The organism is Desulfogranum marinum (genome assembly GCF_016918565.1).
Lineage (GTDB): Bacteria > Desulfobacterota > Desulfobulbia > Desulfobulbales > Desulfobulbaceae > Desulfogranum > Desulfogranum marinum.
In genome coordinates this window covers 1-40,446 of the sequence record NZ_JAFFQD010000043.1, presented here as the reverse complement: position 1 = coordinate 40,446, position 40,446 = coordinate 1, and the positions used below count along the sequence as shown (strand labels likewise).

The 40,446-nt window shown below is 47.2% G+C and carries 35 protein-coding genes; 20 read left to right on the top strand and 15 right to left on the bottom strand.

Annotation, left to right across the window (positions count from 1 at the left end):
• Positions 1 to 343: 343 nt before the first annotated feature.
• Entirely contained in the window at positions 344 to 2,365 is a 2,022-nt protein-coding gene (locus JWH17_RS19210; RefSeq protein ID WP_205224284.1) for a monovalent cation:proton antiporter family protein, read from the top strand.
• A gap of 447 nt (positions 2,366 to 2,812) precedes the next feature.
• Here JWH17_RS19210 and JWH17_RS19205 read toward each other — a convergent pair whose 3' ends face one another.
• The 3 genes from JWH17_RS19205 to JWH17_RS19195 all read right to left on the bottom strand — a co-directional run bounded on the left by JWH17_RS19205 (position 2,813) and on the right by JWH17_RS19195 (position 4,129).
• A complete protein-coding gene (locus JWH17_RS19205) occupies positions 2,813 to 3,091 on the bottom strand; it encodes an amphi-Trp domain-containing protein (RefSeq protein ID WP_205224283.1) in 279 nt (92 codons plus the stop codon).
• Between the two features lie 76 nt (positions 3,092 to 3,167).
• The gene (gene frp, locus JWH17_RS23930; protein WP_205224282.1) at positions 3,168 to 3,332 is read right to left on the bottom strand and encodes a fluorescence recovery protein; all 165 of its coding nucleotides are present in this window, start codon (positions 3,330 to 3,332) and stop codon (positions 3,168 to 3,170) included.
• Between the two features lie 140 nt (positions 3,333 to 3,472).
• Positions 3,473 to 4,129, bottom strand: coding sequence for a hypothetical protein (locus tag JWH17_RS19195; RefSeq protein WP_205224281.1), 657 nt, complete (start codon positions 4,127 to 4,129; stop codon positions 3,473 to 3,475).
• 554 nt (positions 4,130 to 4,683) lie between these two features.
• Here JWH17_RS19195 and trpS point away from each other — a divergent pair.
• Together trpS and JWH17_RS19185 are read left to right on the top strand one after the other, a co-directional pair.
• Entirely contained in the window at positions 4,684 to 5,607 is a 924-nt protein-coding gene (gene trpS / locus JWH17_RS19190; RefSeq protein WP_205224280.1) for a tryptophan--tRNA ligase, read from the top strand.
• Between the two features lie 90 nt (positions 5,608 to 5,697).
• Positions 5,698 to 6,552, top strand: a complete 855-nt coding sequence (locus JWH17_RS19185; protein WP_205224279.1) for a prephenate dehydratase — start codon at positions 5,698 to 5,700, stop codon at positions 6,550 to 6,552.
• Between the two features lie 129 nt (positions 6,553 to 6,681).
• On the opposite strand, the gene JWH17_RS19180 is transcribed toward JWH17_RS19185, so the two are convergent.
• From JWH17_RS19180 to JWH17_RS19170, 3 genes are read right to left on the bottom strand one after another with little or no spacing between them, the layout of a single operon-like run.
• The gene (locus JWH17_RS19180) at positions 6,682 to 7,731 is read right to left on the bottom strand and encodes a prolipoprotein diacylglyceryl transferase family protein (RefSeq protein WP_205224278.1); all 1,050 of its coding nucleotides are present in this window, start codon (positions 7,729 to 7,731) and stop codon (positions 6,682 to 6,684) included.
• Positions 7,732 to 7,781: 50 nt separating this feature from the next.
• Positions 7,782 to 8,786 carry a phosphatidylserine decarboxylase gene (locus tag JWH17_RS19175; protein WP_205224277.1) on the bottom strand — a complete coding sequence of 335 codons (1,005 nt, stop codon included), beginning with the start codon at positions 8,784 to 8,786 and terminating at the stop codon, positions 7,782 to 7,784.
• Between the two features lie 23 nt (positions 8,787 to 8,809).
• Positions 8,810 to 11,170 carry a hypothetical protein gene (locus JWH17_RS19170; RefSeq protein WP_205224276.1) on the bottom strand — a complete coding sequence of 787 codons (2,361 nt, stop codon included), beginning with the start codon at positions 11,168 to 11,170 and terminating at the stop codon, positions 8,810 to 8,812.
• Between the two features lie 174 nt (positions 11,171 to 11,344).
• Here JWH17_RS19170 and JWH17_RS19165 point away from each other — a divergent pair, with 174 nt between their 5' ends.
• Positions 11,345 to 12,091, top strand: coding sequence for an arginase family protein (locus tag JWH17_RS19165; protein WP_232371200.1), 747 nt, complete (start codon positions 11,345 to 11,347; stop codon positions 12,089 to 12,091).
• A 304-nt stretch (positions 12,092 to 12,395) separates the two neighbouring features.
• Here JWH17_RS19165 and JWH17_RS19160 read toward each other — a convergent pair whose 3' ends face one another.
• Positions 12,396 to 13,028, bottom strand: coding sequence for a YigZ family protein (locus JWH17_RS19160; RefSeq protein WP_205224275.1), 633 nt, complete (start codon positions 13,026 to 13,028; stop codon positions 12,396 to 12,398).
• A gap of 318 nt (positions 13,029 to 13,346) precedes the next feature.
• Between JWH17_RS19160 and trpB the strand changes: the two genes are divergently transcribed.
• Complete coding sequence (gene trpB, locus JWH17_RS19155; protein WP_205224274.1) at positions 13,347 to 14,582, top strand: tryptophan synthase subunit beta; 1,236 nt, start codon at positions 13,347 to 13,349, stop codon at positions 14,580 to 14,582.
• Positions 14,583 to 14,690: 108 nt separating this feature from the next.
• On the opposite strand, the gene JWH17_RS19150 is transcribed toward trpB, so the two are convergent.
• Positions 14,691 to 15,293 carry a trimeric intracellular cation channel family protein gene (locus tag JWH17_RS19150; RefSeq protein ID WP_205224273.1) on the bottom strand — a complete coding sequence of 201 codons (603 nt, stop codon included), beginning with the start codon at positions 15,291 to 15,293 and terminating at the stop codon, positions 14,691 to 14,693.
• Positions 15,294 to 15,887: 594 nt separating this feature from the next.
• On the opposite strand from JWH17_RS19150, the gene JWH17_RS19145 reads away from it, so the two are divergent.
• From JWH17_RS19145 to JWH17_RS19135, 3 genes are all read left to right on the top strand, one after another.
• Positions 15,888 to 16,772, top strand: a complete 885-nt coding sequence (locus tag JWH17_RS19145) for a hypothetical protein (protein ID WP_205224272.1) — start codon at positions 15,888 to 15,890, stop codon at positions 16,770 to 16,772.
• A gap of 13 nt (positions 16,773 to 16,785) precedes the next feature.
• Complete coding sequence (locus JWH17_RS19140) at positions 16,786 to 17,202, top strand: hypothetical protein (protein WP_205224271.1); 417 nt, start codon at positions 16,786 to 16,788, stop codon at positions 17,200 to 17,202.
• Between the two features lie 348 nt (positions 17,203 to 17,550).
• A complete protein-coding gene (locus JWH17_RS19135; RefSeq protein WP_205224270.1) occupies positions 17,551 to 17,997 on the top strand; it encodes a YqaA family protein in 447 nt (148 codons plus the stop codon).
• Between the two features lie 26 nt (positions 17,998 to 18,023).
• Here JWH17_RS19135 and JWH17_RS19130 read toward each other — a convergent pair whose 3' ends face one another.
• The 5 genes from JWH17_RS19130 to JWH17_RS19110 form a co-directional block, all read right to left on the bottom strand.
• A complete protein-coding gene (locus JWH17_RS19130; RefSeq protein ID WP_232371199.1) occupies positions 18,024 to 18,752 on the bottom strand; it encodes an ABC transporter ATP-binding protein in 729 nt (242 codons plus the stop codon).
• Positions 18,749 to 19,516: an ABC transporter ATP-binding protein gene (locus JWH17_RS19125; protein ID WP_205224287.1), complete on the bottom strand. Its 768-nt coding sequence runs from the start codon at positions 19,514 to 19,516 to the stop codon at positions 18,749 to 18,751. The genes JWH17_RS19130 and JWH17_RS19125 overlap by 4 nt, the downstream gene beginning before the upstream one ends.
• 26 nt (positions 19,517 to 19,542) lie before the next feature.
• Positions 19,543 to 20,559, bottom strand: a complete 1,017-nt coding sequence (locus JWH17_RS19120; RefSeq protein WP_205224269.1) for a branched-chain amino acid ABC transporter permease — start codon at positions 20,557 to 20,559, stop codon at positions 19,543 to 19,545.
• 11 nt (positions 20,560 to 20,570) lie between these two features.
• Positions 20,571 to 21,482 carry a branched-chain amino acid ABC transporter permease gene (locus tag JWH17_RS19115; RefSeq protein WP_205224268.1) on the bottom strand — a complete coding sequence of 304 codons (912 nt, stop codon included), beginning with the start codon at positions 21,480 to 21,482 and terminating at the stop codon, positions 20,571 to 20,573.
• 108 nt (positions 21,483 to 21,590) lie between these two features.
• Entirely contained in the window at positions 21,591 to 22,757 is a 1,167-nt protein-coding gene (locus JWH17_RS19110) for an ABC transporter substrate-binding protein (RefSeq protein ID WP_232371197.1), read from the bottom strand.
• A 627-nt stretch (positions 22,758 to 23,384) separates the two neighbouring features.
• Here JWH17_RS19110 and JWH17_RS19105 point away from each other — a divergent pair.
• From JWH17_RS19105 to JWH17_RS19050, 12 genes are all read left to right on the top strand, one after another.
• Entirely contained in the window at positions 23,385 to 24,194 is an 810-nt protein-coding gene (locus JWH17_RS19105) for a hypothetical protein (RefSeq protein ID WP_205224267.1), read from the top strand.
• 79 nt (positions 24,195 to 24,273) lie between these two features.
• Positions 24,274 to 25,572 (top strand): hypothetical protein, encoded by a 1,299-nt coding sequence (locus JWH17_RS19100; RefSeq protein WP_205224266.1) that lies wholly within the window; start codon positions 24,274 to 24,276, stop codon positions 25,570 to 25,572.
• A gap of 203 nt (positions 25,573 to 25,775) precedes the next feature.
• Complete coding sequence (locus tag JWH17_RS19095) at positions 25,776 to 27,245, top strand: hypothetical protein (RefSeq protein WP_205224265.1); 1,470 nt, start codon at positions 25,776 to 25,778, stop codon at positions 27,243 to 27,245.
• Entirely contained in the window at positions 27,242 to 29,626 is a 2,385-nt protein-coding gene (locus tag JWH17_RS19090) for an SUMF1/EgtB/PvdO family nonheme iron enzyme (protein WP_205224264.1), read from the top strand. Before JWH17_RS19095 ends, JWH17_RS19090 begins: the two co-directional genes overlap by 4 nt.
• Positions 29,623 to 29,844 (top strand): hypothetical protein, encoded by a 222-nt coding sequence (locus JWH17_RS19085; protein ID WP_205224263.1) that lies wholly within the window; start codon positions 29,623 to 29,625, stop codon positions 29,842 to 29,844. The genes JWH17_RS19090 and JWH17_RS19085 overlap by 4 nt, the downstream gene beginning before the upstream one ends.
• A 17-nt stretch (positions 29,845 to 29,861) precedes the next feature.
• The gene (locus JWH17_RS19080) at positions 29,862 to 30,671 is read left to right on the top strand and encodes a MotA/TolQ/ExbB proton channel family protein (RefSeq protein WP_205224262.1); all 810 of its coding nucleotides are present in this window, start codon (positions 29,862 to 29,864) and stop codon (positions 30,669 to 30,671) included.
• A 2-nt stretch (positions 30,672 to 30,673) separates the two neighbouring features.
• Positions 30,674 to 31,765, top strand: a complete 1,092-nt coding sequence (locus JWH17_RS19075; RefSeq protein ID WP_205224261.1) for a vWA domain-containing protein — start codon at positions 30,674 to 30,676, stop codon at positions 31,763 to 31,765.
• A complete protein-coding gene (locus JWH17_RS19070) occupies positions 31,762 to 32,766 on the top strand; it encodes a vWA domain-containing protein (RefSeq protein ID WP_205224260.1) in 1,005 nt (334 codons plus the stop codon). Before JWH17_RS19075 ends, JWH17_RS19070 begins: the two co-directional genes overlap by 4 nt.
• 76 nt (positions 32,767 to 32,842) lie before the next feature.
• On the top strand, positions 32,843 to 33,436 hold the full coding sequence (locus tag JWH17_RS19065; RefSeq protein WP_205224259.1) for a metallophosphoesterase family protein: 594 nt from the start codon (positions 32,843 to 32,845) through the stop codon (positions 33,434 to 33,436).
• Positions 33,429 to 34,529 (top strand): ParB N-terminal domain-containing protein, encoded by a 1,101-nt coding sequence (locus JWH17_RS19060; protein WP_205224258.1) that lies wholly within the window; start codon positions 33,429 to 33,431, stop codon positions 34,527 to 34,529. The genes JWH17_RS19065 and JWH17_RS19060 overlap by 8 nt, the downstream gene beginning before the upstream one ends.
• A gap of 64 nt (positions 34,530 to 34,593) precedes the next feature.
• Positions 34,594 to 35,166 carry a nitroreductase family protein gene (locus tag JWH17_RS19055; RefSeq protein WP_232371196.1) on the top strand — a complete coding sequence of 191 codons (573 nt, stop codon included), beginning with the start codon at positions 34,594 to 34,596 and terminating at the stop codon, positions 35,164 to 35,166.
• Positions 35,167 to 35,437: 271 nt separating this feature from the next.
• A complete protein-coding gene (locus JWH17_RS19050) occupies positions 35,438 to 36,001 on the top strand; it encodes a hypothetical protein (RefSeq protein ID WP_205224257.1) in 564 nt (187 codons plus the stop codon).
• Positions 36,002 to 36,429: 428 nt separating this feature from the next.
• Here the strand turns inward: JWH17_RS19050 and mtgA are convergent, their stop codons facing one another.
• Together mtgA and JWH17_RS19040 are read right to left on the bottom strand one after the other, a co-directional pair.
• Entirely contained in the window at positions 36,430 to 37,116 is a 687-nt protein-coding gene (mtgA, locus tag JWH17_RS19045) for a monofunctional biosynthetic peptidoglycan transglycosylase (protein ID WP_369125069.1), read from the bottom strand.
• 456 nt (positions 37,117 to 37,572) lie between these two features.
• A complete protein-coding gene (locus JWH17_RS19040) occupies positions 37,573 to 39,777 on the bottom strand; it encodes a hybrid sensor histidine kinase/response regulator (RefSeq protein ID WP_205224255.1) in 2,205 nt (734 codons plus the stop codon).
• Positions 39,778 to 40,446: the final 669 nt, after the last annotated feature.

Here is a 40,446-nt window from a genome sequence, read left to right as displayed (position 1 = left end):
CAGGGCGATTGAGTTGTTCGCTGCAACCCCAAAAACACGAAAATTTAAATGTTGAATTGACCCTGATTTCCATATTTATCGCATAATTAAAGACGCTGGGGAATAAACCATTTATTCGAGATTCCCTATAATATTGACGTCCTGTTTCGCATTATGGTAGGAAATGCTTTTCAGCTGGCTGAGGTTTGTTCGTTACTGAGTATTAAAATGAGCCGGCTTGCACAACTGTATACCTAAAGCATGTTTATCAATACTCGATCAGAGTAATGTTTACCCAAATCCTTGTAGACCTGATAAAATAGTTTTTCCTTTACAGTTTTCCATCTCTATTAAGGTTTATTTCATGGGAATAGCCACAGACATAATTATTCTTGTCCTTACTGCTTTTTTTTGCGGTCTCCTCATGCAGCGGCTGCACCAGCCCCTGATACTCGGGTATATCATAGCAGGTGTCATTCTCGGGCCGTATACCGGCGGCATGACCATTACTGAAATTCATGATATTGAGCTTCTGGCAGAGATAGGGGTTGCTCTCCTGCTTTTTGCTCTTGGGCTGGAATTTTCTCTCAAAAACCTGAAACCGGTTAAATATATTGCCCTTATAGGTACGCCGCTGCAGATCATTTGTACCATTGCCTTTGGGGTGGCTGTCGGCAGAATGTTTGGGTGGGACTGGAAGATATCGCTCTGGTTTGGTTCGCTGATCTCTCTCTCTTCCACCATGGTCATTCTTAAGACACTGATGAACCAGGGCTGGCTTGGAACCCTTTCCAGCAAAGTGATGATTGGTATACTCATTATTCAGGATTTAGCGGTAGTGCCATTGATGATTCTTTTACCGCAGTTAAATAATCCAGCTGCCGGGATGGAAATACTTGCTCTCGCCGCCGTCAAGGCAGCGCTATTCCTTGCGGCCATGTTTTTTTTCGGTACTCGTTTGCTGCCCTATTTGCTCAAGACCATTGCCAGGCTAGGCTCTCGTGAGCTCTTTATTTTAGCAATCACCGCCATTGGCTTAGGTGTCGGCTATATTACCTATCTTGTCGGCTTGTCCTTTGCCTTTGGCGCCTTTATTGCCGGCATGGTTTTAAGTGAATCAGATTATGGTCATCAGGCTCTCAGTGATATTGTGCCTCTCCGTGACCTGTTTGGCCTGCTCTTTTTTGCCTCTGTCGGTATGCTCCTTGATCCACACTTTCTTCTTGAGCATTTTACACTCATACTGCTGCTGGTCATCGTGGTGAGTGTTGGCAAAGGATGTATTTTTGCATTTCTTGCCTGGGTATTTCGGTACCGTAATGTTATTCCGCTTGCCGTTGGTCTTGGATTGTTTCAGGTAGGTGAATTTTCTTTCGTTCTCGCCAGGATAGGCGTTTCCACTGATTCCATTTCCTCTGAATTTTATAACATATTCCTCACCCTGGCAGTTGTGACCATGTTGCTGACGCCATTTGTATCAGCCCAGACATCAAAACTTTACCGCCTTAAAAAACAATGGTTCAAACACGATCCGATCGAATCGGTCAATTTTCCGGAAACGGAACTGCGCAACCATGTGGTTATCGTTGGCTGCGGGCGTATTGGTTTTCAGGTTGCAGGAATGCTGCAGCGACTGGGTATCCCTTTTGTGCTGGTAGAGCTTGATCAATTTCGTATCGAAAGGGCAAAAGCAGCCAACTACCCGATCATCTATGGTGACGGCAGCCATGAGGTGGTACAGGAGGCATTATTTATAGAGCGGGCTTCTCTGTTGGTGGTGACTACACCCGGCATTGTTGTCGCCCGTTCGATTATCAGCCATGCACAAAAAGTAAACAGTGCCATCAAAGTGGTCGCGCGTATTTCTGATCCGGATTTTTTCAGTGCTTTCAGGGAGCTGAATGTAACAGACCTTGTTCATCCTGAGTTCGAAGCCGGCGTGGAGATGATCAGGCAGGTCCTGTATTATTTACGCATTCCTGTGCCGGAGATTCAACGACACACGGAAAATCTTCGCAGCCGGCTTCTTTCAACCGCGGCTGCATCTGAAAACGGGTATAAAACCCTTGGCCAAATGAGAGCGGCGGAACAGCAATTTGACCTCCAGTGGGTTGAGCTCGATACCGACAATCCTTTGATAGATGCAAGCATTGCTGAGGCCGAAATTCGAAAAATAACAGGTGTCTCGGTTGTTGGTATTATCCGAGATGAGAAGTTAGAGACCAACCCTGAGCCCTCTTTTCGTTTTCGGCACCATGATCTGGTGGCAATCATCGGTTCTGCCCAGGCACGGCATAAATTTCACTGTTTTGTCAATCCAATGTCGGAAAAATGTCTCGTCTCACCGCCGGAAGAACCATTGAACGAAGTGAAAGCCATGGCTTAACGACTATGGTTTTGTTCAGATTCGTCTCTATTATTACCAGATGAAAAAACTGAAAGCTAAGCAGCAAACAGGAAGGAATAGGAGGAAAACAAATGCTAGCCCGGATTTCTCATCAGTGAAGTTTTTCGCAGATCGAGGCGCAGGACACGCAGCAGGTAAGCGTAGACTCCGATAGTAAGCTACCGCAAATGGCCTGCAACAAAGAGTCTGCGGAAAAATCCGCTGACCCGGAGGGTGAGTTTTTTGATTATCGACGAAAAAACAGTCTGTTTTTTTTAGCGCTACCGTATTTTCTATAAATATCAAAAGCTTAAGTTGAAAATCAAAAAACTCATGAGAAATTCGGGCTGTGGGGAGTTTTATATAGAGCTTGCAGGCCCGCTGGGGTAACGGGCCCTTGTAGAGTGCTGGGGTAGCTGTTCGTACTATACAGCCTTTCTAGTGAAGTTATCCTAATGTGAAAACATCCTTGTCTTGCTTGTCGCCGACATTCCACTCGATTTCGATCTCCAGCTTCTTCTTGGTTTTTCGTTTACCTACTTCTTTTTCTGCTTTAATCTCTAGCTCTACCTGATCAGGTATTTTTAGAGTCACCGTTTCCTGCTTCCCCTTCTGTAGCCTTACTTTGCCATTATCAAGCTTATCTGCCACCTGGCGCATTAGGTTGGCTACTGCTTTTCTGGACATTTTTTCCTCGGTCTTGAATAAAACAGTTTCTTTACCCATGGTTCCTTCCTCCATTTGGCTTGTATGGTATTGAAAAAGAGAGATTCTCTCGGTTAATCGATTCGGCGAAGGCGTTTTACCTCTCAATGTTTACAATGGCTTCAATGTTTTCGATTTTATCAGATGACCAGCCTTCTAAATCATCAATTTCCAGCCATTGCTGCTTTGACAATGTTGCGAAGACAAAAATCAAAACTGAATATTTATAATCGTATTTTGATCTTTTTTGCTTGTTTGACACAGATAATCATCCAAATCGCACACAGAGTCGTGCCTGAAACTCTCGCTTCATACGGCTCGCCATCTCTCCAATGCAGCAGGCTTACATTACTAGAAGATCTCCGGCAACCGTAGGGAGCGTGGTAAAAGACTGGTGAGCATTTATTTTATTCGCCACTGAACTCTAATATTTTTTATTTCATCTTTGTTGTAGGCAGTAACAGTTGCTGTACCGCTTGCCCCTGAAGTAGCCATAGAGGTGATATGGTATGTATATGCATCTCCCAGTTGTTTTTTTGCCAATTCTTTTGCCGTTGTGGCTGACTCACCACCTAGAAGAAAATAAAAAAGACCAACGGCCACGATAATCATAACAAGAGAAGCATAGAATGCAGATTTTGGGTGGCCTGTTTTGTAGCCTTTGGCTTTATAGATTTCCTTTGAAGACGTAGTCGATAACTCAAGATAGATCCATATTATAATGGCTAAATATAGAGCAGGTATGCTGTAAGAAAAGAGTACGCCGACAGGGTTTGATTTAAATTGGGTTGCCAAGAGGTCGAGCGGTAACAGCAGAGGAAATAGTAATATCACTCCGAAGGAACCAAAAATAAAAAAAGCAAAGAACCAACGAATGACTCGAGCAGTTTTTACCCCACCTCTAAGGAGAAATATGCCTGCAATAACAGCAAAGATATTAAAGTTGGAGGAATAGCTTATCCTATTCATGATGCAATACACCATTACTCCAATATCAAGTGAGCCGATTGTAAGCAGCCCTATTCCTGCTCTTTTAAAAGGGTTTATGACATTTTCCATACTTTCTTATAGCTAGCGTGGAGTTCACCGGAGAACTACAACGACTCCGAACGAAGTGTAGCCGAGTGGTGTGAAACGACTGATTGAACGAAGCCACTCTCCCGGCAGGAAAAAATTAAATTGATGAATGCGAGTGTAACTTCCTAATTTCGAGTAGTTACATTATTTAGAAGTATACCCATGAAGAACTTGGAAGTAAAATGATTTGCGACTCTTTGCAAACCTGAATATGTGGGGAGCGTGACCTTCCGAAGGGGTAAGCGAGCAAGGGGAGGCTCCGTGGGGTGCCTGTGATTGATTACTATCTTGCTTGACATTAGTTGTTGGAGTGCATTATACAAAGGTTCATGAAGAGAGCAGCAAACCAGACAATAAACAGACGTTGGTGGTGGCATATGTTAATGACTATGCCAGCAGAATGATGTTCTGAATGTAGAATAAAATACACTGTCGGCAGAAGATGCCGGCAGTTTCGTCTTTTTTAAAGGGCTGTCGGGATTTTTTCCGACAGCCCTTTTTTTTATTGAAAAAATTACGTAAGCAAAGGAGATGCAATGAAAAGAATACTCACCGGAGACAGAACAACCGGCAAGCTGCATATTGGTCACTATTTCGGTTCGTTGGAATCACGAGTCAAGCTCCAGGATGATTATGATACCTGTATTATTTTGGCGGACATGCAGGTGTTGTATGATCACTTGAGCGATGAAAAAGGAAAATTGATTCGCACCAATGTATATCATGCCTTGTTGGATAACCTCTCTGTTGGTCTTGATCCTGAAAAAGTCACTTTTTTTGTGCAAAGTGAAATTCCGGAATTATCGGAACTGGCAATGCTCTTCATGTTTTTAGTCAGCGTAGGCCGAGCACAACGGAATCCGACGGTGAAAGATGAAATGAATCAGGCTGGAACCAATTATGAACATATGAATCTTGGCTTTCTGTCTTTTCCGGTTTCGCAAGCGGCTGATATTCTTCTACCCAAGGCTAACCTGGTGCCTGTGGGGGAAGACCAGATACCCCATGTAGAGCAAACTCGAGAAATTGCCAGACGATTTAATACCCTGTTTGGAGATGTTTTTCCTGTGCCGGAGTGTAAAATATCAAAGTTTGCAAGACTGCCAGGGCTTGACGGGCAGAGCAAAATGTCAAAATCTCTTGGTAATGTTATTAACCTTTCCGATACTGAAGAATCTGTTAATCATAAGATTAAGAAAGCATATTCCGGCGAAGGCCATGCCCTGTTTACCTATGGTGAGCTTTTTGGCATCCAGCCTGATGAGCGGATGGGGGCGTTTAAGCCCGCTCTTGCTGATGGGATAAATGCGTTTCTTACCCCTATTCGAAAACAGCGCGCTGAATTTGAAAAAGAGCCTGGGTATCTTCGCGAAATACTCGATAAAGGACAAGAAAAGATACGAACTATTGGATCTGAAACCATGGCCCAGGTGAAAAATAAGATGGGTATGATATATTGAGGAAGAGGTGAAAAAAAATCACAAACCAAAAAACGTACTGCAGACTAACTGCAAGATATTGACCCAGAGAAGTTCGGGTAGGTGTGTAAAATGAATAAAGAGTACAAGACGATTGCTTTCCAGGGAATGCCGGGTGCTTATTCTGAGTTAGCCTGTCAACATGCATATCCAGAATTAAAAACAGTACCATGCGTCTCTTTTGAGGCGGCCTTCCGGGCTGTCAGGAACAGTGAGGCGGATCTTGCCATAATCCCCATTGACAATAGCCTTGCAGGGCGTGTGGCTGATGTGCATAACCTTATCCCCAATGGCGAATTGTATATAATAGGAGAACACTTCCAGTTGATTCGGCACTGCTTGCTGGGGATTCCTGGGGCAAAGCTGGAGGATTTAACAGACGTGCACAGCCATGTGCATGCAATCCCTCAATGTAAGCGTTTTATCGATAAGCATGGTTTGAGTAAACACGTGGTCGCCGACACTGCGAAAGCCGCTGCAGATGTTAAAAAGTGGAATGATAAAAGTCAGGGAGCCATAAGCTCGGAATTTGCAGCAGATATCTACGGCCTTGATATTTTAGAAAAAGACATTCAGGACGCAGCCCATAATACGACAAGGTTTCTAGTTTTTGCCCCGGAGGCCAAAATTCCGGATCGAGTGAGTCATCAGAAGTATCTGACAAGTTTTATCTTTGAAGTACGTAATATCCCTGCAGCCCTGTATAAAGCGTTGGGCGGTTTTGCAACCAATGGGGTGCAGATGGTGAAACTCGAGAGTTATGTTGATAAACATTTCAATGTGGCTCGATTCTATGCCGATGTTGAAGGGCACGTTGATGAGGCATCATTGCAGTTGGCATTTCAGGAGCTTAATTTTTTCGCAAAACGGGTCTTGATGCTTGGCACATACCCTTCGCATGCATTTCGAAACAGTATCGATCCCTAAGCAAGGGTAACGGTCCTTCTTCTTTCTTCCATGGGAAAGGACCGTCCAGGTAACCGTTTGCTTTCTTTGTAGATAAATGCATGTTGGAAGAAGAAAATCTTTTCAAATTGAGCTGAAAAACATCGGGCTTTAGATGTGTTTATGGACAACATGCAGGCGTAAGGTGGAGCTGGTTACCGTACTGCGGCCGAACCAGAAAAAAAGGACAACCCATAAAAGCTGGATCGAGATCATCGGCAGCGGCTGGGAGAGTATCATCAGACCTTTTTCGATGGAAGGGACGATCTGGTGAGTACTGACAGGAAGGAATGTAAGCAGGACGCCGTAGGGGAGGGCGGCCAGGCTCATTTTTTGATAGGCGGAAAATTTAGTGAAACCACGAAAATCGGCACGCAGTGTTTCAGAATAAATACGCCATAATTGTGATACAAAGAGTGACAAAAGAAAAGCTTCGGTGAAGCGGGATTGGAGAAAAAGCAGCGTAGAAACAAGCGCTGCAAAAGTATATATCACGCAGGTTATCCCTTGCACAGGCACAAGCTTTTCACCGGCAAGCTTCCCTTCGTAGACGGCTTTTTGGGTATTGCCGTTAAACACAAAGGCGATACGGTTGTACAACCGACGGGTAAGCGGTGAACAATCACGAAGCGGCTTGCCATAGCAGCAACCATAGCTTATGCATGCCAGTCTCCCCAACCCTTCACCAAGGATGTAGCCAATACTTATCGCTGCCAGGACAATTTGAATATCCATTGTCGGCAGCTTTTTCCAGGCCCATGTTGCATTGACCAGCAGGATCAGCACCGGTGTTATCAATAGACCGCAGAAGAATGACCCACCGATGGTAAAGGTATGCTGTTTTTTTTCTACTATTCCGGCAACCCACCGGGAAGCAGGGATACCGATAAGAAAAAGAAGGCCGACTACGGCGAGAACTCCTGTCAATGGCGCTGATGCTGCTTGGAGCAGGATCAGGGAGTAGAGAACCGAGCAGACGGTTGAGGTGGCAATCAAAAAACCGTAAGAGGTCAGGTTTGCCCCATGCCAGGTGCCGTTTTCTTCTTTTTGAGTTGGGATAACGGCAAGCATTTGCCATCGTTCCCTTGGTAGGTAATGAACTCCATAGGCAATGATAATGGAAAACAGAAGAGCGGCGCAGCAGATAAATAAGAGGTTCATGGTTATGTTCCTGTAATTGCTTGGTTTTGTCGCTAGAAAAATGTTTCTTTTTATCGATGGGTTGCATGGCCTATGGTTGAGCGGACCTGGACGTCGGTTTCCACCAGCGGCAGGTTCTCAGAGAAGGAGAAACGACTCTCCACATCGCATCGCCTGACATTGGCCAGCAGGTCTGCACAGAAAGAGACGGCCTTGTTCTCAAAGATGAGAATATCGGTGGAGCTGCCCGGACGATACATGCTTTTTGGTGCCCCTTTGTTCACCAGCATGCCCTGGGTTACCGGCTGTGGATTGTTGTAATGAGTGGGACTGTAGCACTGCACAATATCACCTATCATCAGAGCAACTACTTCAATCATTGCTACCAAGCCTATATGCGCGCCTCCTTCGATGTTGGTATCAATAATGGTGACAATCCGTTTGTTCTTGGCGTGGATCGATGCTGTGCTGATGATCGCATTTGGGTTGCAGGAATGATACTGCCCTTCAATCTCATAAATGTCTGCAATCCTGCCGCTTACCGGAAAGTGGTTGTAGTGGTACTTGTCCGGAGTTAAGCGGAAAACAGCAAAATCACCATCGTGAAATTGCTTGTGCCAGGTAGTTTTTTGGCCGAGCAATTCAGGAACAGAGAAAAATTTTTCTTTGATAAAAAGGTTGGGAGTTTCCTTAACTGATCCAATAAGAACCTTGGCATCTGCCGGGGAAACAACTGTCGATGGTGACCCATCCATAGGGCGCGTTTCCCAGTAGCGGATCTGTCTCTCAAAGACCGTTCTCAACGTTGTAAAGTAGTGTGGCTGCTCAACACATTCCTGCCAGTCAACCTGCAGCTTGTTGAGCAACTGTATCCCCGAAGGGGTTCTGTGCTTAGAGAGCAGATCAAAGTGAAGGTAGCCGAGCAGGCCCGACATCCGACGCGAGGTCAGGGCCTTGAACATGCTGGGGGTATGCTCTCGTAACGTATTATAGAGAAAGGAAATGGAATGATCGCCAATCAGTCTTTCGGTGATGACCTCATTGGAGTGCCGACAGATATATTGATGCGGTTTCATTGCTGTTTGTGTTTTTTTTTATATTATGCTGCTGCTGTTTCCTGTTCCATCATCAAAAGAAAAAGCAGGAGCAGACTGTGGACCTCTTTTTCTGAAGCCTGGCCCTGGATAACTTTTTTGCCTGCACGTGCGATAAACCTGTCTGCTGGACAGGTACCGATTAATCTGTTTTTGAGTTTACGGGTAAGCTCATTGCCGGATTGTTCCAGTATCCTGCTGTGTTGGATAAATGCGTGGAGCCCTTCGCGCATGTTGGAGGAGCAGAGTTCCGTACGATAGTAGGTTTCTGCCGCGTCATTGAACTCCGAGGCATCAATGGCAATGGGTGATCGTTTTTTGCCTTGGCAGCCAAGAATGTTGGCGGTGAGTATTTCAAAAGCAGATGGCTGGCTGCCGTTAATTATGCTTTCAATGGATGCAAGTTCCTCGGCAAAACAGGATTGATTGATTATCTCTCCACCATTTTGTTTGAGAAAGGTGATACAGGCCAGTTGATAGGCCTTAAGTTTGATCCTGATATAGCCTTTGTAGCGCCTGCTGCTTCGTTGTTTCTCCACAAGTGAGAGGATTCTCTTTAAAAACCGGTTGGTTGTGTCTGCCCTGACATAGAACGTCGGAATCCCTATAGCAGTATTGAAAAATATCTGCCGCCGTTCGCTTTCAATAAACGGTGTATCCGGAATATGGTGGTGGGTGACTTTCCCGTCTATTATCCATTGGTAGGCCAGATGCATGATCAGGGCCTGCAGGTTCGCTGATGCTGCCAGGTGATTATGGAAACTGGGGAAAAGTGAGAAGTGTCTGCCTTCAAATCCGGTAAATCCGTAAGATGCCATGTCGCGCATCCGGTAAGGAAGATACATGGGCATCTGAGGGTTGAAAATACCCATTTCAAAAAGATCTCTTTTTAAGAAATCTTGATTGTGCTCCAAACCGTTGAGGGCCGGATAATCCTCCTGGCTGGGGAGAGCAACCAGATAATCGATCAGCCTGTTGTCAATTATATAGTCACCTCTCAGGCCAAGTGTTTTGCTCAGCAATGTATCCAGCCATTCCGGTCCCATGGGGGTAAATGAATGACCGCAGAAACGGAGTTGGGCCTTTTTCTTCCATCGACGCCAGATCATTCGCAGATGTGTGGCCTCAAGCTGATGGGGCAGAAATCCCAAGACCTTTTCCGGGTGAAAATTATTAAACCCCTGTCGATAGGGGGCAGCTGATAGCGTACCGACAAAAAGCGGTAGAAAATGCTCTGTTATTTTAATGGCGAGATCACCGAAATATTTTTCATACGGCCTGCTGGAACTTGTTTGGTAGTTCTTGAAGCTGTTGGTGAGCGATTTGCTGGCCAGGGTTATATGGGTGCCGTTGTTGGCTAAAGAGGTATTAGAGGTGTTGGGCAGTACCACGAGGTTATTGGTTATTATCCCAGCCTCTTTAAGGACTGCAATGGTGTTGAGCTGGCTGCGGCAGAGTGTCCGGTGACAGAGCTTCATATATGCTTTTTTCTCCTCTCCCCTTGCCCAGCCGGATAGGCATGGATTGAGGAAGAGATCGCAGTAAAGCTGGTCGGAGATCAGGGTGTTGAGCTTTTTTTGCCGTTGAGGAGGGGTGGGCGCAAAATAGAGGTGAATGCGTTGTCCTGATTGGTCGAGCTGGAATTTTTTTTCTGCGTAGCGTATCAGCAGTTGGGTGAAAAAATAGCGTTGACTGCCCTCCGCAGCAAGCCGGCTACCAGGAAATGCATTATTCTGCCCTTGGGCCAGTGCAAAAGAAGTGATTTCCGGTGATATATTGTCGCTGATGAAATGGCGGGACAAACGGTTGGCCATGGTAGACAAGAGTGGCGCTTCCACTTCTTCCTGGCTGACAGCCTCTATCAGGGACAATTTCAGCAGGTAGCTGACTGGAAGACGCAACCAGCTCCTTCCCTCTTTTATGAAGAGAAAACGGTCAAGGTCGGAGCGTTGAGTATTTTGTTTTCCCTGTTTATCTGCGAGAAAATCATGTTCAAGAACAGTTAAACTGTGTTCGCCCAGGAGGTGTCTGGGGAATCGTACCCAGGAGTTTTCCCAGACCTGAACCTGTTTTTTTTCAACAAAGGCATTGATATCAGCGACTGTCTGCGGGGAAAGGTCTCCACGACCTGCGCGAAGCATCAGGGTTTTGTAATATCCCGACTCCATAAGTGACAAGGCAAGGTCAACATTTTTTTTGTCGCCTTCCACTGCCGCTTGCAATTCATTTTCCATTCCAGCTGTTATATCAGCTGGTGCAAAAGGCTCCGGCAGGGGCTTAAGCACCTGCCGGCGGAATGTTTCCGCACTGTCATGGATGTGCCCGGGCGCGATTGTGGAGTCGGTTAATTGAATAGAGCGGGTCATTTGTCCTAGGTTCCGGTTATGAAAAAGTCAGCTGTCCTCAAACCTACCTGCTGAGTGTTAGTCCTCTGCTACGAAAGTGTAAGTATTGTATTAATGGAAAGGGATGCACTTCAGTGTGTATACTATGTAGAGAATCTCAGTAGTTTTCAGGTACGAATTCTGATGAGGAGTTACATGATGAAAGTCTATTTTCACCCTCGTTTTTATGATGTTTATACCTCTGATCCTGCTGCTGAAGCCGGCAGAATGGAAGCTGTCGTGGAAGAGGTTGAGCCTTATTTTGAGTTGGTTACATGTAGTTATGCGGATGAGGAGGATCTTCTGGCGGTTCATTCGGGCACCCATGTTGAGGAGGTGTCGCGGCTAGGATTGTACGATATAGCAGCTCTGGCAGCTGGGGGAGCGATTCAGGCGGCGGTGTCAGGCATGGCGGAACCCGGTTTTGCCCTTATTCGGCCACCGGGCCATCATGCTTCGGCAGACAGCTATTGGGGATTTTGTTATTTCAATAACATGGCTGTTTCCCTTACTTACCTGCGGGCTAATGGGCTCATAAAAAAGGCCTTTCTCCTTGATTTTGATCTGCATTATGGGGATGGTAATGTCAATATTCTGGGGCAGGAGGACTGGGTGGAGATTTTGAACCCGGAAGCACAGCAGCATGATGCCTATCTTGAGGAGGTGGACAAAGCCTTACAAACGGTTGAGGCTGATGTTATCGCGGTGTCTGCCGGTTTTGATCACCATGTAAACGACTGGGGAGGCCTCCTGTACACAGAGGATTACAGGACCATGGGCAGGTGGGTGCGTCAGGCAGCTGTACGTAACCATGGTGGGTGTTACGGTATCCTTGAGGGGGGATACAATCATAATGTTCTTGGTTCCAATGTCCTGGCCTTTTTGGAAGGAATGAATGGCTAACGGCAGCTGCTGTTATCTCCCTTAGCCCGGATTTCTCATCAGTTCAGGCGGTGCCAGGTTCAAAGTTTTTGGGAGTGAATCATAGTAGACTATCGGAGTCTACGCTTACCTTTTACTGCCAAAATACTGAAGAAGATGGACCCGCATGGACTGACCTTTGGTGAACATTGTGAAAAATAACAACTCCATACAATTGCATTCAACATATTGAAATTTTTTGCAATTAGAAAATCGGCACATTGTTCATGAGAAATTCGGGTTAGCCTTGATGGTGTGGAAATAGCGAAAGCTGGAGCTGTTTGCCTTATTTGTCCGTGAGCAGGGAAAAGAGCAGCTCGTCGTGGGTGAGATGGGTGAGTGCCTTTTTTAGCTCCGGGCATTGCTCTTTTGGAAGCTGCAGAGTGAATTCAGCGTCTGCAGTAAATGTAGTGTTGATAATCTCCGCTTCGAAATCGGGCAGAAGCCGTTGTAAAAGGGTGACGTATGCGTAGTCCAGGATCACTTGGACCTTGACAAAGAAAATCTTATCATGGACCGGGAGCTCTTGCAGAGCAAGTTTCACCATGCCGGAGTAGGCTCGTACCAGTCCACCGGTACCGAGTTTTATCCCTCCGAAATACCTGGTAACAACACAGGTAAGCTCTCCCACAGGAGAGTGGAGAAGCATGCCCAGCATCGGCTTCCCAGCCGTACCACGCGGTTCGCCGTCATCGCTCATCCCTGCATGGGCGGTATCGGCTGGTGGACCACATTGAAACGCCCAGCAATTGTGATTGGCATCGGGAAATTCCTCTTGTATGCGAGCGATAAAAGCCTTTGCGGCGCAGATATCCGCTGTATGTGCCATGGTGCAGATAAATTTGCTGCGCTTGATGGTGTCTTTCACTCTGTAGAAATTTGTGCTGTTAAGAGCGGGGATGAGATAGCGATCACTCATAATTGTATCATCAGATAAGAGGGTAAGTTACCCGTGCCAAGTTGGGTGGGGCGTGTTGTGTTTGTGCGGAGTACGATTTTACCCGAAATAAGTATATGCCGCAGGTGCTGGTAGATCATAGAAAATATAGTCAATATCAGGTGAGTGGAGTATTGTTTCGGCGGTTCATGGCTCTACTGGTGCCTGTCTTTATCACTGACTATAATATACTATCCAACCATGTGGATCATAGTCGTTTTTGTGTTGCAACCTTTCAGGGGAACGGTATCTTGTACCAATTATTTACCTCCTTAACCAAGAACTAAGTAGGAACAGATTATGACAACAAAAGATTACGCTCGTTATCCTCATCAATATCCCGATGCTTCCGGCCATTTTGGTAGTTACGGTGGATCCTATATCCCGCCGGAATTGCAGGTCGAGATGGATAAAATTACCAAGGCCTACCAGACTATAAGTCAAACCCATCGTTTTATTGAAGAGTTACGTTCTATCCGAAAACATTTTCAGGGACGTCCGACCCCTGTGTTTCATGCAGATCGGCTCTCGGAAATGTGTGGTGGCGCCCAGATTTATCTCAAGCGCGAAGACCTTAACCATACCGGTGCCCATAAACTTAACCACTGCATGGGTGAAGGATTGCTGGCCAAGTTCATGGGCAAAAAGAAATTGATTGCCGAAACCGGTGCCGGTCAGCATGGCGTTGCCCTCGCAACGGCAGCTGCCTACTTCGGTCTTGAGTGCGAGATCCATATGGGGGAGGTTGATATTGTGAAAGAAGCCCCCAATGTCACCAGAATGAAGTTGTTGGGAGCTACGGTCGTGCCGGTTTCTTTTGGGCTGAGAACCCTTAAGGAGGCTGTCGATTCGGCCTTTCAAGCATACTTGAAAGATCCCGTCAACTCAATCTATTGCATTGGTTCGGTTGTCGGCCCCCATCCTTTTCCAATGATGGTGCGGGATTTCCAGACCATTGTCGGCATTGAATCCAAAGAGCAGTATTTTGATATGACCGGTGGACTTCCGGATGTAGTCTGTGCCTGCGTGGGTGGAGGAAGTAACGCCATTGGTATTTTTTCCGGTTTTATCAATGATCCTGTAAAGCTGGTAGGCGTAGAACCTGGCGGACGTTCCCTTAATCTTGGCGATCATGCCGCTACTGCGGCCTTTGGTAAGCCTGGAATCATTCATGGTTTTAAATGTTACCTGCTTCAGGATCAGGAAGGTGAACCAGCCCCTGTATATTCCATTGCCAGTGGGCTTGATTATCCTGGTGTGGGGCCGGAACATAGTCTGCTCAAAGACGAAGGGCGAATTACTTATGAGGTCGCAGATGATGCGGACACGCTTGATGCCTTTTATCTGCTGAGTCGGGTTGAAGGGATTATACCTGCTCTGGAAAGTGCCCATGCCGTTGCCTACGCCATGAAGCTGGCCAAAGAGATGGAAATCGGCTCCATATTGGTTAATCTCAGCGGCCGTGGCGATAAAGACATGGAATTTGTTACTGAGGAATACGGTTTCAGCATGGATGAGGCGAAAAAGAAGCTTTAGTAGACGCAATTTTGCCCGTATTTCCCTTGGAAAAAGGGATAGAGTTTTAAGAGACCAGCTTCTTGTTCTTACTAAGACGCTGGTCTTTTTTTTACCTCTTCGGTCGGTTCAGGATGCTTTTGGCAATGACCAGTTCAGGTGAATTGCGAGCACTCTTAACACAATTACTGCTGATGCTGCAATCAGCAACGAAAGAGTATTGTTTACCTCCAGCAGCCGAAGCAGTACCAGTGAAACCCCGCCAATGATGCAGGCAGATGCATAGATTTCGCGGCGCATGATAAGGGGGATTTCGTTGGAAAGAATATCTCGAAGCACACCGCCGGCAGTACCGGTCATAACGCCCATCAATACTGCGCCCAGGGGACCGGTCTCAAAGCTCAGCGCCTTGCCTGTACCGATAACTACAAAGGTCCCCAGACCGATGGCATCGAGATAGAGGAGTAGAGACTCGAATTTGGGCCAGCGGCGATGGGTAAAGAAAACAAACAGGGCGACCAGGATCGGCAACCATAGGTATATTTCATTGTGCAGACAGAATGGCGGCAGGTCGCCAAGGAGCACATCACGAATGGTACCTCCGCCGATTGCCGTTACCATACCCAGCACCAGGATTCCGAACAGGTCCATCCCGCGTCGCACCCCAGCCAGTGCTCCGGAAGCAGCAAAGGCGATGGTGCCGATTAGATCGAGTGTGTAGAGAATATTCATGGAAGAGATGTTAACTGTCTGTTTGGGTTAAGGCAATAGTGCTTGCCGAAAATCATCTTGTCTGCCGCTGATTCTAGGTAAATAAAGCGGATCGCTTGCAGCGTTTAAAATGATGCTCTTCTACCGGTTATGCTGCTGCATATGCACCACCTGCACCACCACAAATGGTCCATATGAACCATTTGTGCCTTCACATTCTTTGTCTTTTTCCGGACTATTAAGATCGAATTACTAATTATTATGTACAGTTAAATCAGGTTGATCCGCAGTGGCATGCAATATGCTTTCAAAGGTTCCAGATCGTTGGTCAATTACAGTGACGATTATTTTTTGCCACAGTGTACGTACCGTGGTCTAAAAATAGATGTGCGTGCACCCGGCGTTGCCATTACCTTCTGTGTATCTGGCGCAGGGTATGGGGCGTGGGATGCTACATCGAAGGCTTGCACACATTACAGCAAAGCTGTGACCGGTGATTTATGAGTCTGTTGATTTATAAAGTAATGGAAATATCATGGTAAATTACATGGTAGTCACACCATTCTGCGGGATACGTCCGTTGAGTGAAACCAGCAAAAGTAAACGAGAGGGAACATGGGAACACTTATTGTGATGGCCTATCCAACAAAGCTCTTTGCAAAGGCCGCAGATCATACATACGTTACATGTGGCACCGGCAAAAAAGGCTGGGGATGTTGGGGCGGCAAAAAAGGCGGTAAAGAGTTGCGACGTGGCACAGGCAGCACCAAGAGAGCTGACAAAATCGCTCAGCCAAATGAAAAGGCCGGCATTAAATGTTACCTTGTCAATGGAGTGTGTCATCAAGCGGCTAATCGTATTCTACTCCCGGCGGGTATTACTGTCAGAGGCGCCCGTGGTTACAATGTGTCTGAGGCTCTCTATGGCACATATGGAAGAGTAGGATCTTGGCCCTGCAAGTCGCCTTTTAAGAAATATTCAAGCGTGAACGGTGATTTGCCGAAATGCGTACCTGAAGCTGCAGAGGGAGCTGCAGCGGCACCATCAGCACGCGTTCTTTCCACTGGCGATAAACTTGACTGGCAGTACATACAGGGAGTACTCAAGATATACAAGAGTGGGCAGACCATGTTGAAAGCAGAATCCTTTGCAACGGATGAAGTCGAGGACTTCCATCTCAAACTTTTTATGTATATGGCGGAATTCCACCTTGGCGCCATGCTTGACAAAAAGTTGTCAAGCAAGTTGGAAAAAGTACGGTTGAAGACAGAGAAAAAGCGCCTGAAAACTGAAACTGCGTTTGCAAAAGATAAAATGAAGGCCAAGGAGTTTGTGCAGGCGATTAACAAGGCAACCATTGACTTTCAAAATGAGATGGCCAATGTGATGGCGCCTGAGCATTATGAAAGCCTTTTCGAGCTGAAGCCGGGCGATAATATTGTCTTGGCAGATCCGAGCATCGTTTCCGAGGTCTTTGGCGTTAAATTTAAATTGGACTGATTGCCTCATAGCAATGAACAATGATCTTGGTTACGGCCCATGTCTTTCAGCTGACGAGTATGAGAAGAAGATAATCGCATTGCACAGTGATTTGCCTCCTTCTCCAAGCCGTGAGCAGGAACGTCAAACACGCCGTTTGGAATTGGAGCTTGCCATTGATAGCCGTTTGGGGGTTGATTTTCCAGGCTCCAAACGGGACGCGCTTTGGAAAATTCAGCAAAAGGTGGAAAAAAAAAGAGGTCGTTTGCTTTTTAAGTACCTGCTCAGAAAAATTTTCTCTAAGAGTCTGGCCAGGGACGCTCAGTCCCTGGCTGGTTACCTTGTGCAAGAGTACTCCACGGTACTCAACCAGAAAGAGCTGGAGAGCTTTTTTGGACAAGAAGAAACCCGTAATCCTTCCCTGCCTATAGACATGGAAAACTTGAAGTAGCAAGGGAACTGTCCCGCAGCATCCCACGAAGCCAGCGCTTACCTTCGCACGTGATCAAGCAGGAAGACATAGCATTCTCGTTTGGGTGACACATTAGCAAATGGTCACATAACAGGCAGAAGCTTTTGCCTCTCTCGCATGCCCTCAGGCGCATTATCCTTGATTTGCCGGTGTGGATTGATACACTGTGGATGTACATCACAAGAAAGCAGTGTTTCTGCAAAATAGGCTGGTTCAGGCTTGGACCAAGCGCTTTTTTCGCCGAATTTTCCAATTAGAGGATCTGCACCATGCGCACTGACAAGGGAACCTTCGCGTCTTGGCCGACATTTTTACAGGAAACAGCGCATGGCTGAGGTCGTGGTAGCCAATGGCTACCTGTTTTTATTTTTGCTGAGTTTTTTAGCGGCAACGGTTGTGCCTGTTGGTTCTGAATGGTTGCTGGTAGCCTTACTTTACTCTTCCCTTGATCCTGCGGGGCTGCTAGCTTCGGCAACAATCGGTAATGTGCTGGGAGCCTGTACCACCTATGCCGTCGGTGTATATGGGGGTCCTTTTTTGGTTGAAAAGGTGTTGAGAATAAACAGCCAAACCAGAGAGAAAGCAGCGATTCAGTATCGAAAATACGGAACGTGGTCGCTGCTGCTGTCCTGGGTGCCGATTATCGGCGACCCCTTATGCCTTGCTGGAGGCATTTTCAAAACACCACTTGCGTGGTTCGTCTCTCTGGTACTGGCCGGTAAGCTGGGCCGCTATGCCTTTATCGAATATATTACCCTGCAGGCTATGGGGTAAGATCGATTGTTGCAGTTTTTTTTTTGCTAGCCACCGAGATAAGCTTTTTTCACCTCTGGATTGCCAAGCAGCTTTTCAGCTGTTCCTTCGGCAACTATTTCCCCAGTATCCAATACATACCCACGGTGGGCCAAGTGAAGCGCCAGGTTCGCATTCTGCTCGATGAGGAGAATGGTCATACCTTCTTCGTTGAGCCGTTTGAGAGTACGGAAAAGATCGTATTTGAGCACAGGGGCTAAACCCATGGAGGGTTCATCCAGCAGCAGAAAAGTACAGCCGGTCATAAGAGCCCTTCCAACAGCGAGCATCTGCTGTTCTCCTCCTGACAAGGATTCACTCCGTTGGTCTTTTCTTTCAGCCAGTCTTGGAAAAAGATCAAATATCCGTTGGTACTCTTTGGAAAAATCTATTTTCTGATCGCGGGCATAGGTCGCCAAAACCAGGTTTTCCATGACGGTAAGGTTGCCAAAGATATGGCGTCCTTCAGGCACCAGGGCGAGTTTGAGATCTTTGACCACCGTGGAGGGAGGGGTTTTGAGGATAGAGTTGCCTTCAAAGAGAATGTCACCCGAGACAACGCGCGGTGCTTCAGGGGGTGGTAAGCGGGTGATCGCGTACAGGCTGGTGGTTTTACCCGCACCATTGGCACCTATCAGGGTTACAATCTCACCTGGATTGACATGGAAATTGATACCATGCAGAGCCTGGATATTACCGTATTTGACAACAAGGTTTTCAACAGCGAGCAGCGTCATATGGTATCATCCCCCAGGTATGCTGTAATGACTGCAGGGTGGTTGCGGATTTGTTCCGGTGTACCTTCGGCTATGGTTTGGCCGAAGTCGATAACTTTTATTTCTGAGCAGAGTTCCATGACCACATCCATGTGGTGCTCGATGAGCAGGATGGTCACGTCAAAGGTTTCGTGAATCCAGTGGATAAGCCTGATAAGCTCCTGGGCGTCAACAGAGTTCAACCCGGCGGCCGGTTCATCAAGGAGCAACAGTTGTGGTTTTTCAGAAAGTGCACGTACAATTTCAAGTTTACGCTGCAGGCCGTAGGCCAGATTGGTCGGCAACTCGTCGGCTTGCTTGTCCAGTTCAAAAATTTCCAGGAGCTCACGCGCTTCTTTTTCTATTTTTGCTTCGCAATCTACATAACTGCGAGTCCTGAACATGGCTCCAAAAAAGCCATAGTCCAGAGAACCGTGTTGGGCGACCCGTATATTATCGAGTACGGACATCTGGTTCCAGAGCCTGATATTTTGAAAGGTGCGGGCGACGCCAAGTGAGGTTACTTTGTGAGGCTTGAGTCCTGCGGTAGGGGTTCCATTGATGAATATTTCTCCCTCACTGGGCTGATAAAAACCGCTTATCAGATTAAAGACGGTTGTTTTCCCGGCACCGTTAGGGCCGATAAGGCCGGTGAGCTGGTTCCTTCCCAGTGTAACACTGAAGTTGGAGACAGCGACCAAACCGCCAAATCGTTGGGTCATCTTACGGATTTCGAGGACCGGCATCGAAGATGTTGTCTGTGTCTGCATAATCACTTGAACTTATAGAAACGTTTGAGGCGAGGAAAAATATCGCTGAGTTCGCGGTTGCCCATGATACCTTCGGGACGAAACTGCATCAGGACAATCAGCAGCAGGGGAATGACAACCCATTTAATAATCTGCAGAGGACGGAGCAGCTCGAGCAGGACCGTAAACAAAATAGCAGATAAGACAGCTCCGGAAAGCGATCCCATGCCGCCCAGATAAACCATGACCAACGCTTCTGTGGATTTGAGAATATTAAAGCTGCCCGGATTGACATAGCCGATGATGTAGGCGAAAAGCCCACCGGCAATGCCTGCCAAACCGGAAGAAAGCATGAAGGTGATCGTTTTGATTTTATTGGTGTTGACGCTCATGATCTCTGCTGCGACCTCGTCCTGACAGATAGCAGCGACCCCTTTACCAAAAGTGGAGGAGGTATAGCGTCGTAGCGCCCAGACCGTTGCAACGGTAAACACAAAAACCCAGATAACCATCCAGGGGAGGTAGATAATATCCTCCATGGCATTAATTACTTTTTTCATGCCCATGAATCCACGGGAACCGCCGATGACGTTGAGATTCTCAATGGAACTGATGATGATATAATTGGCGGCAATGGTGATGATTGCCAGGTAATCTCCACGTGTTTTGTAGGAGGGGAGGGCGACCAGTAATCCGGCAAAAGCGGCAGCTATCCCCCCGGCAATAATGACCAGCGGAAAAAAATAGATTGCCAGATCCGGATTAAGCAACGGCGGGCCAAATATTTTGTCTTTACTAAAGAGCAGGACACCAAGCAGCGAAGAGACATAGGCACCTACGCACATAAAGCCTGCATGGCCGCAGGAGAATTCCCCCATGTTGCCATTGACGAGGTTCAGGCTGGTGGACATGATGATGTTCACTCCCATGAACATCAATACCGACAGGGTGTAGAGTCCTATCAGCTCTTCATACGCGAGATAAGTGATGATGCCGCCGAGTGTGACTAAGATGAGCTGGACCGTATATTTACGAAACATTGGCATCTCCCCTAAATTTTAGTGGTTTTGGCGATGCCAAACAATCCGGTCGGTTTGAGAGACAGGATCACCAGCAAAACAGTAAAGGCGATCAGATCGCGATAGGTTGAAGGGAAAAACGCGACAACCATAATCTCGACTGCTCCCAGTAGAAATCCTCCCAGAAATGCTCCCCGTATATCACCAATTCCTCCAACCACCGCGGCAATGAAGGCTTTCCAGCCAATGAGCGCACCCATGTAGGGTTCCAGTACCGGATAACTCATGGCAAACAGGATACCCGCCAGACCGGCAAAACCAGAGCCGAGAGCAAAGGTGATAACAATGATGGAATCAATGGGAATTCCCATCAGAGGAACGGCAAATTTGTCATAGGAAATGGCTCGCATGGCCATGCCTACCTTAGTTTTGGTCACAATCCAGTGGAGAATGACAAAAGAAAGGATTGCAGTGAAAATAACAGCAACCTTGAGGTTGGTAAAAGTAACCCCGCCGATGGTATACACATGTTCCGTTATCAGAGCTGGAAAGGCCTTCCTGCTTGCACCAAGTAAAGCAAGGTTGGCATGCTCAAGGATAAGACCGCACATAAGCGCGGTAATAACAACATAGAGCCGGTGTGCCCCTTTTCTTCTCAACGGCCGGTAGGCGACCCTTTCGAGGGATACGCCCACTGCTGATGTGAGAATCATGGTCAGTGGTATGGTCAGGGCAAGGGCAATCCATCCCGGAAGCCCTAACATACTCAGTATAAAGGTGGCGACAAAAAAGGCAATATAGGCACCCACCATAAAAATGTCGCCATGGGCAAAATTAATAAGGGTCAAAACCCCGTATACCATAGTATAGCCGAGCGCGATCAAGGCATAAAAACTGCCCCACTGTAGCGCATTGATAATATTTTGAATGGTAGTCGCTAGCATGAATCGTCTCTGACTTTCATTTGCTGGTAAAATATATTGTTGAGGAAAAACGATAAAGAGCAGGCCGAATACATATCGACCTGCTCTTTGGAGTTAAGCTGTGTGCAATTATGGACAGACAGATTCTGCAAACTCAAACTCACCGCTGTCGCTTATACGAACAACAACTGCGCATTTGATGGGGTCGCCCTGTTCGTCGAACTTCATGTTACCGGTGACACCTTCAAATGAAGGAATCTTGGACATGGCATCGCGAATAGCTTTGCGATCTTTGCGAAGTTTGCCGGTTAATCCACCGGTATCCTGGATGGCCTTGATGACAATATTTGTCGCATCCCATGTCAGTGCGGCAACGTCGTCAGGTACATAGCCGTATTTAGCTGTATAGCGGTCAATGAATTCCTTGGTAGCTCCTTTGGCCCCGGCAGCTGCATAATGAGTTGAGAAATAGAGACCTTTACAATCGTCGCCGCATAAAGTCATCAGTTCGGAAGAACCCCAGGCGTCTGAGCCCATGAACTGACCTTTGTAACCGAGTTGGTGAGACTGGCGTACAATCAAGGCAACCTGGTTGTAGTTGTCGGGAACAAAGATGAAATCTGGCTTGGCGGAAATAATTTTTGTTAACTGTGCAGAAAAATCTTGATCTTTGGTGCCATGGCTTTCAAAAGCAACCACTGAGCCTTTGCCAAGTTTTTCTTCGAACACATCGCGAAAAATTTCGGCAAGACCCTTGGAATAATCGTTTGACAGGTCGTAGAGAACAGCTGCTGTTTTAGCACCAAAGGTCTTTACGGCAAAGTTAACTGCCACAGGGCCCTGGAAGGGGTCAAGAAAGGCGGCTCTGAAAACCCAGGGCCGATCTTTAGTGGTATCAGGATTGGTGGACCAGGGGGTAACCATAACGGTTCTGTTATCGTCAGCTACCTGTCCGGCAGGAACTGCCTGCTTACTGGAGTTCGGGCCGATCATGGCCAGGATCTCGTCCTTTTCAATGAGTTTCAATGCGGTGGTGACAGCAGACTCGGCTTTGGCCTCATTGTCTTCATAGACAAATTCAAGCATATATTTTTTGCCGCCTACTTCCAGGCCGCCAGCACCGTTAATATCCGCTTTAAGCATCTCGGCAGAGAATTTAGAGGATTCTCCAACTTTCGGAATATCTCCGGTCATTGGAATATTGTACCCAATTTTGATGGTGTCCGCGGCCAGTACCGACCCCGCAAAAAGCAGGGCGGAGCAGGAAAATAACGCTGTTGCAATTGTTTTCTTCAATTTAACGCCTCCATTTAATGAAAAGGATGTAGTGAGAACCCACCTCAATAAAACGGTAAAGACTACTAAATATTTCAATTTATACAAAACAGAATCTTTGGTGTTTGCAATTTTTTCTCACTTTTTTTTTACATATATGTGTGACATCGGTGAACAAGGAAGAAGAACCGGTAAGAATGACTTGCATTTTTTACTCATCTTCACCGGAAGGAACAGGGTGTGGTTGTTTTCACGGGAGGCGTGCAATATTGTACTGTTAAGAGGGACATTCCTGGCTGTTTTTGGATTGCCGCTTCGTGGAATTTTTATGGCGCGCGGCGATATACTCGCTTTATGCTTTCATTGCATAGAGAAAAATTCCGAAACCTTATGACGCGTGCTGCGCCAGGACTTTTCCTTATTGTGCCTAATGAACCCCTTATGAGCCTTGGGGTGACACAATGCACGTCAAACAATGTAGGCCGGTATCTTTAACCCGCATTAGCCCTTTGGTGAACATTGTGAAAAAATACCAAATTTATTTGAATTTACATAACATACAGAAATTATGTGTAATTTGTTAAGTTGACACAATGTTCATGAGAAATTCGGGTTAGGCGGCGAATGTTTTTTATGTGGAGGTCAATAATGAAAGGGTTGTTTGCGGTGGTCATGTGGCTGGTCATTGCGGTACTTGACGAGGGCACCTCTTTGGCTGCACCGAACCCATCGGTCGGCAATGGGACTGCCGATGAATTACGCAGTTCCGTCCTTTCCTTAGATAAAGTCATTCGCAATACCATAAAGACCATCAGCGCCCATTCAGAAACATCCCTTTTAACTCCCCAAGAAACAAAAGAGTTGAAAGAATTCGCCCTCTATTTGCAAACCAGGGTAGTAATTTACTGTGAGCAACTGGCATCTCAGTTTCCAGAACAGAGTATGCATGGCCTTCCATGTCCTTCTTTTCAAATGCCTCTTGGGTCCAACCTTACTTTGCCCCCGCCTGCGGCAACCGACGAGGAGGAGCTTGATAATCTGGAACAGCAATTGGCCGAATCGATGGGGGCATTTGATGAGATGTTGTTGGCCGAAGAGACACGTATTGCCGGTCACAGGCCAAAGGTATCAGGACGGGACATTCCGGACACGGGTGGACATGGTCAGCTTCAGGGCAGTGTCCAGCAGGAAAAGCAAGCAGGAGGGAGTGATGGCGAGCGATCCGGACACAGCGGGACAGTGGAGGCCGCCAGTGGACAGGTCGATACCAGTGTGGGGGCGGGGAGTGGTCAGGGACAGCCCCCGTCTGTCTCATATGACGGTACTCAGGGAAAGTTGGTGATTGATGATGATATTGTTGCCAGACAGCTGAGGGAGGCTGCCGAAAAGGAACAGGATCCGCAGCTTAAGGAAAAGCTGTGGCAGGAGTACTGGAAGTATAAGGGGAAAAAGATGTAACGCCTGCAGTGCTCTGATTTTTCATAAAACATTCCGGAATACCCATAAGAAAGTAGGTGGAGTTGAACCAGGTGACATTGTGTCCATAACCCCGATTTCTCATTCCGGAACAGGATTTGGGGTGGAGACGCTTGGGGGAGTTGCTGTGGTAAAGTGGAAAGGGGTAGTAGCCTATACGCTGATTGTGGTGATGATAACCGGTGGGTGTGCATCGATTCCAGGAAATCAGGTTGCCGATCAGGTGCGACCGATGACAGTGGACGGTGAGATAGAAGAAGAAAAGCTGCTCAACGTTTCCATCCAGGTTTTTGATCCTGGGGTGATTCCGGAAGATGCAGAGGAAAGTCAGGGGCTATCGCAGGGCATAAGAGATGCGGAGGCTCGATTTATACCTGTTCATCTTAAATATTCATTGCAACGAACAGGCTATTGGGGAGCTGTTCGGGTTGTCCCCGGCGATGAAAATGGAGCAGAAGTGTTGGTAAAAGGAAAGATTGAGTATTCAGATGGCGAAAGCGTTGCCATTAGTGTGGATGTCGTTGATGCGACCGGACGTTTGTGGTTTAAAAAAGTATATGCTGAAACGGCAAAAAAGCATGAGCATGAGCGGATAGAACCTGAAAAGCATGATACCTTTCAGGATCTTTTCAACACCATAGCTAATGATTTGGCAATGTATCGGCAACAGTTATCGCCTCAAGATGTGAGCACAATACGACAGGTAGCTACCCTGCGTTTTGCCGCAGCCATGGCTCCGGAAACCTTTGCTGAGTATCTTGCAGAAGATGATAGCGGCCAATTTACTATAATGCATCTGCCCGCTGCGGATGATGCGATGTTTGCCCGCATTCAGGCGCTACGTTCCAGGGATGATATGCTTGTGGACGTTATCAATGGCTATTATGATAACTATTATCTCGACCTCTGGGCTCCATACAGTCAATGGCGGCGATATAGGAGTGAGGAAGTGGCAGCAATGCGAGAACTGGAAAGAGACGCACTTACCCGCCAGGTTTTAGGTATTGCCGCAATTGTCGGCGCTATTGCTATTGGAGCGGCTGCCGACCAGGAGACGCGGTCACGGACCGGCACCTTGAGAGACGTAATGGTGCTTGGGGGAGCAGGCGCAGTATACAGTGGCTATCAGAAGCGACAGGAGAGTGAAATTAATCGGGATGCGATACAGGAGCTTGGAGAGTCTTTTCATGCAGAGGCAGAACCGCTGACAATTGAAGTCCAAGGTGAGACGCTGCGTCTGCAAGGTTCTGCCGAGGAGCAGTACACGCGTTGGCGACAGTTGCTCAGGGAAATATATCTTAAGGAAACGGGATTTCCGCCACCGGAAGTCGGCGGGCAGGCAGAAGAAAAAGGGCAATGAGCAAAAGTTGGAAAGTCCTAATCGTCTGCTCTTAGTTATTTTCGTAAGCCCGAAGGGGGAACTTTTTGATTGAAAACAAAAAAACAGACTGTCAATTGTACAATTGCTCTTTTGCTAATCAATATCAATTGGCTGAGTTTAACAAAAAAAAGTTCATGACAAATTCGGGCTGATAAACGAGAAAGCTTGTGAAGGAGAAGCCTGTGAAATTGCAACCGCCGGATACGTCACCGGAACAAAACTCAGCATCTCCTCTGCGCAGTGTGTTGGTGTTGTTTGCTGTTTTCATAGTGATTAATGGGACCCTGCTGTTTTTCTGGTTGTCACATATGCAACCGGAAGATGACCTCACTCCTTCTAGCCGCAATAATACCATGGAAGTCGAGCAGGTTGACGACCGAGAAAAGATATTAATTGCCGAAACCGTACCACCGGCAGAGGACGTGGCAAAAAGATCTGTAGCCGAAAATTCCTTGCAGGCATGGTTGCATATGCAGGCCAGGGGGAAGTCCATGTCGGTTGAGGTGTGGGCGGATAAAGAATATACGTTCGTCCTCGAGGCGGTTACTAAAGGGGAAGCGGATCTCGCGGAAAAGAGATTCCCGGAGGCGGCTTTGGCGTACGAGCAGGCAACCTCCTTGTTGGCCCAGGTTTTGGATGATAAGCAGCTGAAAGTGGAGCAGCTTCTTCTGGAAGGGGAGGGGTTGCTCCAAGAAGGAAAAGGAAAGGACGCTAAAGATGCTTTTAGCAGGGTGCTTGCGGCTGCTCCAGGAAACAAGAAGGCGTTAGAGGGTGTAGAGCGTGCAGCAGTGGCAGAGACGGTTGTGGACTTGGTACGTCAGGCAGAACTGCTCTTTTTGGAAAAGGCGTGGGTTGAGGCCAAGGGAAAGTTTCGGCAGGCCGTTGCTCTTGATTCCCACAATATACAAGCACAATCCGGGTTGGTAAACGTTGACAGAGTTATTGAGGAGCAGTCCCTGCAGGAAGCAATGGGCGATTTTTTCGGTGCGCTTGGCAACCACGAGTACGGCAAGGCCGAGAAGGCGCTTGCAGCGGCGAGGAAGGTCAAGCCGGGAAGTCAGGCTGTGCAAAATGCGGGACTACAACTTGCAAGAGCGCAAAAAGCTGCCCGGATACAACGATTAGAGCAACGGCTGCAAAGTGCAATGGCACAAGAGCAATGGCAGCAGGCGTCGGAGCTCATCCAAAAAATACTTTCCGCAGACAAGCGGGCCGGTATTGCCGTGCAACACCAGGACAAGGTGGAAAGGCGTAAACAACTTGATCAGCGACTGGAAAAAATACTTTCCATGCCGCTCCGTCTGCAAGATGATAAAGCTTTTGCCGAGGCCGTATCCCTGCTCAACTATGCACAGACTATTGAGGATCCAGGACCTCGCCTTACCGGGCAGCAGCAAGCGCTGGATTCGTTGATGATACGCATGCGGCAGCGGGTAAGGGTGCACTTGGTGTCAGATAATTTGTCTGATATCATTGTCTATAAAGTGGGCAATCTGGGAAGGTTTAGGGAAAAAGAACTGCAACTGTATCCTGGGACCTATACGGTTGTCGGCAGGAGGGCCGGCTATAGGGATGTGCGTAAGCAGTTGTCTGTTCCCGTCCAGGACTCTTCTTTGCCAGTGCTGGCCATTCGTTGCGAGGAGCCGATTTGAGCAGATTATTTGAGGTGTTCCATGGGGGGGAAGTGTCCAGGTACCATGAAAATGACCTGCCCTTGTGGATTGGATCCGGCAGTGATGACCATTTGCAACTGGATGGCGTTACCGAAGAGGTCGGTTGCCTGGGGCTTGCAGACGGACACCTGTTTTTTCAACCCTCTTTAACCGGTACAGTCTGTTTGCATAACGGTGCCCATATTACGCAATCTGTCTGGGTGAAAGGGAGCGATCAGATTCGAATCGGGGAGCACCTTCTCGAGTTCCATGTCCAGCGTGACCTGGTGGAAATAGATGTATTGCCACTTGGCCTGCAGAGCAGGCATACTGCCGGCAAAAGCCAAGAAAGAAAAGAAAATCAGGGCGGATTACCAAGAATGTCACCCCCGCTTAAGCGGCGGAGGGGGAGTAGGCTACTTGTTGGTACCGGTTTGTTTCTCGCTGTTGTGCTTACGGCGATAACGCTGTTTCTTGTAAGGGGGAATGTCTTTACCCTTGACATAGAGCCAGTACCGGAAACCGTAAAGGTGTCAGGGGTACCGCCGGTTGTTCATCTGCAGGGACGGTATTTTGCGTGGCCCGGGCAATATGCGCTTACTGCTTCTTTGGAAGGGTATGCAGATCTACATCAAGAAATAACCATTGCCGCCGGTTCTCAGGCCTCATTTCAATTTACCCTTGAAAAACTTCCCGGCAGTATCAATGTGGAAACTGTCCCCTTTGAAGGGGTGCAGATTACCATCGATGGCAAGTATGTCGGAACCGGACCGCTTCAAGCCTTTAGCATAGGAGCAGGAAAACATACCATTAACTTACACAAGCAAAGGTATCAGGAGTTAGTGGAGAGTATAGATGTTGAGGGTATGGGGCGGATGCAAACGTTTCGTTTTCAGCTGCAACCGGGATGGGGGACGGTGGAGGTTATAACCATTCCTGAGTCGGTCGAGGTGAAGAACGGAACAACACTATTAGGTTCCACACCTGGCGCTGTAGATGTTCCAGCGGGAGAACATACATTGACCTTTGTTCAATCCGGTTACCTGCCCTTGCAGCGGCAAGTAACGGTATCCGGTGGAGAAATAACCATTTTGGAGCCGGTTATCCTCCAGCATGAACCCGCTGTGATTGATTTGAGTTCTTCGCCCTCTGGTTCTTCGGTGACAGTGGACGGGGTTTATCGGGGGCAAACACCGCTGCAAGTGGAAGTAGCTGCAGGAACGGAGCACACTTTTGTGCTCATCTTTCCCGGGTATAAGCAGGCCAAGTATCAGCTGGTTTTGGAAGCTGGTGAAGAAAAGCAACTCCACGTGCCCTTGGAAGCGGAAACAGGGGTTGTTTTTGTGGAGGTGGTCCCGGCAGATGCCCGTTTGTCCATCAATGGTGGAGTGGCCGGGGCAAAAAGTGTGGGCAGGTTTGTCCTGCCGGCAGAAAAACAACACCGTTTTGTCTTTACCCGCAAGGGATACCAGGACAAACAGGTAAAGGTGATACCTCGTAGTTCGTACAGTCAACAGATCCGGGTTACCATGGAACCTCTTGCATCGTTGCAGAGCGGCAAACCGGTTGCTCGAAAAAAGGCTGGCCTCAAGCCGCTTTTCCAGGCCCCTGTTGAGTTTCAGATGGGTGCTTCCCGGAGGGAACCGGGAAGAAGGGCCAATGAGCAGCTGAGAAAAGTCCGCCTTGTCCGACCTGTGTATGTGGGAGCTCGTGAGGTGACCAACGGTGAGTATCGACGGTTTCGGCCACAGCATCGATCCGGTGCCTTTGCCCGTTATTCGCTGGATAAAGATAATCAGCCAGTGGTCAATGTGTCTTGGGAGGAAGCGGCACTATACTGTAACTGGCTCAGCAGGCAGGAAGGGATAAAACCTTTTTATGTGCAAAAAAATGGGCGACTGGTAGCTGATAACGGTACCGGGTACAGGCTACCCTCTGAGGCTGAGTGGGCTTATGGGGCTCGTCTCTCGGGTAGGCGGCAGCTGGATCGCTATCCATGGAACGGTTCGTTTCCACCTCAGGTGGTGGTTGGGAATTTTGCCGATAAGAGCATGCTCGGGGTGCTTAATTTCACTCTTGCCGATTATGATGATGGCCATCCGGTTACTGCGCCGGTGGGTTCATTTAAGGCTGATCCAGGGGGCTTCTTTGATTTTGGCGGGAACGTAGCTGAATGGTGTCATGATTTTTATAGCGCTGTCAGCGGTTCCCTGCAAACGGTTGAACAAGACCCCATGGGACCGGTCAGGGGAACCCACCGAGTGGTCAGAGGGTCGAGTTGGCGTGACGGTTCGGTGGTGGAACTTCGGTTCAGCTATCGCTCCTATGGGAAAGGCAAAAAGGATGACATCGGATTCCGGGTGGCGAGGTATCTTCAATGAAAGGGACGACTGGTTTTCTGCTGGTGGGAGCGTTCACCCTGATGGCTGTTTTCACTTCGGTGGCTGCTGTTGAGCAGGAACAGGCAAAGGCGGAACAAGGCCAAAACAAAGAGAAGGGAAAACCGCCTGCCCCGCCTCAGAAAGATGGGTATACCGTTTTTGTACCAACTCAAAAAGTCGATGCAGATACTGTGATCGACCTTCCTGCTGATATTTAACCACCAGTGTGAACAGGATGCCGAAAAAAATCCCTTTTGAATTTTTCTATCAGATTTTTTCCCTGCTAACGGCTTTTATTCTTGTCCATGGGGCTTTTGTGACCGTTATCAGGCCGGAGGCAGAACTCTTTCAAATCAAGGAACAGCAGCAGCTGGCTGTTGATCCTGATTATGTGCAGCAACGTAATTTTTATGTAGTGCTCAAAGATTACGAGCAGGAAGCCTGCCTGGTCCTTATGCTGTGGGCAATGGCCATTTTAGGGTTTAAAGGTGTCAGTACCTGGCAGCAGCGGCGACAGCTTGACGTGGATTTACTCCAGCTGCCGGAAACACTGCCGCTGGGGCCGGAAGATGCCACCGCTGTAAAGCAGCGTATTCAGGAACTTTCCGGCAAGAAGGAGACCTATCTGCTTTCTCGGGCCCTTGATGCTGCAATCAGGCGTTTTGGCGCCACGCATAATGTGCAGGATGCAGCAACAGCCCTGCGTGATGTCTGTACCTCGGAAGGGGAGCGTTTAGAGGCGGAACTTTCCACCATACGCTATATTGCCTGGGCCATACCGTCGGTGGGATTTATCGGCACTGTTCGTGGGATCGGCGCTGCCTTGTCTCTTGCCAACAAAGCGGTTGAAGGCGATATTACCGGGGTTACCCAAAATCTCGGAGTTGCCTTTAACTCTACCTTTATTGCCCTGGTAATCTCCATTGTCTTAATGTTTTTTATTCATCAATTGCAGTTGCTCCAGGATCGACTGGTGCTGGATACTGAGAGTTATTGCGACCGTAACTTAATAGCACGGCTACGGGCGCATCCTTTTCGGCCGTAATCATGGCTCTCCGTCATCGTCGACCCATCTCTTCGTTTAACCTTGCCTTTCTTGATATAATGTTTTGCGGCTTTGGGGCGGTGGTACTGCTGGTACTCATTGTCCATGCCAATACGTTATCCCATCGAAAACAGCAGCTAGAGGACCTGACAGCAGAGGCTGAACGCGCAGCCCTGACAGTAAAAGCTGAAAGCGAACACCTTACGGAAATGAAGGCGGAGCTCGCTCAAAAAAAGCAAGTTCTGGCAAAGTCCAGGCAGGAACTTGCATCCGTCAGGCAGCAGACACAGGCAGAGGAGAAGCGGCTTGCCGCTCAGTTGCAGCAGGCATCAACAGACCGACGTAAGCTTGAGCAGGCGCAGAAGGCCTTAAAGATTTTGGATACGGAGCGTCGGCAGCTCGACAAAAGGGAGGTGCAGTCGTCGGCAAGCGGAGGGCAGGTAAGGCATTTTGCGGGACAAGGGAGGCGGCAGTATCTTACTGGGCTGCAGCTGGGTGGCAGGAGAATTGCCCTGTTGGTGGACGTGAGCGCCTCTATGCTTGATGAAACAGTGGTCAATGTGCTGCGAAGACGGAATATGAGCAAAGACGTTCAACGTAATTCCAGAAAATGGCAGCAGGCACAAAAAACCGTTGCCTGGTTGCTGGCTAATATGCCGCAAGGTGCCGATACCCAGATCCTGGCTTTCAACACTGTCCCTGTTCGTTTGGGAAATGATGACTGGGTAGCTGTCGGCAACAGGCAGGCCGTCGATACAATGGTAGAGAAGCTGCAAACGATGGTTCCTGCCGGCGGTACACATTTAACAAAGGCCTTTGCCGCGCTGGCTGCCTTGAATCCTGCCCCGGACAACTGTATTTTGCTCACCGATGGTTTACCCACCCAGGGCAACAGAGGGGCCACGTCCGGTGCTGTTTCAGGAAAAAAAAGAATGTCTTTTTATAAAGAAGCCATACAAAAACTGCCTGCCAACATACCTGTGAATACCATCTTATTTCCCATGGAAGGCGATCCTCTGGCAGCCACCCTTTTCTGGGAGCTTGCAGTGAAGACAAACGGATCTTTTTTAACGCCTACTCGGGACTGGCCATGAGAAAGAAACCGCGTAGCGTGGAAATATTTAACCTCTCCTTTCTCGATGTTGTATCCTGCGGCTTCGGGGCTCTTATCTTGCTGCTGGTTATCAGTAAAATTTCCGAACCGCAGGTCGCGCAAACCATGGCTCGTGATCGGCATGCTGAGCTTGCCGCTCTGGAGAACGAACTTACTGCTGTTCGTGAGGAGGCAAAGCAGGTCTGGCAACAGCTTCTTCAACATCAGGAAGAGCTCGAACAAGCCGACCGGCAACTGACTGAAAATGTTGCCGGTCTTGTCCGGATGCAGGAACGTATTGCCGGGCACAGCAAAAGTAGTGAGGCAGTGGCAATAGCAGAGCAGAAGTTGCAAACAGCCAGACAACAGTTGACAGAGGAAATGCAGCGCCTCCAGCGGCAGCAACGAATACGGACGGTGTCCCAACAACCGATAGGTGGGATTCCTGTTGATAGCGAATATATTATTTTCGTGATTGATACTTCCGGTTCCATGCAAAAATTTGCTTGGCCGATGGTGCGTCGGAAAATGACGGAAATATTGGATGTCCACCCCCGGGTCAAAGGGCTGCAGGTGATGAATGACATGGGCGAGTATATGTTTTCCCAATACAGTGGTCGTTGGATTGCCGATACCCCGGCAAGGCGAAAAGCTGTTCTCAGGCGTCTGGCATCATGGGCCCCTTTTTCCAACTCAAGCCCGGTGGAAGGAATTACGAGCGCGATTAGGCGTTTTTACAGTAAAGAGAAAAAGATATCTCTTTATGTCTTTGGCGATGATTTTTCAAGGGGCTCGATTCAAACCGTGGTCAATACCGTTACCCAGATGAATCAACGTGATATGTCGGGTAATAAAAGGGTACGTATCCATGCCATAGGTTTTCCGGTGCTGTTTGCCCCGTCCGGAGCGGAAAACAATGTGATCAGGTTCGCAGCGTTGATGCGGCGCCTTGCTGAAGATAATAATGGCAGTTTTGTCGGCCTGACTAATCTTGACAAGTAATATGTGGTGTCAAACTAAAGGGTGACTCTATCTTAAGTCATTTGAATATATTGCACAGCGTACTTATTTTTTGATTATGAAAATTCTTGTTGTAGCTGATGCCGTGGTGCCGGAATTAGCAGAGGATCATAAAGACAGTCCTGATATACAGGGGGTTGAGCTGATCATTTCCTGCGGTGATCTCCCTCCCGAATATTTAACGTTGCTCAGTAAGCGCACCGGGGTACCGGTCTATTACGTAATGGGCAATCATGATATTCGTTATGAGGCGTCACCGCCGGAGGGGTGTCTTGATATACACCGCCGTATAGTTTCCTATCATGGATTCCGAATCCTGGGGCTTGCCGGATCTCGTTGGTATAATGGAGGGGTCAATCAATATACAGAGCCACAGATGCGCAATTTTATTTTTCGGCTTTGGTTCGGGCTGTGGCGCATCAAGGGGATCGATATTGTGGTTACCCATGCTCCTCCCCGCAAGATAGGTGATGCCGAAGATCCATGCCATCGTGGGTTCCGTTGTTTTCGTGGCTTGGTTAAACGATACCAGCCGGCCTATCTCCTCCATGGTCATATCCATGCGTTGTTTCACGATGACAGTGAAAGGGTGCATCAGTTAGGGAAAACCCGGATTATTAATTGTTATGGGTGGTATATACTCAATGTTTGACGGTATTAAAAAAAGTTTGAGCAGGATATTTATCCGCTTTGAACCGGTGGAACCGGTTAAAGAACTGCAACATTTTGATACTGTCCAGACCTCAGAACAGGCATTTGAGTCAATTAACAGGGGGGTCTGCAGCATCCCCTTGGAAAAAATTGTTGGTACCGTAGGGCGTTACCACGATTTTGACAGCCGGTTCAGGCCCAAGCGAAAAGAGGACAGCGGACGTCTCCAAGGCATTCTCAGGGCCATGGTGAAAGGTAAGCCTATGCCCCCTGTTTCTTTATATCAGATCAAAGATGATTATTTCATTCTCGATGGCCACCACCGGGTTACTGCCGCCAGGGAGCTTGGCCATAAACACATACAGGCGTGTATATTAGAACTGCTGCCCGGTGCAGACACCTATGAAAATATTTTATATAGAGAGAAGATTGCTTTTCGTGATAAGGCAGGATTGACCGAGACCATCGATTTGACGGAACTTGGTCAATTTACCCATTTGGAGCAGCAGATTATGGCCCATCAAGAGTTCCTGGCGCAAACAGCGGATCAGGAGGTCGATTATAGTCATGCCGCGATTGACTGGTATCGAACCATCTATAAGCCTTTATATTCGATGGTGGCAGGCAGTGGGCTGGCTGATTCCTTTCCCAGGCGTACCGTGGATGATCTCTGTCTGTATATTTCGGTGCATCAATGGGAGCTCAGCAAGCAGCGTCGTTACGGTATCGGCATTGACCGATTGATTCCCAAAAGCATGGAGGAGTTCAGAACAAAAATGGCAGAATACAGGGAAGCAGAGTATCCGGAGATGAGGCGGGAAATAACCTTTTTTATCTTGCTGAATATTGAAGGGCGCCATGAAAATCATATCATGGATAAATTGTTACAGCTTGACGAGGTAGACGAAGTACACTCGGTGCACGGTTCAATCGACCTGATTGTGAAAGCAACGTTGATGCGGGATTTGTTGACCTCGGATGCCGAGTTGATCTCCCAGTTTACCCATAGTCATGTTCGGAACCTACGTGGGGTAAGAGGGTCGCAAACCTTGATTCCTGGAGTTTCCAGGGTGAGGAAGAAAGAGGTGCGGTAATGCTTTTGCAAAAAGCGTTGTGTAGAGGCATGAAGACGGCTGCCCGTAACGCAGAGGTGGCTGTATGAAGCACGATGAAAAAGAGCAGACAGGGCATTTTATGGATCTTGTCTTATCACGGCAAAGTGTACGTGCTTATCAGGACAGGGGGGTGGAACAAGAAAAGCTGCACCTGTTGATAGAAGCCTCGCGTTTAGCGCCTTCTGCGAGCAATGGTCAGCCATGGAAATTAATTTTTGTCACCGATCCCGCCTTGAAAGATCAGGTTGCTGATGCCACCTTCAGCACCATGGTATCTTTTAATAAATTTGTACCTCAAGCACCTGTGTTGGTAGTGATAGCCATTGAAAAAACGAGGGTGGTCACCCAGATAGGGGGATTGTTGAAAAAACGTGATTTCCCCTTAATCGATATCGGGATTGTTGCTGAACATTTTTGTTTGCAGGCTGCCGAGCTGGGGCTTGGCACCTGTATGCTGGGCTGGTTTGATGAGCAGCGGATTAGAAAATTACTCCATATCCCGGCCCGGATCAGGATCGGTTTGGTTATTTCCCTGGGCTATCCTCCTCCAGGATATCGGCTGCGAAATAAACAACGAAAAAGGGTCGAAGAAATGTGCAGCTTTAATAGGTATTAACAACGTTATTAGGTGTTGTGAACTTTTTCTTGAAATTTATGGTCCCGTCTAACTGTTTAGAATTATATGTATAGTTTTCTTTTGTTGTCATCGGGAAAGATTCTTTTTAAATATCAATGAAAAAAACGGATGAGCTTTTTGTGACCAGGCAATCTTAAGACGTTAATTAGCCGCAAAGCTGATCTCAAAACAACACGTTACAGTTGATTATATATTGGAACTCACTGCACCACCCAACGCTAGCAAACCAGATTGAAAGGAGACGAAGGTAATGATGCACAACATATCGGCAATATTTTTGATAACTCTGGTGTTGGTATTGGCAACAGTTGCAGGCGCGACAGAGCTGCATGAAGGGATTTCGGAATACAGGTGGGGCGAGAGTGCATCTAGGTATGCCGGACTATCAAAACTGGGTGAAAAAGGCGAGGTCGGTTATTACACCAAGCCTGGAGAAACCTATACGATTGGTGATGTGTCGATTGAGAATGTAATATACGGGTTTTATCAAGACCAGCTTTTTGGCGTATATCTCAATATTGAATCCATTGAGGTGTATGACAAACTATTAACTCACATGAAATCACTGTACGGGCTTCCAGCAGCGAAAACGAGAATGGACAACTTCTTGGTTTACAAATGGAAGCACAAAGATATCACTATAAAGCTGAAAGCCGATGAGCCTATCCGGAAAATGAAGCTGGCATTTTATTATCGGCCATTATCCAGTAAACTAAACGCTCAACAATGGGAAGAACTCGACACCTCCTCGTTTCGTTTTGTCCCTATACAGAGAGATAAAAAACCTGAAAAGTTTATTCTTTTCGAATTTTAATAAGAAAACCGGCGCAAAGCGAAAGGCATTTTCTTTTTCGCTCCGTTGACAATGTCACCCTGTCTGGTGAATTTGAACTTAAACAGGAAGAGTGTAAAATTTTGAAATCAGAGGAGAAACAAGATGTTTAAGTTGGCTATATTAACATGATTATCAGCGGTTTATCCGGCGCATTAGTATGTTAATGAAAATTTGCGACATGAGTCAAAAGCCGACTTGCCCCCTTTCTTCGTTGTTCCTAATGATCACATGGTAACAGGTGCCGGGGGAATAGAGTCTTATTTTGCTTGCCATCAATAGCTTTTGATAAAAGACTACCCAATAGCCAAGCCTGACTTAGTTATAAAAATAGAAAGCTCAAAAAGGCGAAGATGTTATTGGCAAAGGTGTCGCTGTAGTATTAATTGAATTAGTTCAGATGAAGTTTTTTACTTGAACGATAGCGTCCCCCAGTGGCGCATCTGTCCTGCTATCCAGTTAATCCGGCTTTTGATATAGGGAGTCGGTGGATTCACACTATACTCCCGAGGATTGGGCAAAACTGCCGCAATAGCTGCCGCCTGTGTTCTAGAAAGATTTTTTGCGTTTCTTTTAAAATAATAAAGAGATGCTGCTTCAGCTCCATAAACCCCTCTGCCCATTTCGATGCTGTTCAGATAGACCTCCATAATGCGTTCTTTGCCCCAAACAATCTCAATGAGAACAGTAAAGTAAACCTCGAACCCTTTACGAACCCAACTTCTGCCCGGCCAGAGAAAGACATTTTTTGCAGTTTGCTGGGAAATGGTACTGGCACCCCGCAATTGTTTTGTCCCGTTTTGAGAAGCTGCGATTGAACGTTTGATGGCCTTGAAATCAAAGCCGAAATGATTTATGAAATTCTGGTCTTCGCTGCAAAATACCGCTAAGGGCAGATTTTTAGAAATTGCCTCAATTGGTACCCAATGGTGTTTGAGTCGAAGTTCTTTTCCTTCAGTCAGCTGTTCCACAAAACGGATCAACATAAGCGGAGTGACATGAACCGGAACAAAGCGAAAAAGCAGGACAAAAAAGATAGATAAGCCGAAAAAACCGGCTCCAAGCTTCAACAGAAAACGAGATGCCCTTTTAGTTATTTTTGAACTTGGTGCTGACTTAGCCCTCCTGGCACTTCGTGTTGTTTTTCTTGATTTTACCATCTCCCCTATCTCATGCAAAAAAAGTATCTTTGCGGCTGCTGTGGAAGAGTAATAAAGATACATACTCAAAACCATGTAACCTATTGATTCTATCTTGCCCCCAAGGAACTCTTAAAAAATAAAGTATCATACTTGCAGGTTCTTACCTGACTGATTTGAAAGTATTGTCTACCATGAAATCATTCTGAAATTGAGTAACTTTATCAGCTGATAATCTGGAACCATATTGGATTCAATATTCTTTTTTCCTGGCAGGATTTTTTTTGCTTTCCAAGGGGTCAAGAAGATTTTTTATATTGTTAGGTATAAACAGGAAACATGTTAATGTGTCTTGCCTTGCTATAGTTTAGTATAGGCATTGCAAATCTTCGATCTGCTCCTGCATGAGATTGCCTATTCGTCAATAACTTTGCGGATGATTTTTGAAAGGTCGCTGATCGCAAAAGGTTTCATGGCGATCGCTCGGACCCCTAATTTTTGCGCTTTTTCTTCAGAGAGAGTGTTGCTGTAACCAGTACAGATAATTATGGGAATGTCTGACCGTATCGCCAACATCCGCTGGGCAAGATCAAACCCGGTCATTGCCGGCATGGTCTGATCGGTTATCACCACATCAAACAGTAACGGGTCCTGCTGAAAAACGCTGAATGCCTCTACGCTGCTTGTGAAAACCGTCACCTCATACCCCAGGTACTCCAATATTGCCCGGCCTATGTCGGCAACTGTTTCCTCATCATCCACCAGCAGAATCCGCTTATTGTCTCCTTTAATCATTAAATCTTCAACATCCTCTGAAGACTCTGCCTGCTCAACAGCGGGTAGATAAATATGGAACCAGGCCCCCTTTCCCTGTTCGCTATCAACTGTAATGAATCCTCCGTATTTCTTAACAATACCATGAACAATGGCCAACCCCATTCCTGTACCCTTGTCAACAGCTTTGGTCGTAAAATATGGATCAAAAATTTTCTTTCTTACTTCAAACGGAATACCAGGACCGGTATCGCCAATTGACAGTATGACAAATTGGCCGGGTTGGACGCCTGGCTGTTGCTGTACATCCAAAAGGGTAAAGTCTATATTCTTCAGTGTAACGGTGAGAGTCCCCCCTGTCATCTCCATGGCATGGCATGCATTGGTGCACAGGTTCATTAAGATCTGATGAACCTGTGTCGGATCAGCAAGAATGGACCAGGAATCTTCCTTGATTTGTTGGTTTATCTCGATTGTGGAAGGCAACATCGGACGCAGTAGCTTGGTGGCTTCTTTAATGATCGGAGCGACCTGCAACGGCACTCGTTTGGTGTCTTTCTGCCTGCTGAATGCCAAAATTTGGTGGACCAGCAAAGTCGCCCGTTTGATTGCTTTCAACGCTTTATCCAGCGACTTCTTCGCTGGTGAGGTTGCTGGGGTTAAGCTGCGAGCCAGATCTACATATCCGAGAATAGCGCTGAGTATATTATTAAAATCATGAGCAATCCCTCCCGCCAAGGTGCCGATAGATTCCATTTTCTGTGCCTGTATGAGCTGATCCTCCAGCTGCTTACTCTCAGTGCTATCACGAAATTCAGCTACCCGAATCTCGTGCCCCTTGTATGGAATATTGCTACCGCGAATGCTGAGCGGATAGGTCGTACCATCTTTACGGAAGCCCTCCACCTCATAGGGTGCTTCATAACCCGAGTGGATTTTATCCATGACTATCGACCTCCAGTCGGGGGCAATTAGCTGAAGACAGTTCATCCCTATCAGCTCTTCTATAGTATATTGACTTATTTTTGAGAGTCCCTGGTTGCAGTCAATTATAATACCTTGATCGTGGATAACAATTCCACCAAAGGACGCATTATGAAGAACCCGAAAGCGCTCCTCACTTTCTCTGAGTTTCTGCTCAGCCCTCTTACGTTCTGTAATGTCACGGACAATGCCGAGAGAATGCCATGCGCCAGACATATGGAGCCTGGATAGGGAAAGCTCAATGTTTACCTCATGACCATCCTTGTGGCATGCTTTCAGCTCAAGAGTCCTGTCAATAGCATTGCCTTCCCCTGTCTGCTGAAATCTACGAAAGGCTGTTATATGCGCCTGGTGATATCGAGACGGTGCCAGCAAAGTGTGCAGGTTTCTGCCCATTACCTCAGAATCAGCATACCCGAAAATCTTTTCCGCGGCGGAGTTCCAGAGAGACACAAGCCCTTTTTCGTCCATCATCATGATGGCATCCTTGGTTGAATCGGTGATAGCACAGAAGCGGGCTTGGCTTTCGTCTAGGAAGTGGTAGATACTGCAGAATGCAGTTTGGTTATCCCAAACTATTCTACTTGCGCTCACTGCTACCTGGAGATGGGTTTTGTCCTTATGTAGCAAGATTGTTCCATATGCAATATGCCCATGCTCGAGCAAGGTTCTGACCCGTTGCGGAAATTGTTGACGTTTTTCCGAGGACTCCAGATGGTCAGCCTGCATGGCTTCCAGCTCACCGCAAGAGTAACCGAGATAGCTAGAGGCCGACGGGTTGACCTTTATTATATTAGTAGACTCATTCCAGATAATGATGGCTTCAGCGGCGCTTTCAAAAATCGACTGATAATTGTTCATGTACTATTTTTATGCATCAGCTTAATGTTGTTTCGTTGTCACAGAAAAAAATGCCAAAGGCATTTATACAGTAGAGTGACTGTAAAATCTTATATTGCCTTCGATGCAAGTGATAACATCACAATTCTTTTTCAGTATAAAACTTATTTTCTCCAGAAGTACAGAGTAACATCGCAAAATTTCTGGCCGGACTTATTGTTGCCTCCTGCAAAAAGGTAGCTATTTGTTACTGATCAGTGCAGTAGAGGAACCATTAATTAACATCATAGGTTTGCCAATGGTCAAAGTTAGTTAAATCGTGAGCGAAGGGAAAATGAAATTAATAGTTAGTAGACCCCATGAAACAGATTTGTTCTGCAACTATGACAAAGACCCGAAAAACTTTGGGTAGTAAAATCAACCCTTACACTCTGGTTTAACAGATATCAATTTACGGCATTTTTATCCGCAAAAAAGCTGGCGATTAAACTTTGTAGTGTTGGCACCCTGGAGGCACATGCTGAAAATGGGGCAACATTCCAGTCTAACAGGCCAGGACCTTCACAGTTTGTATACGTAACAACCCTGTTTTTTCCTGTTGATTTAGATGGTTACCTACAGCTAATTTTTCTCATTATATCCTTGTAAGTCAAGATTTATCTCCGAACTGAGCGGAGTCAGAGGCCGCTT

Excerpts from the sequence above, each read along its gene's own strand:
- JWH17_RS19210 (WP_205224284.1), top strand. The coding sequence starts at position 344 with ATGGGAATAGCCACAGACATAATTATTCTTGTCCTTACTGCTTTTTTT.
- JWH17_RS19205 (WP_205224283.1), bottom strand. The coding sequence starts at position 3,091 with ATGGGTAAAGAAACTGTTTTATTCAAGACCGAGGAAAAAATGTCCAGA.
- JWH17_RS19195 (WP_205224281.1), bottom strand. The coding sequence starts at position 4,129 with ATGGAAAATGTCATAAACCCTTTTAAAAGAGCAGGAATAGGGCTGCTT.
- trpS (WP_205224280.1), top strand. The coding sequence starts at position 4,684 with ATGAAAAGAATACTCACCGGAGACAGAACAACCGGCAAGCTGCATATT.
- JWH17_RS19185 (WP_205224279.1), top strand. The coding sequence starts at position 5,698 with ATGAATAAAGAGTACAAGACGATTGCTTTCCAGGGAATGCCGGGTGCT.
- JWH17_RS19180 (WP_205224278.1), bottom strand. The coding sequence starts at position 7,731 with ATGAACCTCTTATTTATCTGCTGCGCCGCTCTTCTGTTTTCCATTATC.
- JWH17_RS19175 (WP_205224277.1), bottom strand. The coding sequence starts at position 8,786 with ATGAAACCGCATCAATATATCTGTCGGCACTCCAATGAGGTCATCACC.
- JWH17_RS19170 (WP_205224276.1), bottom strand. The coding sequence starts at position 11,170 with ATGACCCGCTCTATTCAATTAACCGACTCCACAATCGCGCCCGGGCAC.
- JWH17_RS19165 (WP_232371200.1), top strand. The coding sequence starts at position 11,345 with ATGATGAAAGTCTATTTTCACCCTCGTTTTTATGATGTTTATACCTCT.
- JWH17_RS19160 (WP_205224275.1), bottom strand. The coding sequence starts at position 13,028 with ATGAGTGATCGCTATCTCATCCCCGCTCTTAACAGCACAAATTTCTAC.
- trpB (WP_205224274.1), top strand. The coding sequence starts at position 13,347 with ATGACAACAAAAGATTACGCTCGTTATCCTCATCAATATCCCGATGCT.
- JWH17_RS19150 (WP_205224273.1), bottom strand. The coding sequence starts at position 15,293 with ATGAATATTCTCTACACACTCGATCTAATCGGCACCATCGCCTTTGCT.
- JWH17_RS19145 (WP_205224272.1), top strand. The coding sequence starts at position 15,888 with ATGGGAACACTTATTGTGATGGCCTATCCAACAAAGCTCTTTGCAAAG.
- JWH17_RS19140 (WP_205224271.1), top strand. The coding sequence starts at position 16,786 with ATGAACAATGATCTTGGTTACGGCCCATGTCTTTCAGCTGACGAGTAT.
- JWH17_RS19135 (WP_205224270.1), top strand. The coding sequence starts at position 17,551 with ATGGCTGAGGTCGTGGTAGCCAATGGCTACCTGTTTTTATTTTTGCTG.
- JWH17_RS19130 (WP_232371199.1), bottom strand. The coding sequence starts at position 18,752 with ATGACGCTGCTCGCTGTTGAAAACCTTGTTGTCAAATACGGTAATATC.
- JWH17_RS19125 (WP_205224287.1), bottom strand. The coding sequence starts at position 19,516 with ATGCCGGTCCTCGAAATCCGTAAGATGACCCAACGATTTGGCGGTTTG.
- JWH17_RS19120 (WP_205224269.1), bottom strand. The coding sequence starts at position 20,559 with ATGTTTCGTAAATATACGGTCCAGCTCATCTTAGTCACACTCGGCGGC.
- JWH17_RS19115 (WP_205224268.1), bottom strand. The coding sequence starts at position 21,482 with ATGCTAGCGACTACCATTCAAAATATTATCAATGCGCTACAGTGGGGC.
- JWH17_RS19105 (WP_205224267.1), top strand. The coding sequence starts at position 23,385 with ATGAAAGGGTTGTTTGCGGTGGTCATGTGGCTGGTCATTGCGGTACTT.
- JWH17_RS19085 (WP_205224263.1), top strand. The coding sequence starts at position 29,623 with ATGAAAGGGACGACTGGTTTTCTGCTGGTGGGAGCGTTCACCCTGATG.
- JWH17_RS19080 (WP_205224262.1), top strand. The coding sequence starts at position 29,862 with ATGCCGAAAAAAATCCCTTTTGAATTTTTCTATCAGATTTTTTCCCTG.
- JWH17_RS19075 (WP_205224261.1), top strand. The coding sequence starts at position 30,674 with ATGGCTCTCCGTCATCGTCGACCCATCTCTTCGTTTAACCTTGCCTTT.
- JWH17_RS19070 (WP_205224260.1), top strand. The coding sequence starts at position 31,762 with ATGAGAAAGAAACCGCGTAGCGTGGAAATATTTAACCTCTCCTTTCTC.
- JWH17_RS19065 (WP_205224259.1), top strand. The coding sequence starts at position 32,843 with ATGAAAATTCTTGTTGTAGCTGATGCCGTGGTGCCGGAATTAGCAGAG.
- JWH17_RS19060 (WP_205224258.1), top strand. The coding sequence starts at position 33,429 with ATGTTTGACGGTATTAAAAAAAGTTTGAGCAGGATATTTATCCGCTTT.
- JWH17_RS19055 (WP_232371196.1), top strand. The coding sequence starts at position 34,594 with ATGAAGCACGATGAAAAAGAGCAGACAGGGCATTTTATGGATCTTGTC.
- JWH17_RS19050 (WP_205224257.1), top strand. The coding sequence starts at position 35,438 with ATGATGCACAACATATCGGCAATATTTTTGATAACTCTGGTGTTGGTA.
- JWH17_RS19040 (WP_205224255.1), bottom strand. The coding sequence starts at position 39,777 with ATGAACAATTATCAGTCGATTTTTGAAAGCGCCGCTGAAGCCATCATT.